Origin of the sequence: Streptomyces sp. NPDC047971 (genome assembly GCF_040653355.1) — a bacterium.
Taxonomy (GTDB): domain Bacteria; phylum Actinomycetota; class Actinomycetes; order Streptomycetales; family Streptomycetaceae; genus Streptomyces.
Window position 1 is genome coordinate 1 of record NZ_JBEZNW010000007.1, and the last position, 57,671, is coordinate 57,671.

Genomic DNA, 57,671 nt, shown 5'->3' on the forward strand with positions numbered 1-57,671 from the left:
GCGCGGCGCGCCCGCCCGCCCCCCCGCGGCTCCGGCCCCCCAACCACGGGGCGTCAGCCCTCGTCGGCCGGCAGCTCCGCCCTGACCTCGCGGGCGGCCGCGACCAGGTTCTCCAGGGAGGCACGGGTCTCGGGCCAGCCGCGGGTCTTCAGTCCGCAGTCGGGGTTGACCCAGAGGCGTTCGGCGGGGATCGCCTCAAGTCCCTTGCGCAGCAGGGAGGCCGCCTCCTCGGTGCCCGGGACGCGCGGGGAGTGGATGTCCCAGACGCCCGGGCCGGCCTCGCGGGGGTAGCCGTGGGCGGCCAGTTCGCCGGCGACCTGCATGTGGGAGCGGGCGGCCTCCAGGCTGATGACGTCGGCGTCGAGGTCGTCGATCGCCTGGACGATGTCGCCGAACTCCGCGTAGCACATGTGCGTGTGGATCTGGGTGTCCGGACGGACGCCGCCGGTCGTGAGACGGAACGATTCCGTCGCCCAGGCCAGATAGGCGGCGTGGTCGGCGGCGCGCAGCGGCAGAGTCTCGCGCAGGGCCGGCTCGTCGACCTGGATGACCGAGGTCCCCGCTGCCTCCAGGTCGTTCACCTCGTCACGCAGGGCCAGCGCCACCTGCCGCGCCGTCTCGCCCAGCGGCTGGTCGTCCCGTACGAAGGACCAGGCCAGCATCGTGACGGGACCGGTGAGCATGCCCTTGACCGGCTTCGAGGTCTGCGACTGGGCGTATGTCGTCCAGCGCACCGTCATCGGCTCAGGACGGGAGATGTCGCCGGCGAGGACGGGCGGCCGCACGTATCGGGTTCCGTACGACTGCACCCAGCCGTGCCGCGTGGCGACATAACCGGTCAGCTGCTCGGCGAAGTACTGCACCATGTCGTTGCGTTCGGGTTCGCCGTGCACCAGCACGTCGATCCCCGTCTTCTCCTGGAAGGAGAGGACCTCGCGGATCTCGTCCTTGATCCGCTCCTCGTAACCGGCGGCGTCGATCCGGCCGGCCCGCAGATCGGCCCGGGCCGCGCGGAGCTCGTCGGTCTGCGGGAACGAGCCGATGGTGGTGGTCGGCAGCACCGGCAGGCCCAGGTGCGCGCGCTGGGCGGCGGCCCGCTCGGTGTACGGCTGGGAGCGCCGGCCGTCCGCGTCGGTGACGGCGGCGGTCCGGGCGCGCACGGCGGGATCGCGGGTGAGGGCGGACCCGGAGCGGGAGGCGAGGTCGGCGCGGTTGGCGGCCAGCTCGGCGGTGATCGCGTCGGTGCCCTCGGCGAGACCGCGCGCGAGGGTGGCGACCTCGGTGGTCTTCTGGCGGGCGAAGGCGAGCCAGCGGCGGATCCGCGGGTCGATGTCGTGCTCGGCCGTCGCGTCCAGCGGGACGTGCAGCAGGGAGCAGGACGCGGCGACATCGACCCGGTCGGCGAGGCCGAGCAGGGTGCCGAGGGTGGCCAGCGACCTCTGCAGGTCGTTGATCCAGATGTTGCGGCCGTCGACCACCCCGGCGACCAGCCGCTTGGCGCGCAGGCCGCCGACCGCGGCGAGATCCGTGAGGTTCGCCGCGGCGGAGCCGGTGAAGTCGAGGGCGAGGCCCTCCACCGGGGCGGCGGCGAGCACCTGGAGCGCGTCGCCGAGGCGGTCGAAGTAGGAGGCGACGAGCAGCTTGGGCCGGTCGGTGGCGGTTCCCAGATCCCGGTAGGCGCGGGCGGCGGCGTTCAACTCGGCCGGGGTGCGGTCCTGGACGAGCGCGGGCTCGTCCAGCTGCACCCACTCGGCACCGGCCGCGCGGAGATCGGCGAGCACCTCCGCGTACACCGGGAGCAGCCGGTCGAGCAGGGTCAGCGGCTCGAAGTCGGGGGCCACACCGGGGGCGGGCTTGGCGAGCAGCAGGTAGGTGAGGGGGCCGACGAGCACGGGCCGCGCGGCCAGGCCCAGCCCGAGGGCCTCCTTCAGCTCGGCCACCTGCTTGGCGGAGTCGGCGGCGAAGACGGTGTCGGGTCCGAGCTCGGGGACCAGGTGGTGGTAGTTGGTGTCGAACCACTTGGTCATCTCCAGCGGCGCCACGTCCCGGGTGCCGCGGGCCATCGCGAAGTACCCGTCGAGCGCGTCCGCCTCGACGGCGGCGCGGTGGCGTGCGGGGACGGCGCCGACCATGACACTGGTGTCCAGGACGTGGTCGTAGTACGAGAAGTCGCCGGTCGGCACCTCGTGGATGCCGGCGTCGGCCAACTGCCGCCAGTTCGCACGGCGGAGGCCGGCCGCCGTCCGACGGAGGTCGTCGGCGGTGACGCCGCCCTTCCAGTAGCCCTCGACGGCCTTCTTCAGGTCGCGGCTCCGCCCCTGGCGGGGGTAGCCGTACACGGTGGCTCGTGCTGCCGCGGCTGCGGGCTTCGCTGTCACGGTCTCTCCTTCGCGAGATGTGTCCGGAAACATCCCCGGAGACGGGACGCGGACGCGAAGGAACGACAGAACGCGCGGGCCACGCCGCGGGAGAACTCCGCACGTGCCGCTCGCCATGTCCTCCCCCTGGACTATGTCCGGGGGACTCCCAACCCGCCCACGAGGTCACCGGGATGTCCGCGCGCGGAATCGTCCGCGTGCGGGCAACGGGCAGGTCTTCGGACTCGCGAGCACGCCCACCGGATCGAACCGGCGGACACCTACTGGCCGTCGCTTCCCAGGACCTCGCGGTCCCAGTGCGTATGACGGCGGTCGTTCCCGCTCACCGCTGCGGGGCAGTCCCGGATTCCCACCGGGTTCCCTCTTACGACGCATCCCGCCTGGCGGACGGGGCGAACCAGCTGCCCCGCCAGACTAGGGGGCGCGACCGCTCAGCGGCGAGCGGAGTCCACCATCCGGATACGGAATCAGGACAACGCGGTGCCCGCGCGGAGCCCCGCGTCATGTCCTGGGCGTTCCGACGCGGAGCCGGTTGCCGTCCGGGTCCCGCAGCTCGATCTCGCGCGCCCAGGGAGCCTCCTCCACCCGCGCCCCGAACTCGGCGGCCACGGCGTCGACATCACGCACACGGAGGTAGACCAGGGTGTCGGGGCGGGCGTCGCCCCGGTGCTCCGACAGGAACAGGCGGACCTCGCCCCGGGCCACCTCCACGAACGCGGGAAACCCGGGCTCGAAGCGGTGGACCCACTGCTGGGTGAAATCGAGCCGCTCGTACCAGGCGACGGCCGCCGCCGCGTCGCTGACCCGGAGGACCGGGATGACTGCCTCGTCCATGCGACGCATCGTCGCAGACACCTCTGACATCCGCCCGGCACCCCGCACGGGGTGCCGGATCCGCGCGCTCCGCGCGGCGGAGCCGGACCGCGCCCGACGCCGAGCGCGGTCCGGCCGGGAGTCAGCGGCCGCGGCGGCGCAGCTCCGGTTCCGTGAGGGACGGCGGGACGTAGCCCGCGTCGCGTGCGGAGAGGGTGGTGCCCGGGGGCACGATCTTGTCGATCCGGTCGAGGACGTCCTGGCTCAACCGGACCGTGTCCGCCCCGAGCTGGCTCTCCAACTGCTCGAACGTACGCGGGCCGATGATCGCGGAGGTGACCGCCGGGTGTTCGAGGACGAAGGCCAGGGCGAGCTGGATCAGCGTCAGCCCGGCCTCCTCCGCGAGCTGCGCGAGAGCCTCCGCCGCGTCGAGCTTGGCCGCGTTCTCGGGGGACGCGATGTCGAAGCGCTCGGCCTGGCGGTCGGCACGGCTGGAGCGGGGCTGCTCCGCCCCCTTGCGGTAGCGGCCGGAGAGCCAGCCGCCGGCCAGCGGACTCCAGGCGAGCACCCCCAGTCCGTACCGCTGGGCGACCGGCAGCACCTCGCGCTCGACGCCCCGGGCGAGCAGCGAGTACGGCGGCTGCTCCGCGACCACCCGCTCCCGCCCCCGCCGCTCGGCGATCCACTGGCCCTCGACGATCGCGGAGGGCTCGAACGTCGACGTCCCGATGTAGCGGATCTTCCCCTGACGCACCAGATCCGTCAGGGCGCCGAGCGTCTCGTCGAAGTCGGTGTCCGGCTCCGGCCGGTGGACCTGGTAGAGGTCGATCCAGTCGGTGCCCAGGCGCCGCAGGCTGTTCTCGACCTCCCGGACGATCCAACGGCGGGAGTTGCCCCGCTCGTTGACGTCCTCCCCGAGGCTGCCGTGGAACTTGGTGGCGAGCACCACGTCGTCCCGGCGCCCGCCGGCCAGGGCCTTGCCGACGATCGTCTCCGACTCGCCCGCCGAGTAGACGTCCGCCGTGTCGACGACGTTGATGCCCGCGTCGAGGGCCCGCCGGATGACACGTACGGAGTCCTCGTGGTCGCGGTTGCCCCTCGCCCCGAACATCATCGTCCCCAGGCAGAGCGGGCTCACCTTCACTCCCGTACGGCCCAGACCGCGGTACTGCGTCATCGTGCACTCTCCTGCATCAGGTGATCGGTGGGATGTGGATCGGTGGGGACGGCGTGCGCCGAGCCGTCCCGGAAGGCGTCCCAGAGTCCGCGGTAGGGACCGTCCGCCACGAGGAGTTCCTCGTGCGTGCCCGCCTCGACGACCCTTCCGCCGTCGAGGACCACGACACGGTCGGCGCGCGCGGCGGTGGTGAGCCGGTGCGCCACGACGACCGTCGTACGGCGACGGGTCAGGGCGGCCGTCGCGGCGGTCACCCGCCGCTCGGTCGCCAGGTCGAGCGAGGCCGTCGCCTCGTCGAGCAACAGCACGTCGGGATCGACGAGTTCGGCCCGTGCCAGCGCGATGAGCTGACGCTGGCCCGCGGACAGGTTCCGCCCCCGTTCGCCGACCTGCTGCAGATAGCCGCGGGGCAGCGCCGCGACCATCTCGTGCGCGCCGACGGCCCGCGCGGCGGCCTCGACCTCGGCGTCCGAGGCGTCCGGACGCCCGTACGCGATGGCGTCACGCACGGTTCCGCTGAAGAGGTGGGGCTCCTGGGGAACCACGCCGAGCCGGCGCCGGTACTCCGTCAGATCGAGTTCCCGAAGGTCCCTCCCGTCCACGCGGACGTGGCCGGCGGAAGGGTCGTAGAAGCGGGCGAGGAGCTTCACGACGGTGGACTTCCCCGCTCCCGTCGTGCCCACGAGCGCGACGGTCTCTCCCGGAGCGACCCGCAGCCGCAGGTCGGTCAGCACCTCGCGGCCTCCCGGATACGCGAAGGACACGCCGTCGAACTCGACGGCGCCGCGCAGGCGGCCCACGCGGCGCGGCAGGGCCGCGCCCGGAGTGCCGCTCGGCGTCCGCATCAGGGCCCGCAGCCGGGAGAGTCCGACGACCACCTGCTGGTAGCCGTCGAACACCTGGGAGAGCTGCTGGATCGGGGCGAAGAACAGCTCCACGTACAGCAGGAACGCGATGAGCGTGCCCGCCGTGAGCTGCCCGGCCGTCACCCTGCCCGCGCCGACGGCCAGCACGGTGGCCGCGGACAGCGTGCCGAGGAACTCGACGAACGGGAAGAAGATCCCCATGGATCGCTGGGCGCGCAGCCGGGAGTCCCGGAACTCGCCCGCGAGCCGGGCGAAGTGCCGCGCATTGTGCTCCTCCCGGCGGAAGGACTGGGTGACCCGGATCGTGGCGACGTTCTCCTGCAGCGCCGCGTTGACGACGCTGACGCGCTCCCGGGCGTCCCGGTACGCCGGCACGGAGTGGTGGCGGAAGACGGCCGTCGCGCCGGCCAGCACCGGTACCGCGCCGACGAGGACGAGGGCGAGGCCCGCGTCGATCACGAGCAGGGCGGCGAGTACGCCCACCACGGTCAGTCCGCTCACCACGGCGGTGATCAGTCCCGTCTGCATGAACGTGGACAGGGCGTCCACGTCCGTCGTCATCCGGGTCATGATCCGGCCGCCCAGCTCGCGCTCGTAGTAGTCGAGCCCGAGCCGCTGCAACTGCGCGAAGGTCTTCACCCGCAGCGTGTACAGCAGCCGCTCGCCGGTCCGGCCCGTCGTCCGCACCTGCAGGACGCCGACCGCCCAGTTCGCCACCACGACGACGCCGGCGGCCGCCGCGGCCGCCGACAGGGCGCCCCCGGCCCCCCGCGCCACCCCGCCGTCCACCCCGTGCCTGACCAGCACCGGTACGGCGATCTGCGCGAGCGCGTCGAGGGCGACCAGCAGCAGCCCGGCCAGCAGCGGAACCCGGAAGGGGCGCAGCAGCCGTCCCAGACCGAGGTCCGGTTCGGCGGCGGAGGCCACCTCCACCGGGAGCCCCGGATCGGCCTCCGGCAGCGGAAGCCGCGCGAGACCGGCGAGCACCTCGGGGTTGGGCGGGGCGGAGCCGAGCAGCCCTCCGCCACCCGGCGCGCCACGACCGGGCCCGGACGTCGCCGCCGCCTCCGCGAACGCCTGGGCGGCACGGACCGAAGCCTCGCCGCCCTCGTCGTCGCAGGCGTCGCCCACGTCACGCCGCCAGAGCGCGGCCGTCACCTCGGCGGCGGCCGGGGCCGCGGAGGAACCGGGCGCGGGCGCCTCCTCCGCCGGCTCCTGTGGATGGTCCGGGGCCGACAGAAGCGAGCGCAAGAGCGCCGAACGGGAGCGGAGTTCGTCGAGCGTCCCGGCGTCGACGACGCGGCCGGCGTCCAGGACGGCGATCCGGTCCGCCAGCTCCAGGGTGGAGCGCCGGTGCGCCACGATCAGTGTCGTGGGTCGGCGCGCCGCCGTCCGCAGGGCGTCGTGGATCTCCGCCTCGACCCGGGTGTCGATCGCCGACGTGGCGTCGTCGAGGACCAGCACGTCCGGCTCGCACAGCAGCGCCCTGGCGAGGGCGATCCGCTGCCGCTGACCGCCCGAGAGCGTGAGTCCCTGCTCGCCGACGACCGTGTCGTACCCGTGGGGCAGCCCCTCGACGAACGCGTCGGCCCGAGCCAGCCGGGCGGTCGCCCGGATCCGTTCGTCCCCGGCGTCGGGCAGTCCGTACGCGATGTTGGCCCGTACGGTGTCGGAGAGCAGCAGCGACTCCTCGAACACGAACCCGATGCGGGAGCGCAGGGAGTCGAGCGACAGGTCGCGCACGTCGTGACCACCGACCCGGACGCGGCCGCCGGCCACGTCGTAGAAGCGGGGGAGCAGTGCGGCCGCCGTCGACTTCCCCGAGCCGGCGAGACCGATCAGGGCGACGGTCTCACCGGGCCGGATGTCCAGCGAGAAGCCGCGCAGGAGCGGATCCCCCTCGCCGTAACCGAAGGTGACGTCCTCCCAGGAGACGGCCGGGGGGCCGGCCTGCAGCTCCACCGGATGCGGTGGCTCGGCCAGTCCGGGCTCCTCGTCGATGACCTCCATGACACGGACGGCGCCCGCCCGTGCGGGCTGCCAGACCGTGAGGAGGGTGGCCAGCTGCCGCACCGGGGTGACGAACGAGCCGAGGTACGTGGTGAAGGCGAGGAACGTGCCCAGCGAGATCCGGCCGTCCAGAGCCATCCAGCCGCCGAGCGCGAGCACGGCGACCTGTCCCAGGGCGGGCACCGCCTGCAGAGCGGGGTTGTAGAGGCTGGTGTAGCGCACCACCCGCATACGGGAGGCGAACAGCCGCCGTGCGCGGCCGTCCAGGCTCCCCAACTCCCGCTGTTCCTGGCCGAATCCCTTCACGACCCGCACGCCGGTGACCGTCGCCTCCACGGCGGAGGCGACCTCGGCTGCCTCCTGCTGGGCATGCCAGTTCGCCGGGAAGAGGTCCCGGCGGCTCCGGTACGCGATCAGCCAGAGCAGCGGCCCCACGACCAGGGCGACGGCGGTCAGCAGCGGGGACAGCAGCGCCATCAGGGCCACGGACATCAGGAACATGAGCACGTTGCCCGTGAGATTCGGCAGGAACTGCAGCAACGTCTGGATCAGGGTGATGTCCGAGATGGAGCGGCTCACCGCCTGGCCGGTGCGCAGCTCGTCCTGCTTCGACCCGCCGAGCCGTACGAGTGAGGCGAAGGCGTCGTTGCGCAGGTCGTACTGGACACCGAGCGACACCCGGCCCGAGCGGTAGCGCCGGGTGAAGCTCGCGCCGAAGCGGACGGCGCCGAGGGAGACCAGCAGCGCGAGCCACGGCGTCAGCGATCCGGCCGTCCCCGCCGGGAGGGTGTCGACGACATGGCGCAGCACGAGCGGCAGCGCGGCGGTCGCCACCGCGGCGACGACCGCCGCGCCGTAGGCCAGGGCGAGATCACGGCGGTGGCGCAGGCAGTAGCCGAGGAGCCGCCGCGCCCAGCCGTCCGGCCGGGGCCCGCCGGGGCCGGCCGCCGGGGTGACGACCGGCCCCGGCGGTGCGGCCTCCCGCGGGGCCTGTGGGGGACAACCGGTCACCGTGCGTCCACCAGCGCGGAAGGGGAACGGTCGTCATCGGCGCCCGCGGGGACGACGGGGGCGGCATCGGACGGCGGCGCGTCGAAGAACCTGTTGGCCGGCCGGGCGAGGCCGTAGTGCGCGCGTAGAGTCGTCCCGGCGTACTCGGTGCGGAACAGCCCACGTTCCTGGAGGATCGGCACCACCCGGTCGACGAAGCGTTCCAGACCCGACGGCAGGACCGCCGGCATGATGTTGAAGCCGTCCGCCGCCCCGCTCTCGTACCAGTGCTCGATCGTGTCGGCGACCTGTTCGGCGGTGCCGGCGAAGGTGCGGTGCCCGCGCCCGCCGCCCAGCCGCCCGATCAGCTGCCGCACGGTCAGCCTCTCGCGCCGGGCGAGGTCCACGATGAGGGTGTAGCGGCTCTTGGCGCCCTCGATCTCGTCCTCGGTGGGAATGTCCTCGGGCAGCTCGCTGTCGAGGTCGAGATCCTCCGGGGCGATCCTCAGCCTCTGCGCGAGCTGCCGCTTGGCGTACTCGGGGGCGATCAGCCGGTCGAGCTCCGCGTCCAGCTCCCGGGCCTCGGCCTCGGTGTCACCGATCACCGGCACGATGCCCGGGAGGATCCTGATGCCGTCGGGGTCGCGTCCGAAGGCCACGGCCCGCTTCTTGACGTCCTGGTAGAAGGCGATGCCGTCCTCCAGGGTCTGCTGCGCGGTGAACACGGCCTCCGCGTACCGCGCCGCGAACTCCTTCCCGTCCTCGCTCGATCCGGCCTGCACGAGGAGGGGATGGCCCTGCGGCGAACGCTCGACGTTCAGCGGTCCGTCGACACGGAAGTGGTCTCCGTGGTGGTCGATGCGCCGCACCCGGTCCGCCAGGGCGTGGACGCCGCGCTCCTTGTCGCCGACGACGGCGTCGTCGGCCCAGCTGTCCCAGAGCTTGGCGGCCACCTCGACGAACTCGGCAGCCCGTGCGTAGCGTTCGTGGTGGAGCGGGGTGTCGTCGAGGCCGAAGTTGCGGGCCGCGTCGGCACCCGCCGTGGTGACGATGTTCCAGCCGGCCCGCCCGCCGGACACATGGTCCAGCGAGGCGAAACGCCGGGCGAGGTTGAAGGGCTCGTTGTAGCTGGTCGAGGCCGTCGCGATCAGCCCGATCCGGCTGGTGACCGCGGCGAGCGCGGTCAGCAGGACGGTCGGCTCCAGCTTGCTCGACGGACGCCTCCCCGGGTCGCCGTGGAGGACCGGGCTGTCGGCCAGGAACACCGAGTCCAGTTTGCCCCGTTCGGCGATCCTGGCCAGGTTCTGGTAGTGCGCGATGTCCGTACCGCCCCGCGCCGGGCTCTCGGGCAGCCGCCAAGCGGCCTCGTGATGCCCCACCGACATCAGGAAGGCGTTGAGGTGCAGGTGTGTGCGGACCGGGGTGGGGCCGGGCGTGCGGTCAGACGTGCGGGACATGGGACTTCTCCTCCTGGGAGTCGTACGGGGGAGCGGCCGGCGTCGTCACGCCGAGCGCGGTGAGCAGGGTGTCGCGGTACTCCTGGAACCGGGGATCGCGCCGGCTGCGGGGGGTGGGCAGGTCGACGGTGATGTCCAGCGAGATCCGGCCGTCCTCCAGGACGAGCACCCGGTCGGCCAGTTCGACGGCCTCGTCGACGTCGTGGGTGACCAGCAGCACGGCCGGCCGGTGACGCTCGTACAACTCGCGCAGCAGCCCGTGCATCCGGATCCGGGTCAACGCGTCGAGCGCGCCGAACGGCTCGTCCGCGAGGAGCAGTTCGGGGTCGTGGACCAGGGCGCGGGCGAGCGCGGCACGCTGCTGCTCCCCGCCGGAGAGCTCGTGCGGCCAGGACCGGTCGCGTCCCGCCAGCCCGACCTCCTCCAGAGCGGTCAGCCCCCGCTCCCGCGCCCCGGACCCGGTCAGCCCGAGCACCACGTTGTCCAGCACCCGCAGCCAGGGCAGCAGGCGCGAGTCCTGGAAGGACAAGGACACCCGGTCGGGTACGACGAGTTCGCCCGAGCCCTCGACCCCGTGGTCCAGCCGTGCCACGGCGCGCAGCAGCGTCGACTTCCCCGACCCGCTGCGCCCGAGCAGCGCCGTGAACTCGCCGGGCGCCAGGTCCAGATCGACGTCCTTCAGCACGGCACGGTCGGCGAACCGGCGGACGAGCCGCCGTGTGCTGACGGCCGGTGGGGGCGGTTCGTGCGGGGGGCGTGCCGCCCGGGTCAGCCCGCCAGTGTGCGTCGCCACGAGAGGGCCCTCCTCTCGATGGCGCGGACGAGGGCGTCGGAGGCGAAGCCGAAGACTCCGTACGCCACCAGGCCCACGATGATCACGTCGGACTGCGCGTACTGCTGGGCCTGGAACATCATGTAGCCGATGCCGCTGGTCGCGTTGATCTGCTCGACGACGATGAGACCGAGCCACGAGGAGGTCACACCCAGCCGCAGGCCCACGAAGAAGCCGGGCAGGGAGCCGGGGATCACGACCTTCCGTACGAACCGCCACCGGCTGAGCCGGAGCACCTCGGCGAGTTCCACGTGGCGGCTGTCGATGCCGGTGAGCGAGGCGTAGGTGTTGATGTACATGTTCACGGCCACGCCGAGCGCGATCACCGTGACCTTCATGTCCTCGCCGATGCCGAGCCAGAGGATCAGCAGCGGCAGCATCGCCAGGGACGGGATGGCCCGTTTGATCTGCAGCGGCCCGTCGACGAGGTACTCGCCCGTGCGGCTCAGGCCCGCGACGACGGCCAGGGCGACGCCGGACACCACACCGAAGAAGAGGCCGAGTCCCGCGCGCTGCAGGGAGATCAGCACGTTCCCCTGGAGCCGGCCGTCCGCCACCAGGTCGATCGCGGTGGAGACCACGCTCCCGGGACCGGACAGGATGCGCGGATCGAGCACCCCGGCGGCCGAGGCGCCCCACCAGGCGGCGATGAGCAACGCCGGCCCGAGCAACCGCCCGAAGGGCACCTGCCGGCCGGGACCGAGCCGTCGGCGTCTGCCGGCACCGCGGCCGGGTTTCTCACCGCTCCCCGGCGGTGGCGCGCCGCTGCTCGTCCCGGTGCCCGACGTCGAGGTGGCGAGGTCCTCGGTACGGCGGTCGTCGACGACCGCGATTCCCCCTGAGGCCCGCGCGGGGGTCAGCGCCTCGGTCATGTCCCCTCCCTGTACCGGGGGTCGACGGCCTCCGCCGCCACGCTCTCGAAACGTCGGTCGAAGAGCTGCTCCACGTCGAACCGGGGCACGAAGCCGCCGTCCGCCAGCAGATCGGCCGTCTCCTGCTCCCACGCGATCGACTCGTCCCAACGGGCGGGGAAGTAGGGCTTGTTGAGCGAGGTCACGATCCGCTTGCCGTCCTCGCGGCTCACGCCCTGGTCCTTGACGTAGTACGCGTCGATCCAGCGGTTCGTGTTCTCCCACGCCCACACCGACCCCCGCGCCCACAGCGGAACGAAGCTGCGGACCGCCGCGGCCTTCGCGGGATCGTCCAGGACCTCCGCCGGAGCCCACAGCACCGTCAGCAGGTCCACGACATCGGTGCGCACCTCACGAGCGCCGTCCTCGCGGTACTGCGACAGGTACTTGGTCAGCGTCGGCTCGCCCAGCGGCGCGACGTCGACCTGTCTCGACTGCAGGGCCGTCAGGAACTGGGTGCTCGGAAGAGCCACCAGCTGCACGTCCTCGGGGGTCAGCCCGGCCTTCTTCAGCGCGCGCAGCACGACCACGCCCTGGGCCTGCCCCTGGGAGAAGCCGATCTTCCTGCCCCGGAAGTCCTCCACCCGGGCGAGGGGGGAACCGGGTGCCGTGGCGAAGACGTACGTCGGTTTCCGCCGGACCTGAACCGCCACGATGCGGGCCTCCACCCCGATGGCATGGGCCTGGATAGGAGGAATTCCGGCGTTGCTCGCCAGGTCGATCGAGCGCGCCCGAAATCCCTGGATGATGTCCGGACCCGCCGAGAGATTGGGCCATTCGGCCACCTTGAAAGGGAGTTCCTTCAGCAGGCCCGACTCGGCGAACTGAATGCGCGAGGTGCGTACGGCGACGGTGAGCGAGGTGTTCGGCGGCGGAGGGGCAGTGGAAAGAGCCTTGACCGAGGCGGTCCGGGCGGCGGGATCGGGCGGCGGCGCGCATCCGGCGATTCCGAGGGCCACGCCTCCGGCGAGTCCGAGGAATCCTCTGCGGCCCAGAGGGGGGCGGGTGAGGGTGGGTGACATGAACGGTCCTGTTCCGAAGTGACGGGTGGTGCGGGCGAAGGAGCGGGGGAATGCGGGTACGGCCCGGATCACAGGGAGAGATAGCCGCCGTCGTGGAAGAGAAGGGGCCGGCGCCCGGGTTCCTGCCACGATTCGAGGACGCGGGCCACGACGATCCGGTGGTCGCCGGCGGGCACGAGGTCCTCGACGGAGACCCGCAGCCAGCCGGCCACGTCCGAGAGGACCGGCTCACCCTCGGGAAGACGCCGCCACGCCGTGGGCGCGGCGAAGCGGTCGATGCCGCTCGTCGCGAACCGCCTGGCCAGAGCCTCCTGGTCGGAGCCGAGGAAGTGCACCACCACCGAACGGGCCTGCTCGACGTGGGGCCAGGAGGACGAGCCGGTGGCGATGGCGAAGGAGATGAGCGGAGGGCTCAGGGACAGCGGGGTGAGCGAGGTGGCGGTGAAGCCGACGGGCCCGCGGCCGGCGTCGGTGGTGACCACGACGACTCCCGCCGGATAGGCGCGGAACGCCTGCTTGAAGCGGTCGGGAGCGAGACCGGTCGTGGGGTGCGAGGACAGGGAGACGGTCACATTTCCTCCATGGCGAAGAAACGCAGGACGGGAACGGGAAAGGGGAGACGCGAGGACGCACGCCGAACGGCAGCAGGACGGGAAAACGGCGCGAGGCGGCGACGGAGCATTCCGGTGGGCGCGGGGCGCGGCACACCGTGAAGAAGTACGGGCCGGTCAGACCCTTTTCACGTGCGGGTACGCGATGAGGTCAACAGCCCATTCCGACGGGGAATGCGTCGGCACGGCCGGATCCCGGAACGGAGCACAGCGGAGGGCGACAGTGACGCGCCGGGCCGGGCGCGAACCGTGGAAACCCTCGATGGCTGCTCATGAATCCATTTTCCGATCCGGGCTCCTGCCCGGTCAACAATGCAACTCACTGAATTAAGTCGGTCCTTCCGGCGAGTGGGCCCGAAGGACCCCCGCCGGTCAGGAGACGGCGGGCAGCGCCGGCCAGGGGCCGAGCGGATCGTCGTGGAGGGCCCCCAGGGCGACCGCCGGCCCGGCCGTCGCCAGTACGGATCCGGTGAACGAGCTCGGCACGACGCGGTGCGCGGCGTCGTCGCACACCCACGACCGTTCCGCCACCTCGGCCCGGAGCGCGGCGAGGCACTCGGGCAGCCTGCCGGCTCCCGGCTCGACCACGATCAGCACCTCGGGGTCGAACATGTCCAGGAGCACGGCCGCCGCCCGCCCGACGAGGCGGGCGCGACGCAGGAAGAGCTCCCTGGCCGTCGGATCTCCCGCCAACGCCCTGTCCAGCAGGGCGGGGAAGGACGGTACGTCCAGACCCGCGGCCACCGCTCGCCGCACCATCTCGGGTTCCGACACCTCGGCCTGCAGGCACCCCGGGACACCGCAGACGCAGGGCGCGGAGCCGTCCCCGACGGCGCCGACCGGGAGATGGGCGACGTTCCCCGCCCCCGAGCGGGGTCCCTGGTGCACCGCACCCGCCGACACGAACGCCGCGTCCACGACGGCGCCCACGAAGAGCAGCACCGCACTCGTGCGCGTGGCGCTCCGCCCCACGAGCTGCTCCGCCCGGGCCAACGCCCGGGCGTGGCTGTCGACATGGACGGGAAGGCCGGTCGCCTCGGCGAGCACCGCGCGTACCGCCACATCGCGCCAGCCGAGTTGGGGATGACGTACCACCATGCCGGCTTCGGGATCGACCCAATGCCCCGTCGCCGCCCCCAGGGCCAGCACCGACCTGCCCGCGCCGTGCGCGGCCACGAGAGCGGGCAGACGCTCCGCCAGACCTGCCAGCACGGGCCCGGGCTCGGTCACCTCGTGCGGGCGCCGCTCCTCGGCGACGATCCGGCCGCGCAGATCCATCAGGGACAACGTCGTGTGCGCGACGGCGATATGGACGCCCGCGACCAGGAAGCGCCCGCAGTCGACCTCGACGGGGACGTGAGGGCGGCCCAGGCCGCGCGGACCCGACGTCTCCCGCCCCTCGCGGATCAGACCGCGGCTCAGCAGTACGGCGCAGTGGCCGCTCACCGCGGCGGGGGAGAGGCCCGTCAGCCGGGCCACGGTGGAGCGGGCCACCGGGCCGTGGTCGAGGATCGCTCCCAACACCGTGCCGGCCCCCGAGGCGCGGCGGGCGGACGGGGTCGCGAGCGGGATGTCGGAGCGCCGTAGCGGCGCGGAGCGGCGAGCGATGGTCGGCGGTGAACTCTCCACGAGGGCCTTCCCGGTCCTGTGCGATGGCGCGGACGGTCGGCTCCGGCGGCCGGGACGGGCAGGCCGGTGCCGTCGGGGCGGCTCGGGCGAGGATCGCCGGACACGCCCCTCCAGGGGTACGCGACGGCGCTGCGGGCGGAGTTCACCGGGAGTTCACGAGGAGTCGCGGGAGGCGAACCCGCTCGGAATCATGCCCCGGACAGAGAAGGGACACCCGGCTCCGCGCCCAGGCAGCGGTTCACGACCGCCGACACGCGGCAGAGCACACGCGCTTCAGGTCGACATGACCTCGAGTCGTCAGAAGCGCGGATCGGTGCATGGCGCGCAACATAACCGTGGGCGCACAAGCCGGTCAAACCTGTGCCCGCATCATGGACGGCGGTCCGGCCCTCGACCGGTGCGTCCCCGACGGGCACGACAGCCGCCCGGTGACCACGGTCGCCGAGGGCGACCGCGACCACCGGGCGGAGCACGGCTCGACGCGCGGGCTCAGCAGTTCCGGATGGACCAGACGGGCGTCCAGTCGTACGTGAAGGGGGTGGGCTCCGGCAGGACCACGTCCAGCACCTGGCCGTTCTGGCCGTAGAAGAACGCGGCGGCGCCGACCTGGTTGTTCACCACCTGGCCCACACCGTTCCAGTACGACAGGGAGTACTGGTGGCACCGGTAGAGGAAGAAGACCTTGTACTTGCCCACCACCGGGTCCCAGACCCCGGTGCAGAGGTTCCCCGACGCGCACTGGACGGGGTTGCCCGACGAGGTGTGCACGTAGTCCGCCCAGGGCGAGACCGTCGGCGAGACGGCCGCCACCGTACGCGCGGAAGCCGGACCCGCGCTCTGCGGCGCCGGCGGCATGATCATGGTGTAGCCGCCGCCACCGCGTGGCGCGTCCGAGGCCGCGTGGGCGGGGCCCGCCGCGAAGGCGGAGACCAGCACCCACAGGAAGGCACCGGCCACACCGAGGGCGGAACGCCTGGAACGGAACATCGTCACTCCTTCTCCGGAAATCACCGGAATCACTTCTGACCCGTGCACAGCGGTACGTCCGGCAGTCGGTCGTCCGGATGGCTGATGTAGATGTTGGTGACGTAGCCCCCGTACTGCGGCAGATACGCCCACCAGTCGTTGGTGTACGGAGGGACGGAGACGAGCTGCCCCTTCTTCTGGCAGCCCACCAGTACCTCCACGCCGGCCGGCAGCCGGGTCAGCAGGTTGTCCCCGACGGCCGGATCCTTCCGGACCGCGACGTCCGAACCCCACGTCCCGTACCACTTCCCCTTCGGCGCCGTTCCGCCCGGGACGTTCAGCGAACGGGTCAGCCGGACGAGGTCGGTGTACGCCTTGCCGTACGACGTGCCGTCCGCGTGCAGCGTGAGGACGGCCACGATCGAACGGTCGCCGGGCCCGACGGTGCCGGTCGTGTGCAGCGCCGGACGGCTCAGGTCGACGCCGGTGGCCCCCGTGGCGGCGGACGCGGCGGGCGACGTGTCGTCGGCGCGGCCCGAGGCGGTGCCTCCGGAGCCGCAGGTGCCCTTCGCGTACCGCCCCGACCAGCCCTGTTTCACGGCCCACGGGCGGTCGAACGCGCCGGCGATGCCGAAGTGCTGGTCGAAGGAGTCCGACGCACAACGGGTCGACCCGCGCAGACGGTCCATGACGAAGTCACGAACCGGAGCGGGAGTGGATTCCAGGATGTGGCGGTAGGTCTTCACGGTGTCGCGGGCCGACATGGCCGTGTAGCCCCAGTACCCCTCGTAGCCCGCCGGCGGCCGAACGGTGTCGGTGAGCCCGAGCCGCGTGACCATGCGGTCGACGATCGCCGGTCCGCCGTAGGTGGCCCAGTAGTGGTTGGCGGCGTTGTCGTCGCTGCTGCGGAGCATGGCGTCCAGGCGCGCGCGGTCGGCGGCCGGGATGGTGTCGGGGCTCCGGTTCCCCAGGAAGTCGAGGGCCAGCAGGAGCTTGACGATCGAGGCCGAGCGGAACGTCGCGTCCGGGTTCAGCTGTTCGGTGAAGGTGCCGGTCTGCCGGTCGAACACGGCGATTCCCGCGGTGACGCCGACGGGCACCTGGGCGCTCGTCCCGGCGACCGACGGAGTGTCACCGGCTCGGTCGGGTGCGGCCACGGCGGAGTGCGGGAGTGCGGCCCCGGTGAAGGCCAGCGAGAGGAAGGCCGCCGCCGCGACGAGAAGCCGTCTCGGTCCGCGGCGCGCGGTGGTGGCCGGTAAGGCGGTGCTGCTCATGTCGTGGTCCGTCCTCGCGTGGTGAGACGGCGGATGCCCGGGCTCGAAGGGAGCGGGGCGGCCGGCGCCGGCCGCCCCGCCGCACTTACGGGATGTTGCATTCCGTCATCCCGGGCCAGGGGTCGGTCGAGGTCCACACGTCGACCGCGGGGATGAACCCCCATCCCTGGTTGCTGCCCTGACCAGCGGCGATACGGTCACCCATGGTGTAGTACCAGATGTTGTTGCCCCCGTTGTGCCAGGCGCCCCGTCCCCAGCACACGAACCAGCTCGTCGAGGTGTCGATCCAGCCGATCACCGGGCACGCCGCGATGAAGCTCGCGCAGCCGTACAGCGGGGCGCCGGCACGGTTGCCGCACACCCAGTCACTCGGCCACGTGCGCTTGGTCCAGGCGTCGTAGTGGCTGACGTTGCGGTAGGTGCACGACGCCTGGGCCGAGAGAGGCCCGAGGCGGTCGGCGCCCGGCGCGCTCTGCACCGCTTGTGCGGTGTCGGCTTGCGGCGACGGCGACGCCTGGGCGGCCCCGCCGCCGAACAGCACCGCCAAGAGGGCGGCGACCACCGCCACCGCTCGTCTCACAGACATGATTCGGCCCCCGATGTCGAGAACGTGTTGGTCGGACGCCCGCGCGGAACCAAGGAGTTCCCGCGAGGCGTCGCTTGGAGGCCGAGCGTTCCACCAGGACTGTGTCCATGTCAGCGCTTGCGACCATGCGACATGAAAGACGATCGATAAGGGATACATCATGATTGCAGGCGAAACGGCTGCCGAAGGCACTGCTTCAACGGTTCCCGATCCGCGGATGCCGAGCCTTCACCAACTGCGGCTGTTCGTCGCCCTGGCGGAGGAACTCCACTTCTCCCGAGCCGCCGCTCGCCTGTTCATCACGCAGTCGGCACTCAGTCAGCAGATCAGGGACCTGGAGAGACGCCTCGGCCTGCGGCTGTTCGACCGCTCCAGCCGGGTCGTCACCCTCACCCCGCAGGGACACGTGCTGCTGGCCGACGCGCGCAGGGTCCTGAGAGCGGCGGAACGGTTGAGCCGCAGCGCCGCGACCCAGGCGCGGCGCCTCTCCGGACGGCTCGTCGTCGGCAGCATCGGTGCCGAGGCGGCCATGCCCTACACGCTCGCCGTGCTGCGGCTGCTGCACGAACGGCATCCACGGATCCAGATCGACGTGCGCAGCCTCAACTTCGCCGACCACTTCGATGCCCTGTTCCGGCAGGACATCGATGTCGCCTTCCTCCGGCCGCCGGTACCCGCGGGCATCGACGTGCAACACCTGGCGACCGAACCGCGGTTGGCCTGCCTGCCGGCGAGCGACCCGCTCGCGGCCCGGGAGCGGATCACCCTCGCCCAGCTGGCCCGCCGTCCGGTGATCGACGTCCCGTCGCACGTACCCAGGATCTGGTGGGACTTCTGGGCCGTGGACCCACGGCCCGACGGCACCCCCGTGCGCTACGGGCCGGTCGCCTCGGACATGGAGGGACTTCTCCACCTCGTGGCCCAGGGAAAGGGCATGTGCTTCCTGCCGGCGGCCGCCCGTGACCTCTTCCCCCGCCCCGGCGTCCGCTACGTCGACGTCACCGACCTGCCCCCGTCCACCGCGGCCCTCGCCTGGCTGAGGACCAACCGTGCCGAGCCCCTCGTCCAGGCCGTCGTCGGGGCGGCCACGTGCTTCGTATCGGCGCAGGAACCGGCCGGAGGGCCGACCGGAAAGGACCTCGCACATGTCAGGTCTCAGTCCGTAAACACCTCATAGATGCGCACGGATTCGCCTGCTACGGTACGCAGCTGCCGCCCACCGCACTGGGCAGCGACCCCTGCGGAGATCCGAGGAGATGGATCCCATGCACCCTGCCGTCACCCACCGCTCCCGCCCCATGGGCCGGGTCGTCGCCCTCGTCGCGGGAGCCGCCCTGGCCGTGACCGTCCCGTTCGCCGCGTACGCCGACTCCGTGGGCGTCACGGTCCGTACCCCCGGAGCCACGGCCGGCCCCGCGTCCGCGTTCGCCGAGATCACCACCGACGCCGCCTGCTCCAGCGGTCTGATCTCCGGCGGAGGCGTCAGCCAGACCATCGGCACCGGCACCTCCTCCAACGGCAACAAGATCAACGGCACCGTGCCCAGCCCGGACGGAAGCACCGAATACCTCGCCTCCACCGGCGTCGTCGGCACCGACGTCACCCACTGGCTCGGCATCGGCGGCAGCGGAGGAGCGGTCAACGGCTCCTTCTCCAGCACCCCGTACGCGATGTGCTTCACCAGCGGCCTCGTCGACCACACCCAGGTGGTGATGGACAAGCTGGCCGGACCCACCGCCGCCGGGACCGTCGGCCTCGTCACCGCCACCTGCCCCGCCGGCACCCGGCTGCTCGGCGGCGGCGCCCGCATCACCCCCGCGAGCGTCGGCAGCCTCAAGCCGATCGCGTCGTTCCCGACCTTCGACGACTCCGCCCACGGCTTCGGCCGGAAGGCGGCCGCCGACGGCGAGACGGACCCCGACTCCTGGACCGCGGTCGGCTGGAACGGCGGCGGAGGCAACAGCGACAACACCACCTACGCGTACGCCATCTGCAGCGGGAACGGCATCGACACCGAAGGGGCCACGGTCACCGTCCGGCACACCTCCGTCAGCGGTCCCACCACCGCCACCAGCGGGCGGACGGCCACCACCGGCTGCGCCGAAGGCGACGGCACGCTCGTCAGCGGCGGCGCCGCGATCAGCGGAGGCAGCCTCACCACCACGGACTTCACGGGACCGGGCTCCGTCGGCGACCACCTCAACGGCAGCTACCCCAGCACCTCACGTGCCGTCCCCGTCACCGACGGAACGACCACGGCCGCGTACTGGACCGCCGACGCCCACACCGGCGCCGGCAGCTCCCCGAACACGTACACCGACGCCTGGGCCCTGTGCGCCGACGACGGCATCTGACCCCGTACGCCACCCTTCCCCGGCCCTTCCCCGACTCGGCAGAAGAACTGACACATGAACACATCCCGCTCCCCACGGACCCCTTCGCTGGTCCTCGCCGGCGCCGCGCTGCTCGTCGCCGCCGCCGTCCACCCACCCGTTGCGACGGCCGCCGCCGGCCACCCACTCGTCACGGCGGCCCCGGCCGATCCCGTCTGCGGGGCGACGGGTGTCGCCACCACGGACCCGGGCGCCGGATGCGCCTGGACCGCGCCGGGCACCGACACCTTCACCGTCCCGGCCGGCGTCAGCTCCGTGACCGTGGACCTGTTCGGCGCGGAGGGCGGCAGCGCCGCCGGATACGTCACCCCCAACCCGCCCGCCACCGGTGCCCCCGGCGGGCGAGGGGGGCACACCCGCGCCACCCTGGCCGTGACCCCCGGTGAACTCCTCCAGCTCACCGTGGGCGCCGCCGGAACACCGGGCAGCTCCCGACGAGGGGAGTACGCCCGGCCCGGCGGTTACGGGCACGGCGCGGGCGGAGGCGGCGCCCACGGGGGAGGGGGCTCCGGTGGCGGGGCCTCGGATCTCCGCGTCGGAGCCTTCGGACCGGGCGAGCGGATCCTGGTCGCCGGAGGGGGCGGCGGGGCCGGAAACGGAGGGCCCGAGCTGCACGGCGGTGACGGTGGCGGCACGGCCGGCGAGCCCGGCGGCCAGGCCGCCGGGCCCGAGGGCTCCGGCATCGCCGGAGGCGGCGCGACCCGGACCGCGCACGGCACCGGAAGCCCCAACTCCCGGCTGGGCGGCCCCGGTGCACCCGGTGGCGCGACCGACCCCAACACCGGACTGCCCAACCCGGGCAGCGGCGGCGCCGGAGGAAACGGAGGGCGCGGCGGCAACGGCGGCGGAGGTGGGGGCGGCGGCTGGTTCGGCGGCGGCGGAGGCTCCGGGGGCGGCAACCCCGACAACCTGCCGGGCGCCGGCGGAGGCGGCGGCAGCGGCTACGCCGACCCCACCACCACACGGGCGAGCCTGACCCCCGGCGTCAACGCGGGCAACGGCCGGGCCGTCGTCTCATGGCGTCACGACACCACCCTCGCCCTCACCGCGGACACCACCACCCCGCTCTTCGGTCACGCCTCCACCCTCACCGCGGAGGTCCGCGCCTCGGCCGGTGGCACCCCGACCGGTTCCGTCGTCTTCCTCGACGGCGACGCACCGCTCGGCACCGTGCCCCTCTCGGACGGACGGGCCGAGCTGCGCACACCGGTCCTGCGGCCCGGCGACCACACGATCACCGCGCGGTACGAGGGCGATCCGCTGCACGGCGGGAGCGGCAGTCCGCAACCGCTCGCCGTCACCGTCGGGTTCAGCCGCCCCTGCCTGACGGGACACCACACGGGTCCGCTGACGGTGTCCCCGGGCGAGTCGCTCTGCCTCGGCGCCGGAGCACGGCAGTCCGGGCCGGTACGGATCGAGGCCGGCGGCGCGCTGGCGGCCTCGGACGCCGCCGTCACCGGACCGATCTCCGCCGACGGTGCCCGCGCCCTGTCGCTGTGCGGCATGCGCGTCATCGGCCCCCTGACGGTCCGTGGGACCACCGGCCCGGTCGCCCTCTGCGACGGCGGGTCGATCACGGGGCCGGTCACCCTCCAGTCCAACCGGGGCGGCACCACACTGACCGGCACCACCCTCACCGGCCCGCTGAGATGCGAGGACAACACCCCCGCTCCCGAACCGACCGGCATCACGGTGCACGGTCCTCGCTCGGGCCAGTGCCGCTGACACCGACGGCACGGCGCGGCTGAACACCGGGCGCGGGCAGGGGTGTACGGACCCGGCCCGCGCCCGGCGTCACGTGCGCGACCGCTGCCCCGGCTCCTGCCGAAACCCGCCCACCCGGTGCGGATCTTCGTTGTAGTGTCCGCGCCATGACTACCGATACCGCCGACGCGGAGTGCCTCGCCCTCACACGGAACCTTCGTCGCCGCGGCGCGATCGTCCTCGCCGTCTTCGCTCTCGTGTGGGCGTTCGCCGGCGGCTCCGGGATAGCGGCGGTCCCGGTCTCGGTCGCGGTCGGCGTCGTCGCGGCGGCGGTGACGGCCGGCGCGGTGGTGCTCGCCTTCCGGGGAACCGCGGGGCCGGTGACCCGCACGGTGCGGCTGCCGGAGAAGTGGAACCGGGGCGTCGGACTGGTCAACGGCGCCGAACTGGTGGCGATCTTCGTCGTGATCGCCGCGTCGAACGCCTCGGGCCACCCGGAGGTCATCCCGGTCGGCATCTGCCTCGTCGTGGGCCTGCACTTCTTCCCCCTGGCCCGCCTCTTCGACCAGGGGCAGTACCAGTGGACCGCGATCCTTCTGACAGCGGTGTCGCTGGTGGGTCTCGCCGTGCTGGGGGCCGGCGGCACGGCGGAGACGATCCGCACCGTGGTGGGTCTCGGCGCGGCGATCGTGCTGTGGGCCTCCTCCTTCCACGTGGCCCTGCGCGGCTGAACCACGGGCGGGGCCCGTCACCCCTTCCGTGCGGGGGGAACGAACGGTCCGGTCTCGGGGGCCACGCACTTCTCGACGACGGTCTCCTCGCCGGCCGCCGAGCCCTCGACGCAGAGCCGGCCGCCCCGGGAGCGCAGGTCGACGAAGAACCGCGTGGTCGCGCCGGACCGCTTGAGGTCGTGGATGCTCTCGTCGATGTAGCCGAGGTCGTTCAGGACCTTCCTGACCTCGGCGGGCGTCGGGTTCCGCAGCTCCCACAGCCCTTGGGCGATGCGCTCCTCATGGTGGTTGCTCGCGCACCAGTCACGGGAGTCCAGCTCCACCTCCGGGCCCGCTGTGGGGGTGACGGGTCCTTCGAGGGCGTCGGTGGCGGGATCGTCGGAGGGCAGCGTCTCGCCTCCGGGGGCCTCCGCGGGCCCCGGCGGTCCCGACAGCGGACCCGTGGGGCACCCGCGCGCCATCTCGTCCAGCAGCGCCGCGAAGGCGGCCTGCCGAGGGGAAGCGGCCGGCGCCTCGGTGTGCCGGGCGCCGACCGCGTCGGCGGGCTTCCCCGGCGCCGCCGCCGCACCCGACTGCCGAGTGCCGCAGGACGCGAGGGCCAGAGCCGCGAGTGCCGTCACCGCGAGGGTGATCCCCGGGCGGCGGGAGGGGCGGACAACCGTGGAGGCGAGGCTGGAAGTCGATCTCATGGGCACAGCTTCCGGTCCGGCGTCCGGCCCGCACATGAGTACCCGTACTCAACAGACCATGAGGTCCGGCGCGCCCCATGGCGCCGATCCACCCGGACGTACGGATGGCCGGTCGGCGGCCCGTGCGGTGGGGAACCGGGCGCCCCCGGGTCTCGTTCCTCACCCGTGAACGGTGGCGACAGGAGTTCGTATAGGCTCCAGCCGCACATGAGGAGGCGGCACCGATGAACGGGAGTGCTCGGCAGGTGGCGGCGGGGGATGCGCGGCGGGCGACCATCCGGGAGGTGGCCGCGCTCGCCGGTGTGTCGACGGCGACCGTCTCGCGGGTGCTGAACCGCAACTATCCGGTGGCGCAGGCGACCCGCGACCGGGTCGAGGGCGCGATGCGGGAGCTCGGCTATGTCGTGAACGCGCACGCACGCGCCCTGGCCGGAACCTCCAACCGCACCGTCGGGATCATCGTCAGCGAGATCGTCGACCCTTTCTTCGCGTACATCGCGCGCGGTGTCGAGCGGGAGGCGGCGCGCACCGGCCGACTCTGCCTGGTCTGCTGCACGCAGGGCGACGCCCAGCGCGAACTCGCCTTCGTCGACCTCCTGCACGAGCAGCGCGCCGACGTGGTCGTGCTGGTCGGGGGAAGCGTGGTGGACCGCGCCTACACCGCGGAACTCACCCGCAGGGCGGAGGACCTGCATGCCGGCGGCTCCTCCCTCGTGCTGTGCGGCCGGCCCTCGCTCGGGGGGCGGGTCCCCGCGGCGGCGGTGGAGTACGACAACGAGGGCGGCGCGTTCGCCATCACCGACCACCTGCTGACCCAGGGGCACCGCCGGATCGTCTACCTCGGCGGCCCGCCGGCCGTCTCGACCACCCTGGACCGCCTCGCCGGATACCGCCGGGCCCTCGAACTGCGCGGCGTGGCGCCCGACACCGGTCTGGTGCACACCGGCGCCTTCAGCAGGGGCTTCGGCTATCGGCGGACGGCCGAACTCCTCGCGGAGGGACTCGACTTCACCGCGATCTTCGCCGCCAACGACATCGTGGCGGCCGGCGCGGCGCAGGCCCTGGAGGAGGCGGGAGCCCGCATCCCGGAGGACGTCTCCCTCGTCGGCTACGACGACGTGCCCGTGGCGCAGGAGATGCGCCCGCGCCTGACCACCGTGCACATTCCCCTGGAGGAGATGGGCCGGCAGGCCGTGCGGCTCGCCACCCCCGGGGACGACGGCGACGACGCGGACGACGCCTGGCGGGCGCCGACGACGGGGGTGCACCGGCTGGGCACGCACATCGTGGTGCGCGACTCGGTGGCCCCGCCGAAGGCCCCGCGCGTCCGGCGCGCCCGCACCACATGACCTGAGGGAGCGCGGGCGGAAGGACCGGAGATGAGAACGCTTACCGTCTCGGTTCTCCCCGCGCTCCCTTCGGGTTCGTAGAAACCCGTAGAAACATTGCGTCTTCTCTTGCCTCGGCATAGCAACCGCTTACATCCTGTCGGGCAGTCAGAGGCCAGGCCCATGCCCCTCTCCGAGGAGACCGGATGCCCCACCTCCCCGCGCCCGACCGTCGCTCCGTCCTCACCGGCCTGGCAGGCGCCGGCGCCGCCGGCCTGCTGGGCACCGCCCCGGCACGCGCGGCCACCACCGCCGGCCCTCCGCGCACGCTCACCGTCACCGCGCGCCCCGCCGCCGAGAGCGAGCGGCTGCGCCTCGGCCAGGCGCTGCGCGGCAGCGAGTTCCACGCGACCGGCCTCTACGCGTCCCCGGGCGCCGAGGTCGGGCTCGACGTCCTGCCGTACGACGGGCTCGTGCCGACCCTCCGGATCGGTCTGTGGGACTACTACGGCGCGCTCACCGAGCCGCGCGCCCACCCGCTCAAGCCCGGAGCCAACACCGTCGTCGATCCCCACGGCGGTCCCGTCTACCTGACGCTGGCAGGCGACGGCGAGCGCGCCGGGGTGAGGTTCCGCTCCGGGGCCGTCCCCATGCCCGTCTTCACGCTCGGCCGCACCTCCGAGGCCGACTACCAGGCCCGGCTGGACGCCCTTCCCGACGTCCCGTACGTGGAGCTGACGGCGCCGCACACGATCCTCACCCTCACCCGGGAGGGAGCGCTGCTCCACCGGAGCGAGGACCACGACGCGCTCCTGGGGCTGCTGGAGACCGTCATCGCCTCGCACGCCGCCATCAGCGGTCTCGACGGGAGCTCCCCGACGCACCGCCGCAAGGCGGGCCCCTACCACTTCACCGAGGTCTCCAAGGTCCCCGCCGGTGTCGGCGCCTACGCCACCCACGGCTACAACGGCTTCCCGCGTGCCTATCTCGACCGGCTGACCACCGTCGAGGGGCTGCGCACCCGGGGCTGGGGGCTCTACCACGAGCTCGGACACCTGCATCAGCAGATGGCGTACAAGCCCTCGGGGCTCACCGAGGTCACCGTGAACATCTACTCCCTGGCGGCGCAGCGCACCCTGGGGCAGCCGTCCAACCTCCTCACCGTCGACCCGGCCACCGGCCTGAACCCCTTCCGCTCGGCCCAGGCGAAGTTCGGCACGGCGGGGCTCGCGTACGAGCGGTCCTTCGGCGCGTACGAGAAGCTCGTCCCGCTGCGTCAGCTGGAGCTCGCCTTCGGCGAGGACTTCTGGCCCCGGCTGCACAGGCTGGTCCGCGAGGAGAACCCGCAGTCCGACTGGACCGAGACCGCCAAGCGCTACCGCGCGCTCGCGACGTACTCCAGCCGTGTCGCCGGCCACGACCTCACCACCTTCTTCCTCGACCGCTGGGCCTTCCCCGTCGACGCCACGGGCCGGGCCGAGCTCGCCGCGCTGAACCTGCCCACGCCCCCCGTCGACCCCAGCACGCTGACCGACTGACGCCCCGTCCGGGAGGGACCGCCATGCACGACCTCACTCCCCGCAGACGCACCCTGCTCGCCGCCGGCATCGGCGCCCTCCTCCTCCCGCTGCCCGCGGGCGGAGGCGAGGCGCGGGCCGAGACCGCGGATGCGACGACCGACCCCTTCGACACCCTCCGGACCCGCGCCGCCGAGCTGGCCACCGGCGGCGCCATCGACCCCACCGACCCGGTCTACGCCACCGCGCTCGCCGCCCTGAACACCGCGGCGGCGACGGCATGGAGCACGCTGGACCGCGGCGCGGGCCGCACCGCCCTGTGGGCCGACCTCGCCCCCGTCACCGCCCCGGCCAACTTCAGCCTCTCGTACGGGCGACTGCTCACCCTGGCGACGGCCTGGACGACACCGGGGGCCACCCTGCACGGAGCGGAGGAGGTCGTCTCCGCGGTCGTCGAGGCGCTCGCCTTCCTCAACGACACGGCCTACCACCCCGCCAAGCCCGAGTCCGGCAACTGGTGGTTCTGGGAGATCGGCGCGCCCCGCGCCCTCATGGACGTCCTCGTCCTGCTCGGCGACCGCGTCCCCGCCGACCGGATCGCGTCCTCCTGCGCCGTCGTCGACCGCTTCTGCGCCGACCCCGACCGCCGGACCAACAGCCCCTCCCTCGCCGAGACCGGGGCCAACCGGGCCGACAAGGCGGCGATCGTGGCCCTGCGCGGCATCGTCGGCCGCAGCGCCGACAAGCTCGCGCTGGCCCGTGACGGACTGTCCGACGTACGCGACGCGGGCCGCAACAGCCTGTTCCGGTACGTCACCTCGGGCGACGGCTTCTACCCGGACGGCTCCTTCGTCCAGCACTCCCACGTCGCCTACACCGGCACGTACGGCAATGTCCTCCTCGGCCGGGTCGCCTACCTGGTCGCCCTGCTCGCCGGCTCGGAGTGGCGGATCACCGACAGCGGCATCTCGGTGATCCACGAGGCGGTCGAGCGGAGCTTCGCGGCCGTCACCTTCGACGGGCTGATGATGGACTCCGTCCGAGGCCGGGCGATCTCCCGCTCCCGGGAACGGGACTTCCACACCGGAGCCGGGACCACCACCAACCTGCTGCTCCTGGCGACGGGAGCGCCGCCGCCGTACGCGGCCCGGTGGCGGGCCATCGCCAAGGGCTGGATCCGCCGCAACACCGACACCCCCTACCTGCCGCTCGCCACCGTCCCCGCGCTCCAGCGCGCCGCGGCCGTCCTCGCCGACCCCGCGATACCCGTGGCCCCGCCCGCCGTCGGCCACACCGTCTTCGCCGACATGGACCGGATCGTGCACCGCCGCGACGACTGGACGCTGGCCCTGAGCCTGTCGTCCCGGCGCATCGCGGCCTACGAGGCGGGCAACGGCGAGAACCTCCACGGCTGGTACACCGGCGACGGCATGACCTATCTGTACGACGCGGACCGCGCCCAGTTCTCGGACGACTTCTGGCCCACGGTCGACCCGTACCGGCTTCCCGGAACCACGGTGGACACCCGGCCGCGCGCCGACGCGGGCAGCGCGCCCGGCACCAGCACCCACAAGCCGACGAACGCCGTCGCGGGCGGCGCCGTGCTGCGCGGGCGGTACGGCGCCGCCGCCATGGAGCTGATCGCGGCCGGCAGCACGCTGCGGGCCCGCAAGGCGTGGTTCTGCCTCGACGACGCCGTGGTCGCCCTCGGCACCGGGATCACGGCCTCCGACGGACGTACCGTCGAGACGATCGTGGAGAACCGCAATCTGCACGCCGACGGGACCCCCGGGCTCGTCGTCGACGGACGGACGCGGTCCGAGGGCCTCGGCGGCGCCGCGGTGGTGCCCGGGGCCCGCTGGGCACATCTGGAGGGGGTCGGCGGCTACGTCTTCCCCGGTGGGGCCGATCTGAGCATCCTGCGCGAGGAGCGCACGGGGTCCTGGCGGGACATCAACACCGGCGCGGACACCGGTGGCCCGAGCGACCCCGTGACCCGGCGCTACGCGACCCTCTGGCTCGACCACGGCGTCTCGCCGGCCGACGCCGGCTACGCCTACGTGCTGCTTCCGGGCCACGGGGTGGTGCGCACGGCCGCCTGGGCCGCCTCCCGCCCCGTGGAGATCCTCGCCAACACCCCGCAGGCGCAGGCGGTGCGCGTACGACGGCTCGGGCTGGTCGCCGCCCACTTCTGGACCGCGTCCGGTGCCGCCGGCATCACGGCGAGCGGGCCCGGCACGATCCTGGTGCGACGGCGTGGCACGAGCGTCTCGGTGGCCGTGGCCGACCCGGGACGCACCGAGACCACCCTCTCCTTCGAACTGCCCTGGGCGGTCAGGAGCGTCACGAGCGCCGACGACACGGTCACCGTCACCACGGGCCGCCGGCCCCTGGTGACGGTCCAGGTCGGCGGCTCTCGTGGACACACCCACAGCGCCGAACTCCGCTGAAGCGCCGAGCGGCCCCGCTCGGGCGCGGGACGCACCGCGCCCCGGCGGAGCCGCGCGGCGGCAAGGGCGACGGCGCCACGCGGGGCGCGGCTCCCCGGGTCGGGCCCCGAGGGGAGCGGATGATGTTCGTCCACGGCCCGGACGGTCCACGGAGCGCGGCGAGGCTCGGCCCGAGCGCACGCGACTCCGTCCGAGGGCCGAGCGGCGGCCGAGGCCACGGTCCGGCGACGGGCCTCGTGACCCCGGTCATCCACCGGCACCCCCGAACCACAGGAAGTGAGGCACCCGTGCCCGCACCGTACGTGCAGCTCCCGGCGACCGACCGCGTCCTCTCACCGCGCACCGGCTGGACCCGCGCGCACTGGGAGGCGGTGGCCGATTCGCTGCTCGCGGGGGTGGCGCCCTACGCCACCCCCGGCTTCGCCCAGTACCGGCTGCCGGGCCGGGCCGGCTGGTCGGGAGTGGTCTGCGACGGTCTGGAGGGCTACGCGCGGACGTTCCTGCTCGCGGCCTTCCGGATCGCGGGAGCCGGCGGGGACGTGGACCCGCGGCTCGTCGAGCGCTACGCGACGGGCCTCGCCGCCGGCACCGACCCGGAGTCCGGGGAGCCATGGCCCCGGCTGACGGACTGTTCGCAGCAGATGGTCGAGGCCGCCTCCGTCGCCATCGGCCTGCACGAGACCCGGCCCTGGATCTGGGACCGGCTGGACACCCGGGTCCAGGAGCGCGTGGTCGACTGGCTCTCCGGCTTCGTCGGCCGCCGGACCTGGGACAACAACTGGCGGCTCTTCCAGGTCGTGTCCGAGCAGTTCCTCGCCTCCGTCGGCGCGCCGTACGCCCAGGAGGACATCGACGGCGGCCTGGACCGGATCGACGACTGGTACCTCGGCGACGGCTGGTACACCGACGGCGACGGCCGCAACTTCGACCACTACAACGGATGGGCCCTCCATCTCTACCCGCTGCTGTGGGCCCGGATCGCGGGCGAGGAGGACGGCGAAAGGGCCAAGGTCCACAAGGAGCGCCTCGGCGCGTTCCTCGGCGGATACGCGCACTTCTTCGGAGGGGACGGCGCGCCGCTGCACCAGGGCCGCTCGCTGGCCTACCGGTACGCCGCCGTCGCCCCGGTGTGGATGGGCGCGCTCAGCGGCGCCACGCCGTACGCCCCCGGTCTGACCCGCCGTCTCGCCTCCGGCGCGGTCCGCCACTTCACCGAGCGCGGTGTCCCGGACGAACGGGGGCTCCTCCCGCTCGGCTGGTACGACACCTTCCTGCCCAGCACCCAGCCGTACTCGGGACCCGCCTCTCCCTACTGGGCGAGCAAGGGCTTCCTCGGACTGCTGCTGCCGCCGGACCACGAGGTGTGGACGGCGCGCGAGCTGCCGCTGCCCGTCGAGGAGGCCGACCGGTACACCGCCCTGCCGGTGCCGGGCTGGCTGCTGCACGGCACCCGGCACGACGGAATCGTCCGGCTGGTCAACCACGGCAGCGACCACAACCCGCCCGAGCCCGATGACGCCTCGGACGACCCGCACTACGCCAAGCTCGGCTACTCCACGCACACCGCACCGCAGAGCGCCCCGCACGCCTGGGGGCGCGCGGTCGACAACCACATCGCGCTCGTCGACGCCGACGGCACGCCCAGCCGCCGCGTCCGCATCCACCCGCTCGGAACCGGGGACCGCAGAGCCGCCTCCTGGTACGCGGCGCGCCTGCCCGGCGACGACACCGAGTACCGCGTGGAGACCACCTCGCTGCTGCACGGCCCGTGGGAGATCCGGGTGCACCGCGTCGAGGCACCGCCCGGTGTCACCGTCCGCGAAGGCGGACACGCGCTCGCCGACGCGCGGCAGCCCGCCGCGCACACCGGTCCGCACTGGGCGACCGCCCGCCGCCACGACGGACTGACCAGCGCGGTCGTCGGTCTGCACGGCTGGCAGGAGGCGGCCGTGGACCGCGACGTCGAGGCGAACGCCCTCGGCCCGCACTCGGCGGTCCCGTATCTCAGCTCCGCACCGCACCCGGGCGGACGCAGCGTCCATGTGACCCTCGTCGTCCTGTCCGGCGACGCCGTCCATCCGGCGGAGCTCCGCGAGGCCGTCTCCGTGACGGTCGACGGCGCCGCCGGCGTGACCGTCGGCTTCCCCGACGGCACCGAACTCCGCGCCTGACCAGGGCGGTCGGGCCGGTCCTTCCCCCAACCCAGCCCCATGGAGGAGAGATGAACCGCTTCCTCGCGCACCTTCGTTCGGCGAGACCACCGGTCGTGGCGGCCGCGCTGCTCGCCGTGCTCTCCGTGTTCTCGTTCGCCCCCGCGTCGGCCGCACCCGAGGGGCGGGACGGCGGGAGTCCGGCGTCCGCCACGGCGGCGGGGTACGCCGTCGCCGAGAACAAGTACCGGGCGGACGCGGGCCTCGGCACCTGTCTGCGCACCTTCGACGGCGACGACACCGTGCGGGTCGGCGACTGCGCCGCCGCGGGCACCCCGACCGACCAGACCTCCATGCGGCAGTGGCAGGCGGTGGACCAGGGCGACGGATACGTCCTGATCCAGAACAAGCACAAGGCGGACGCCGGGCTCGGCAGCTGTCTGCGCACCTTCAGCGGCTCCGCCGACGTCCGCGCGGGTGCCTGCACCGGCACCGGCACCCCCACGGACTACACCTCCATGCGCCTGTGGCAGGCGGTGGACCAGAGCAACGGATACGTCCTCCTGCAGAACAAGTACCGGGCGGACGCCGGGCTCGGCACCTGTCTGCGCACCTTCAGCGGCGACGACACCGTCCAGGTCGGCGACTGCGCCGCCGCGGGAGGGGCCACCGACTACACCTCCATGAGGCTGTGGGACTCCGCGGCCTTCGCCGCCGCCGGCTGGCCCACCCGCCCCGTGACCGGACAGAAGCGTGCCCTCGTCGTGGCGACGCACTGGAACGACGCCACCCCGGCCGATCCCGCACCGATCCGCCAGGCGACCCTCGGCGACGGCTACCCCTCGCTGCGGTCCTATCTCCAGGAGGTGTCCGGAGGGGCGCTCGACCTCACGGGCGACATGGTCGAGAACGTCGACCTGGGCGCGCGCCCGGCCGCCTGCGACTCCGCGGCGATCCGGAGCTCCGCGAGGTCGGCCGCGCTGGCCCGGGGCGTGAACCCGGACACGTACGACTACGTCTTCGTGGACATCTCGCGTCACTCGGCGTGCGCGTTCGAGGGGCTGGCCTCCCAGCCCGGCAACTGGATCATCTCCAACGGCGTCGGCCACAAGACCTGGATGTGGACCCACGAGTTCGGCCACAACCTCGGCTTCCAGCACTCCGCCACGCTCAAGAACTGCCCGACGGCGGGCACGGTGACCCGGGTGAACGGCAGCTGCACCCAGGCCGGAGGCGACGACCCGACGGACACCATGGGCGGCGGCGGCATGCACCTCTACCCCGTCGGCTACCGCCAGTTCGCCGGCTGGATCCCGGAGGCACAGGTGGTCGGGATCGGCTCCACCGGCGGCTACTCCCTGGGCGTGCTGGGGGTGAGCGGCACCCAGGAGTACCGCGTCGCCCGCGGTGACGGCACCCACCTGTCCCTGGAGTTCCGCCGTCCCACCCCGCCGTACGACGCCTACACCGACACCGATCCGCTGGTGAACGGCGTGATCGTACGCATCGTCACCAGCGGCGGAACCATCCACAACAGGCTCGTGGACGCCACGCCCGCCACCGCGACCACCGCGGACGCGCCGCTGGCCGCGGGCAGGACACTGGTCGACGAGATCGCGAACGCGGCGGTCACCGTGTGCTCGGTCTCGGCCCAGGGCGCGGACCTCCGGGTGGCGGTGGGCGGTACGACGCCCCCTGCCTGCTGATCCCGGCAGCCGGACTCGGTGGCCCCCCGCTCACCGGCGGGGAGCCACCGAGTCGCGCACGACGACATGGGTGCCCAGCCGGACCCGCCGCGCCGCCGGTGGGCGCCAGGCGTCGCCGTCCTCGACGGGGAGCGCGCCGCGGACGGCCCTGCGCCCCATCTCCTCCAGCGGGACGTGAACGGTCGTGAGACGGGGGCGCACCGTCAGGGCGGCGGGGATGTCGTCGTACCCGACGAGGGAGACGTCCTCGGGAACGCGCCTGCCGGCTTCCTCCAGCGCCTGCAGCGCGCCGATGGCCACCATGTCGTTGGCGGCGAAGACGGCCGTGAACTCCAGCCCCGACGCGAGGATCCGGGAGAGCTCGCGCCAGCCGAAGGCCGGGCTGAAGGCGCCCGTCCTGACGAGCTCGGGAGCGGGCCTGACGCCGCGCAGCGCGAGCGCTCTGCGGTGGCCCGCCAGGCGGTCGCGGGTCGTGGAGAGGGCCGGCGGGCCCCCGAGGTAGAGGATCCGCTCGTGGCCGCTGGTGAGCAGGTGGTCGGTGACGGCGAAGGCGCCGCCCTCGTTGTCGTACTCGACCGACGAGGTGGGCAGGTCGTCGCCGATCGAGGGACGGCCGCAGAGCACGAGCTGCATGCCTCCGTCGTCGAGTTCCCGTGCCTTGCGGGCCAGTTCGCGCCTGTACGAGCGGTCGTCGGTGCTGCCGCCCACGAGGATCACCGCGGCCGCCCGACGCTCCTGCATCAGCTCGATGGCTCCCAGCTCGCGCCGTGGATCGCCCTGGGTGGTGCACACCAGGCACAGCCGGTTGCCGGCCGCGGCCTCGCGTTCCACGCCGCGCGCGATGAAGGCGTAGAAGGGGTCGACGACGTCGTTGACGATGATGCCGACCGTCTGGCCGTCGGTGCCCGCGAGGGCGCGGGCGTGGGCGTTGACGACGTAGCCGAGCTCGCGGACGGCGGCCTCGACGCGTTCCCGTGTGGCGGAGGAGACGGGGTAGTTCCGGTTCATGACGCGGGAGACCGTCGCCGTCGAGACCCCCGCGTGGCGGGCGACGTCGACGACGGTGGCGCGGCGCTGCCCCTCCGCGGCCGCCCTCCGGCCGGTCATGCCCGGCGCGCCAGGTCCTCGTGGCGGACGGGGTGCAGCAGCGGCTCGCCCCGGGCGAAGCGGGCGAGTTCGTCGACGGCCAGCGCGCCCAGGCGGCCGACCTCGTTCCCCAGGGCGCCGGCGAGGTGCGGGGTGACGAAGGCGTTCGGCAGGTCCCACAGCGGGTGGCCCTCGGGGAGGGGTTCGGGCGAGGTGACGTCGAGCACGGCGTCCAGCCGGCCGGCGACGAGCTGTTCGGTGAGGGCCTCGGTGTCGATCAGCGCGCCGCGGGCGGTGTTGACCACGAGCGTTCCCGGCCGCATGAGACCGAGGCGACGGCGGTCCAGCAGGTGGTGGGTGTCCGGGGTGTCGGGCGCGTGGACCGAGACCACGTCGCTGGTGGCGACCAGGGTGTCCAGGTCGACCAGGGTCCAGCCGTGGCTCTCGGCCTCGGCGGGGGTGACGTACGGGTCGTAGAGCCGCACCGTGGCGTCGAGCAGCCGCAGCATGTCGAGGAGCCGGCGGCCGGTGTGGGAGGCGCCGATGATCCCGACGATCAGGCCGTGCGCGCCGAGCCAGGGCCTGCCGCGCAGGTCGGCGGGGGTGCGATGGGTACGGCGCGCGCGGAACAACTCGGCCAGCGAGAAGGCGCGTTTGGCCCCGAGGACGATCGCGGCGAAGGCGAACTCGGCGACGGGCACGGCGTTGGCCGCCGCCGCCGAGGAGACGACGATGCCGCGGCCGTGGACCTCCGGCGTGAGGAAGGTCTTCACGGTGCCCGCCGCGTGGATCACCGCGCGCAGCCGGGGCGCGGCGTCGAGCACCTCGGCGTCGACGGCGGGGCATCCCCAGCCCGTGACCAGCACCTCCGCCCCGGCGAGCAGCGAGCGGGCGGCGGGGGAGGAGAACTCGGTCAACGGGCCCGGTCGCAGCAGACGCGCCGTGGACAGCAGACGCGCATGCACATCGGGCGGAAAGACGCTCTCCAGTTGAGCGGGATCCATGGCCAGTGCGGTGTGCGGCCGTCGGAACGTGCGGGCTCCCACTGTGCCTCCGGGATAGTAAACGTGTACTGCGGTGAGGGAACCGTAGGGACACGGCAGTTGGAGCGTCAAGGGCTTCTTTTCAACCCGCCCTATTGACGCGGGGGTTAAGCGGTTACTACCTTCCGGCGGCAGAAACCCGCTCCACCCTCAGGGCCCGATCGGGCGCGCCTCACCGCCGAACAGGACTGCTCATGGCCGAAACAACGTCCCCTCCGCCGCGGGCCGTTCACCGACTCCCGCTCCGGCAGCGGCTCCGGCGCGACAAGACGATGCTGCTCCTGTGCCTGCCGGGGTTCCTGTACTTCGTGGTCTTCCACTACGTACCGCTGCTCGGCTACGTCGTGGCCTTCCAGGACTACCAGCCCTACCTGGGCTACATGCACAGCGTCTGGGTCGGCCTCGCCAACTTCACCTCGGCCTTCACCGACCCCGACTTCTGGTCGGCCACCGGCAACACCCTGACGATCGCCGTCGTGCAGCTGGTCCTGTTCTTCCCGGTACCGATCGCGCTGGCCCTGCTCCTGAACAGCATCGTCAGCGACAAGCTGCGCCGCTTCGTCCAGAGCGTCGTCTACCTGCCGCACTTCATCGGCTGGGTCATCATCGTCTCGATCTTCCAGCAGATCCTGGGCGGCGCCGGCGTCGTGCCCGACCTCCTGGCGGCGATGGGCCTGCCGCGCTACGACATGATGACCGACCCGGACGCGTTCCCCTGGCTACTGGCGCTCCAGGTCATGTGGAAGGACGCCGGCTGGGGCACCATCATCATCCTCGCCGCGCTGCTCTCCATCGACCGCGGTCTGTACGAGGCCGCCGCGATGGACGGAGCGGGCCCCTGGCGCCGCTTCTGGCACGTCACGCTCCCCGGACTCTCCCCGGTCGTCGTCCTGCTGCTGATCCTCAACCTCGGCAACATCCTCACCGTGGGCTTCGAGCAGATCCTCCTCCAGCGCGACGCGGTCGGCCCCGGAGCCGGTGAAGTCCTCGACACCTACGTCTACTTCCACGGCATCAAGGACAACGAGTGGGGCACCGCCGCCGCCGTCGGCCTGGTCAAGGCCGTCATCGGCACCGTCCTCGTCGTCGGTGCCAACACGTTCGCCCACCGGCTCGGCCACGAAGGGGTGTACCGCGGTGCTGACCGCTGAGAAGACATCGCGCCGCAAGGGCGCCCTCCCGCGAGCCGTCCCCGCCGGCGAGCGGACCGACCACCGCGCGCTGCGCCCCTCGGGTGTCCGTCCGCCGTGGATGGAGCAGCCGACGCGGCTCGGACAGGCCGGCAAGGCCGTCGTCCTCGTCCTCGTCGTCGCGCTGGTCGCCTACCCGCTGCTCGGGGTGATCGGCACGAGCCTCGCCTCGCAGAGCGACATCATCACGTCCAACGGGCTGGTCCTCTGGCCCGACCACCCCAACCTCGACGCCTACCGCACCGTCTTCACCGGCGGTGTCGTCACCCGCGCCCTGCTGGTGAGCCTGGGCATCACCCTCGTCGGCACGCTCGGCGGCCTGCTCTGCACGATCGGCATGGCGTACGGCCTCTCGCGCCGGGAGGTGACCGGCTCCCGCGTCATCCTCATGACCGCGCTGTTCACGATGCTCTTCCACGCGGGCGTCATCCCCCACTTCCTCCTGGTGAAGGAGCTGGGGCTCTACAACACCTTCGCCGCGCTCGTCCTGCCGACGATGGTCAGCGCCTTCAACCTCGTCGTGATGCGGGCCTTCTTCATGAACCTGCCCCAGGAGCTGTACGACGCCGCGAAGGTCGACGGTGCGGGCGATCTCCGGATCCTCGTCAGGATCGTGCTGCCGCTGTCCAAGGCGGTCATCGCCGTGGTCGGCCTCTTCTACGCGGTCGCGTACTGGAACGCCTACTTCAACGCGCTTCTCTATCTCGGCGACAACGAGAAGTGGCCGCTGCCGATGGTGCTGCGCACCTTCGTCCTCCAGGGGCAGAGCCTCGCCGACGGCTCCGTCGGCGAGGCCGCGTCCCCGCAGCAGGCGGTGCAGATGGCCGTGCTCGTCGTCGCGGTCGTACCGATCCTGCTCGTCTATCCCTTCCTCCAGAGGTTCTTCACCAAGGGCGTCCTGACCGGCGCCGTCAAGGGCTGAGCATCCGCCCGCAGACCCCCACCCCCCGCGAAATCCCCGTCCCGTACGCCCTTTCGCTGAGGAGACCTCAGATGTCCGGCTCCACGTTCATCAATCGGCGCACCCTGTTCCGCTGGGGTGCGGGCATCGGCCTCGGAGCGGCCGCGGCCCCCCTGCTCGCCGCCTGCGGCGACGGCGGCAGCACGGCGAAGGCGGAGGCGAAGAGCGCCGCGCTGATCCCCCGCACCACCGTCCGCAACATCGGTCTCAAGGCCGACCTCCCGGGCACGGCCGCCGGTGTCCCGCAGGGCTACTTCTCGTACCCGGCCGAGCCGCTGCGCGCCACCCGGGGCACCCCGCTCAAGGGGGCCGGGAGGATCACGGCGGTCACCGAGACCTTCACCACGCCGCCGCCCGCCCGGGAGAAGAACGCCGCCTGGCGCGCCATCGAGAAGACGCTGGGCACCGAGGTCGACTTCACGGCCGTGCCCGCCGACGACTACCCCGCCAAGTTCTCCACCATGGTGGCCGGCGACAGCCTGCCGGACATCTTCATGTACCCGGAGACCGGTGGCGTCGACGATCTGCCCGGCTTCCTCGGAGCCACGTGCGCCGACCTCACACCACACCTGGCGGGCGACGCGATCGAGGACTACCCGAATCTCGCGGCCATCCCCGAACAGGCATGGCGCCAGGCGATCTTCGGCGGCCGCCTCTACGGCATCCCGATCACCCGATACGGCACCACCGGCGCGGGCTTCTACCGGCACGACCTCTTCGCACGGGCCGGCGTCACCAGCCTCGACCAGATCACCGACATGGACCGGTTCGTCGAGCTGGCCAAGGAGCTGACCCGGCCCAAGGAGAACCAGTACGCCTTCTCCGCCGGCGTCACGACCCTGCTCGCGGAGTCCGCCGGGGCCCCCTACTTCTGGTCCATGGACCCCACCTCGGGGAAGTGGACGTACCAGCTGGAGACCGACGCCTACCGACTGGCCGTCGAGACGGCCGCCAAGCTCTACAAGGCGGGCTGCTTCCACCCGGGCACGGTCCAGATGGTCGGCGCGCAGAAGGCCGAGTACACGAACCTGTTCAAGAGCGGCAGGGCCGCGTACGTCTACGACGGGATGCCCGCCTACCTCCAGCCCGGCACCGGCTACGTCGACGCGATGGCGGCCGTCGACCCCTCCTTCGACGTGCGGCCCATGACCCCGTTCGGCGCGAGCGCGGTCGCCTGGATGGACAACGTCGCCCTCCAGAACACCCACATCAGGAAGGCCGACGACAAGCGCGTCAAGGAGATCCTCACCCTCGCCGACTTCGCGGCGTCGCCGTTCGGCTCCGTCGAATACACCCTCATCCACTACGGGGTCGAGGGCGTCGACCACGAGCGGGACGCCAAGGGCAACCCGAAGCTCACCAAGCAGGGCGTCCAGGACATCGCCGTGCCGTGGAACAAGCTCGCCTCCCCGGTTCCGCCGCTGTTCAACGCGGCGTCCGAGGACGCCGTCCGGCACGTCCACGACGCCTACACCCGTCTGATCCCGCTGATGCGGCACGACCCCACACAGGACTACGCCTCGCCGACCTGGGACTCCAAGGGCAGCGGCAGTCTCCTCACCATCCACCAGGACGGCGTCAAGGACATCGTCGCCGGCCGCAAGCCGATCTCCTCGTACGACTCCGTGGTGCGCAAGTGGCGCGCCGCGGGCGGCGACACGTGCCGCGCCGAGTTCGAGCAGGCATCCCGGAAGGGGAAGAAGTGACCACCATGAGACGTGCGCTCCTCGTCAAGGCATGCGGTGCCGCCATCGCCACGGCGATCGCCCTGCCCCTGCTCGGCACACCGGCCCACGCCCACGGCTTCGACCCGAAGCCCGGCTCCGACGGCGTCGGCGACCCGCTCTTCCCGACCCTCGGCAACGGCGGCTACGACGTCCGGCACTACGACCTGTCCTTCGACTTCACCCCGGTGACCTACGACTTCACCGGCACCATGAGGATCCGCGCGAAGGCCACGCAGGACCTCTCCTCCTTCAACCTCGACATCGACTCGCTCGCCATCGACGCCGTGCGGGTGAACGGCCGGGAAGCCGCCTGGGCCGTCTCGCTCGGCAAGAGCGGCCAGGAACTCACCGTCACCCCCGCCGGCGGCCTGCGCGACCACCGCCCCTTCGACGTCACGGTCAGCTACCACGGAAACGGGAAGACCAAGCCGATCGGCGCGCCGGGCTGGCGCCACATGAGCGACGGCGGCTTCGTCTCCGCGGCGCAGTCCTCCCGCGCCGACACCTTCGCCCCTGTCAACGACACGCCGATGGACAAGGCGGGCTGGACCTTCCACCTCACCGCCCCGGACGGCTGGACGCCCGCGGCCAACGGCACGGCGACCGGCACCCGCCCCGCCGGCGACGGGAAGACCACCTTCGACTTCCGCCTCGACGCCCCGATGGCCTCCGAACTCCTCGGCATCTCGGTGGCGAAGCAGACGCTGCTGACCGGTCGGGGGCCGCACGGGGTGCGGCTGCGCCACTACGTCCCCGAGGACCAGGTCGACACCTACCGGCCGATCGTCGAGCGGACCGGCGGTCAGATCGCCTGGCTGGAACAGACCCTCGGCGTGCGCTACCCCTTCGACACCTACGGGATGCAGATCGTCCGCGACGGCTACTCCGACGCCCTGGAGAACCAGACCCTCTCGCTCTTCGGACCCGGCTGGTTCAGGAACGCCGCCACGTCGACGACGTACACGAACGTCATGATCCACGAGCTGACCCACCAGTGGTTCGGCGACTCCGTCACCCCCCGCACCTGGCAGAGCGCCTGGCTCAACGAGGGGCCCGCCGTCTACTACGCCGCCCTCTGGGCCGACCAGCAGGGCACCGCCTCCCTGGAGGACAAGATGCGCACCGCCTACGGAAAGCTCGACGCCGTGCGCAAGACCGACGGTCCGCCCGGCCGGCCGACCGCCCTCGGCGGGTTCACCATCTACGACGGAGCCGCCGTCGTCCTGTACGCCCTGCGGCAGCAGGTCGGCCAGGAGGAGTTCGACGCCGTCATGAAGTCCTGGCTGATCACCCACCGGCACGGCAACGCCGACTCCGAGGACTTCATCGACAACGCCGTGCGCGTGACGCACGACCCCGCGGTGCGGCCCTTCCTGGAGGAGTGGCTGTTCGGCCAGGACAACCCGGCCATGCCGGGCCATCCCGAGTGGAGCTGATGCCGACCATGAACGGCACCCGACTGATCCTGGCCCTCGCCACGACGGCCGCGCTGCTCTCCGCCGCCCCGGCCGCGCAGGCCGGGGCGGGCCCCCGCACCCTGCACGCCGCCCCCGACGGCTCGGGCTCGACCTGCAGCCCCGGGCGGCCCTGCTCCCTCGACGGCGCCCGTGACGCCGCCCGCGCCGTCCACGGACGCGACGTACGCGTCGAACTCGCCGACGGGACGTACGCGTTGAGCGAGCCCCTGAGGCTCGGCGAGGCCGACTCCGGGCGGGACGGACACACCGTCACCTGGACGGCCGCACCCGGGGCCGAGCCCGTGCTGTCCGGCGGCCGGGCGCTCACCGGCTGGACGGAGAACGCCGACGGCACCTGGACGACCCGGGCCCCCGACGGCATCACCCCACGCCAGCTCTTCATGGGCGGCGTCCGGGCCGTCCGGGCGCGCGGCGACTCCTGCCCCGCCTCCGTGTGCGACGCCACCGCCACCGGCATGACCGGCGCGCTCGCCACCGGCATCGCGGACTGGGCGAGGCCCACCGACGCGGAGGCCGTCATCCGGGTCCGGTGGCGCAACTACCACTGCCGGATCGCCTCCGTGACCGGCGACCTCATGACGTTCGCCCAGCCCTGCTGGACCAACTCCGCCTCCGGCACCGGCCGCACCGGGCCCGCCTGGGACACGACCACCGTCGACTCCGCCCGCTACACCAAGGTCTCGTTCTTCGAGAACGCCCGTGAACTGCTCGACCAGCCGGGCGAGTTCGTCTGGGACGCCGCCGCACGCACGGTCACGTACCTGCCGCGAGCGGGCGAGGACATGCGCCGGGCCGAGGCCGTCACCCCCGTCACCGAGAACCTGCTCACGCTCGACGGCGTCCATGACGTCCGCATCACGGGCCTGGGCTTCGCCCACGCCGCCTACCGCCGGCCCTCCACCGACGAGGGGTACGCGGGGACACAGGCGGGCCTGACCCTGACCGGCGCCACCGGGCCCGTCGACCACGCGGGCCGTCACTACACCAAGCCCGCCGCCGCGCTCACCGTCAGGGGCGGCCGGCACGTGGTCGTCGAGCGGGCCGACTTCGCCCGCCTCGGCGGCGCGGGCGTGATCTTCGAACACGGCACCCAGGACTCGGTCCTCACCCGCTCCCGGTTCACGGATCTCTCCTCCGGGGCCGCGTACATCGGCGACACGGAGCCCCTGCCCGCCGCCGAACTCGCCGGGGCGCGCAACACGGTGTCGTACAACACCGTCCGGCGCGCGGGAGTGGAGTACACCGACGCCGTCGGCATCTGGGCGGGCTACGAGGCCGAGACCGTCATCGACCACAACACGCTGGACGACCTGCCGTACTCCGGCATCTCCGTCGGCTGGGGCTGGAACCAGCCCGAGGCCCGGCACTCCGTCCTGCGCGACAACCGCGTCACGAACAACCGGATCACCGACGTCATGCGCGTCGCGCACGACCAGCACGACGGCGGCGCGATCTACACCCAGGGAGCGCAGCCCGGCACCGTGATCTCCGGCAACTACGTCAACCGCAGCGCGTACGGCAACACCGAGCGCGACGGCAACGGCATCTACCTCGACGAGCAGTCCAGCCACATCACGGTCACCCGCAACGTGCTCACCCGTGTGGGCTACAAGTGGGTCTCGAACTGGGCCGACTACGGCATCGACAACCACGCCACCGGCAACTGGACCGACACCGCCGCGCCCTCCCTGACCGGCACCGGCTCGACCATGACCGGCAACCACACCGGGCTCGACCGGCTGCCCGCCGAGGCACTGCGCGTCGCCGCGTCCGCGGGCGCCGCCGGCCGGGGCCCGGTCGAACAGCTCCGCCCCGACCTGGCCCGCGCGGGCACGGCCACCCAGTCGTCCACCGACGGCGCGGCCACCGCGGCCCACGCCACGGACGGCGACACCACCTCCGACACCCGCACCCTCGCCGAACCCGGGGCGTGGTGGCAGGTGGACCTCGGCGCCGTCCACCGTGTCGGACAGGTCGAGATCTGGAACAACAGCTCCATGACCACGGCCGACTTCGACGTCCGGCTGGCCACCACGGCGGACTTCTCCGACGCCACGACGGTCCACGTCACGGGCAGGGCGCTCCGTCCCACCCTGCTCGACACCGACCGGGAGGCCCGTTTCGTCAGGATCACGCTCAGTGGCACCGGGCGCGTGGCCCTGGCCCACGTCCTGGTCCACCCGTAGCGACTCTCCACAGGAAGGCAGCATCCATGACCGCCCCCTCCGACCTGCGCCTCGGCGTCCTCGGCTACGGACTGCGCGGCGCCCTCGCCCGCACCGCACACCGGCCGGGCGCGGGCGCCCGTGTCACCGCGCTCGCGGACCACGACGCCACGGCGCGCAAGGAGGGGGCCCTGGCCTTCCCCGACGCGCGGGTGACCGGCGACCACCGGGAGGTGATCGCCGCCCCCGACATCGACGCGATCCTCGTCCTCACCCCCGACCACACCCACGCCGAGGTCGCCTGCGAAGCCCTCAGGGCCGGCAAGCCCGTCTTCGTGGAGAAGCCCCTCGACATCGGCGTCGAACGCTGCGACGAGATCCTGCGGACCGCGTACGAGACGGGAACGCGGCTGTACGTCGGGCACAACATGCGCCACATGCCCGTCGTCCGCCTGATGCGCGACATCATCGCGCGCGGCGAGATCGGCCGGGTGAAGACCGTATGGGTACGGCACTTCGTGGGCTACGGAGGCGACTGGTACTTCAAGGACTGGCATGCGGAACGCCGGAACACCACCGGACTTCTGCTGCAGAAGGCCGCGCACGACATCGACGTCCTGCACTGGCTCGCGGGCGGCTGGACACGCCAGGTCCAGGCCCTGGGCGACCTCATGGTCTACGGCGACAACCCGCACCGGCGCGCACCCGGCGAGCCCAAGGCTGACGACTGGTACACCGTCGACGGCCACTGGCCCCCGCACACCCAGCGCGCCCTCAACCCGGTGATCGACGTCGAGGACGTGTCGCTGGTGAACATGCGTCTCGACAACGGAGTGCTGGCCGCCTACCAGCAGTGCCACTTCACCCCCGACTACTGGCGCAACTACACGGTCATCGGCGACGCGGGCCGTCTGGAGAACCTCGGCGACGGCCCCGGGGGCGTGGTGAAGGTGTGGAACTCCCGCCGCTCCGCGTACCGTCCGGACGCCGACGCCACCTACCGCGTGCCGGACGCCGAGGACAACGCGGGCCACGGCGGCGCCGACCCCCTGCTCGTCGACGAGTTCCTGCGCTTCGTCCGCGAGGGCGGACGCACCGACACCTCGCCGGTCGCCGCCCGCATGGCCGTCGCGGCGGGGGTCCGCGCCACCGAGTCGCTGCGCGACGGCGGAACTCCCCGCGAGGTCCCGCCCCTCGACCTGGAACTGGTCGCCTATTTCGAGCGCGGACAGCGCCCTTGATAGCGTTCCGAACCGCCGGTCGAACGGAACCAGGAGGCGGCAGTCGTGCGGGAAGTGACACGTCATGAGGTCGACGAGCAGCGGATCGTCCAGGCGCTGGAGGACATCGGCCGGCGGGCGTTCGGCCGGTGGCACGGGCTGCGGTACGACAGGCTGTCCCTGACCTCGCTCGCCGCGATGGGGCACGAGCTGCTCGACCATGTCGCCGCGAGCACCCTGGAGGATCCGGGGCTCGGCTCCGCGCGCACCCGCACGGCCCTGCGCACCTCGGCGGCGTGCGCGTTCGGGGTGCTGGACCTCGGGTCGTTCCCCGACGGGGACTGGGAGATCTCCTTCCCGCTCCTGAACGAGACGCTGAGCAGCGACGAGTTCAGCCTCGGGCACGCCGTGGACCAGGCGCCCACCGCACGGACCTGGCTGGACGCGTTCGCCCTGTGCGTGGTCAGCGGCGCGGTGTGGGAGCGCGAGCGGGTGTTCGGACTGCTGCTGCGGGAGGACTACGCGCCCGCGATCCGTGACGGGGTGCCGTACTCGCCGCTGGATTCCCGCTCGGAGCCCGCGGACCTGGCCGAGATGGACGCCCTGTGCGGCTATCTGACCCCGTCGCGCGGGCACCTGCCGCGGGACTGGCCGTCCGTGACGCTCTGTCTGCCGGACGCCGAGGAGCGTGCCGAGGCGGCGCGCCGCCTCGATGGAGCGGGCCCGCTCTCGCCCGACCAGCGACTCCTGCGCGTCCTCCTGGAGAACGACCGGCCGGCCTTCGAGGAGGCGCTGGCCGGCCGGCTCGTCCGGTACCGCGAGAGCGCCCCGGCCGACGCCGAGCCGCGCAGTCTGCTGCCGGTCGGGACGATCGCGCTGGCCGCGCTGGCCGTGCAGGCCCACGGGTGGGAGCCGGGCGTCAGCTCCGGCTATCTGCCGGAGGGGCTGCTGCGCGTCCCGGAAGGCGCTCCGGGCGTCGGCGTCTGACACGGCCGTTCGCGCCGAAGGACACCGGCCCCGGGGCGGTCAGGACGGAGCGGAACCGGCTTCGGACTCCGTGCGCTGACGCCTGTAGTGGCGGGCCGCGCGCGCACGGTTTCCGCAGGACGGCTTGCACCACTCCTGCCGTCCGTGGCTCTTGACGAAGTAGCGCACGCAGCGGGGCGCCGCGCACGACCGCAGGCGCGCGCGCTGCGGACCGCTGAGAAAGTCGACGGCGGCTCGGGCCAGGGCGGCGAGCAGCCGCACGTACGGATCGTGCTCCGCGGACAGCAACCGGGTGGCCGGGGCTCCTTCGGCGGGCCAGTCCAGCTGAAGGGCGACCGGTTCCCGCGCGGCCACCGTGTTGAGGTGGGCCATCGCCCGGTCGGCGGTCATCAGGCGATGGGCGTCCGCCGGGCTGGGGGGTGCGGGACTGACCGCCCGGGCGAACAGCGTCCGGACCGCCTGCCGGAGCTCGACGATCCCGAGCCTGAGGTTCTCATCCACGGCGAGTTCCCCCGCCGGGACGCCGCAGGCCGGCAGATCCCCCCGCTCCCGGATCCACTGCGCCGTTCCCCGGACCGTGGCGAGGTCGTCGGCGACCCCGCCCTCTCCGTCGTGGCGAATCGTGCTCGCCAGTTCCAGTGCCAGCCAGCGCTCCACAGCACGTCCCTTCCCTCTCCCGGCGTCGGTCGTCCGCCACTTGATCACATCCCCGCGCACACCCTAAGGTCCCTAACGGAAAACCGGAAACTTCCGTTAGGCGCGAGGGTGGGTGAGGCCCCCCTCGCGCGGGGCGGCGGCCGAGCCCGCCATCGAAGGGGATTGCGACATGACGCTGCTTGCGCAGATCAGCGACCTGCACCTGGACGGCAGCGAGAGGGCGACCCGGCGCGCCACCCGCGTCATGGACTATCTGCGAGCCCTTCCCCGTCCGGTCGACGCGCTCCTCGTCACCGGGGACATCGCCGATCACGGGGAGGAGGCCGAGTACGAGGAGGCGGCTCGGATCCTGACCGCCCCCTTCCCCGTGCTCACCTGCCCCGGGAACCACGACGCGCGACCGGCCTACCGCAAGGCCCTGCTCGGTGAGGCGCCCGACGACGGGCCCGTCAATCAGGCCCACCACATCGCCGGCACCACCATCCTGATGTGCGACTCCACCATCCCGGGCCGGGACGAGGGACGCCTCGACGCGGCGACACTCGCCTGGATCGACACCACCCTCACCGCACTGCCGCGGGGCACCGCGGCACTCGTCGCCTTCCACCAGCCGCCGGTCGAACTCCACCACCCCCTGCCCGACTCCGGCATGCTCGAGGAGCCCGGACGACTGGCCGACCTGCTCGCCGCGCACCCCCAGGTCGCCGCCGTCCTCACCGGCCACGCCCACACCGCGGCCGCCTCGACCTTCGCCGCACGGCCGCTGATCGTCGGACCGGCCGTCACCTGGACCCTGCGCATGCCCTGGGAGGGCGACAACGCGGCGGACCGCGACCAGCCGCCCGGCCTCGCGTTCCACGTCCTGGACGACGACGGGCGCCTGACCACCCACTACCGCGTCGTGCTCTGAACCCCCGCCTCGCCCACGGCGGCGGACATCGCTAGCGACCGAGCCAGCCGCGCAGCATCCGGCTCACGGCCGGCATCGCCACGTACGTCATCAGGACGTTGAACACGCATGCCATGACCGCGCTGCTCAGGAGCAGCGGCAGCGCGGTCAGGCGCGGCACGAGGAAGTAGCCGCCGAGGACGGAGATCGGGTAGATCGCCAGAGTCGCGCTGATCGCCATCTTCCACCGCGGCGGCGCCGGCCGGGTCGAGCCCGGCTTGGCGAACCAGGTCTCCATGCCGGTCAGCCGCCGCCGGGCGATCTCGGTGTGGTGGTGGCCCTCGCAGTCCGCGAACCACGCCGCCCGCTCCGGGGACTCCTGCCACTCCCGGCACGCCTCCGCGTCACGGAAGCGGTGGACGAGGAACCAGGGAGCGTCACCTCCCGAGGAGCGGAAGAGCCCGTAGCCGAGATGGCCGGGGAAGGTGGCCGCACTGGCGAGAATCCCCTGGGCCCACTGCTCGAAGGCGGCCTCGTATCCGGGCTCCACCCGGCGGGCTATCAGCAGCGTCACCTCGCCGGTGTCGGCGGGGACGGTGGCGTGTTCCAGACTCACAGCGGTCACTCGTACTCCTCGTGATCACGCCGCGCCCGCGCCCACTCTACGCGGCGCCCCCGCCGCTCCCGGCCGCCGCCCTCAGTAGTAGCGGCTCATGATCTCCGTGGTCCACGCGGGCTGGCTCACCTCGCCGATCGGGCCGAACTCGGCCATGTAGGGCTTGATGTCCAGGACGGGCGTCCCGTCGACCGCGTCGAGGCCCGTCACATGGACGTCGAGCCCGTCGGTCCCGACCAGTCGGCAGCGTGAGACGCCGAGCCGGTTGGGACGGTTCTTGCCGCGCTGGGCGAAGATGCCGACCAGGGGCCAGTCGGTGTTCCCCCGCGGGTGACGTGCGCCGGTCTCGATCTTCTGGGGCGGTACGCGGTCGAAGTGGTACACGACCTCGATGTGCGAGAAGGCGTCGAGGCCGGCGAGCGCGTCGGGGGTGAACCGGTCCGCGTCCAGGCGGATGACGGCGGACACCTCGCCCCAGGCGTCGTCGTACACCTCGTCCCGGCCGCCGACGACGCGGCCCACCGGCAGGGTGACCACCTCGGAGGGGGAGGCCCCGGGCGCGTCGCCCGCACCGGCCCGGTGCGCGAAGAGGGGCACGTCGACGCCCAGCAGGCGGCTCAACTCTGCGCGCACGGCTCCCAGCAGCCGCTCGGCCTCGTCCGGTGCCCCGTTCCGCCCGCAGCCGACGAAGCCCATGGGGGAGTGCGGTCCGGCCCCCTCCGGCGCGGGCCACGGCCCTGTCGCGTTGTCGGGGCCGATCTGCTGCCAGGTCACCCGGCAGCTCCCGTCCGGCAGCCCGAGACCACCGGCGACAGCGGCGGCGACGCCTTCGAGGACGTCGCGACCAGGGCTGGGCTCGGGGGACAGCAGGGCGATCACGGTCATGGGTCAGCCTTTCCGCGGGACGTACGGCCGCGTGTCGATCACACGCCCGCCGCAGGCTACGTCCGTCCTGGCGGCGGCGACGCGGTTTCCCCGGGATCGGCCGGGAGGGCCCGGCGGCTCGTGGTCGGCGGCGGGCCCGACCCTGTCCTGGCGACGAGGACGGGCACGAACGGCGGCACGTGGTCGGTCGCGGGCCGCACAACGTCCTTGCAGCGAGAACGCAACTGGCTTGCGGCGCTTGCGCTAGTCTTGCGCGCATGACGCGACGACTTGCTCAGGTGGCCAAGAAGGTGGGGGTCAGCGAGGCCACGGTCAGCCGTGTGCTCAACGGAAAGCCCGGTGTCTCCGAGGCGACCCGGCAGTCCGTCCTGACGGCCCTGGACGTCCTCGGCTACGAGCGGCCCACCCAGTTGCGGGGCGAACGGGCGCGTCTGGTGGGTCTCGTGCTTCCGGAGCTGCAGAACCCCATTTTCCCGGCCTTCGCCGAGGCGATCGGCGGGGCGCTGGCACAGCAGGGGCTGACGCCCGTGCTGTGCACGCAGACCAAGGGGGGCGTCTCCGAGGCCGACTACGTGGATCTGCTGCTGCAACAGCAGGTCTCCGGGATGGTCTTCGCCGGCGGACTGTTCGCCCAGGCCGACGCCCCGCACGACCACTACCGTCAGCTCGCCGAGCGGAACGTCCCGGTCGTCCTCATCAACGCCCCCATCGAGGGGCTGGACTTCCCCTGCGTCTCCTGCGACGACGCCGTTGCGGTCGAACAGGCATGGCGTCACCTCGCCTCGCTCGGGCACGAACGGATCGGTTTGGTCCTCGGCCCCGGCGACCATGTGCCGTCGCGCCGCAAGCTGGAGGCCGCCCGGCTCGCGGCGAAGGCGGCGGGCGCGGCGCTGCCGGACAGGTTCGTCGAACGGACCATGTTCTCCCTCGAAGGCGGACAGGCGGCGGCCGCGCGCCTCCTGGAGCGTGGGGTGACCGGGATCGTGTGCGCGAGCGACCCGCTGGCGCTCGGCGCCATCCGGGCCGCCCGGCGCCGGGGGCTGGTGGTCCCCACGGACGTCTCCGTCGTCGGTTTCGACGACTCCGCGTTCATGACCTGCACCGAGCCGCCGCTGTCCACCGTCCGCCAGCCCATCGAGGCGATGGGACGGGCCGCGGTCGAGCTGCTCTGCGCCCAGATCCAGGGCGCCCACACGCACCCCGGCGAGCTGCTCTTCGAGCCCGAGTTGGTGGTCCGCGGCTCGACAGCCCAGGCGCCCGTCGCATAACCCCTCCGGATCCCTCCGGATCCCTCCGGATCCCTCCGGATCCCTCCGGATCCCTCCGGTCGCTTCGCCTCGGGCGGCGTGCCGACGAACGGCTGAGTCCCCGCGCGCCTTGCGAGGGGGAGCCCGTCGAGGCGTCCACTGTGAGGGGGAGTCTGCTCCCGTGGCCGAGGACCAGCAGAGTCGCCCGTTCGCTCAGGGACCCGGAGGGCTCCGCCATGAAGTACACCGTCTCGATCGAGATCGCCCTGCCGCGGGAGAGGGTGGTCCACCTGCTCGCCGACCCGGCCCACCTGCCGAAGTGGCTACGGGGCCTGGTGGTGCACGAGCCGCTGAGCGGCACGCACGGACAGGTCGGGACCACCTCGCGGGTCGTGATGCGGTCGGGTCGGCGGACCTTCGAGGCCACCGAGACGATCACGCGCCGGGAACCGGCGGACCTGCGCGAGATCCCGCGGGGGAGCGTCGTCCACTTCGACCGCGAGATCGTCGGCGAGGGCATGTGGAGCGCCGTGCGCGACCGGCTGACCGAGGCCGGTCCCGGGGCGACGCTCTGGGAGAGCGAGAACGAGTACCGGTTCAGCGGCTTGCCGATGCGGCTGGTGGGGCTCCTGATGCCCGGGGCCTTCCGCAAGCAGTCGCAACAGCACCTGCGGGACTTCAAGGCGTTCGCCGAGGAGGGCAAGGACGTCCGCGAAACGAGGGACTGACCCGCCGGTCCCCGGCAAGGCGGGGGGCTGCGCCCCGTGCGGGCGCGGATCGTCGTTCGTCGCCCACGGGCTGCCGGGGTGACGGCCGGGTGGCGTCGACAGGTCCCGCGAGGCCGGCCGATCCCCTGCGCACAAGGGTGCGCCGGCCTCGTTCGTGCGCGGTGATCCTCACTCAGCTACACCGTCCTGTCAGCGATTTACGAAATCTGCGCGAGATATTGCGCTCACTTGTCGGTGGTGGTTGAGTGTGCCGCGCCCCGCAAGCCGTCGGCGCAGGGGCGACCTCCACGTTCATGCCCGAAGGGGACCACCCATGAGAAGTGCTCGGTTCCGCCGTACCCGCCGCGCCTGCGCGGTCGCCCTCGCCTCGGCCCTCACCCTGACCGCGCTCGTCGCCTGCGGCACGAGCAGCAGCGACGACAACGGAGGCGGTGGATCCGAAGGCGGGTCCTCCGACCCGGCCGCCCCGCTGGACCCGAAGACCAAGGTGACGATCACCATCGACTGCATGCCGCCGACCGCCAAGGCGGCCGAGCTCAAGGAGTGGAAGGAGGACATCGCCGAGTTCAACAAGACCTACCCCAACGTCACCATCCAGGGCCGATCCACCGCCGGGCAGTGCCTGGAGCCCCCGCGCTTCACCGCGATGCTCAAGGCGAAGTCGCAACCGGACGTCTTCTACACCTACTTCACCGACCTCCCGCAGGTGCTCGACAACGACGGCGCGGCGGACATCACGGCGTACGTGAACGACACCAGCGTGCCGCTCCTGAAGGACATCGACCCCGACGTCCTCGGCTCCCTCACGCACGAGGGCAAGCTCTACGGGCTGCCCACCAGCAACTACACGATGGGCCTGCTCGTCAACCGCAAGCTCTTCCGGCAGGCCGGCCTGGACCCCGACGCCCCGCCCCGCACCTGGGAGGAGGTCCGCGCGGCCGCGAAGAAGATCGCCGGCCTCGGCAACGGCGTCGCGGGCTTCGGCGAGTACAGCGCGGGCAACACCGGCGGCTGGCACTTCACCGCGCAGATGTACAGCGTGGGCGGGGACGTCGTCGACGCGAGCGGAAAGAAGGCCGCGTTCAACAACGAGCTCGGCAAGCAGGTCGCGAGGAACCTCCACGCCATGCGCTGGCAGGACGACAGCATGGGCAGGACCCAGCTCCTGAAGTGGGGCGACCTGCAGAAGCAGATCGCCACCGACAAGCTCGGGATGTTCCTCGCCGCGCCCGACGACATCGCGTACATGGTCCAGCAACTCGGCGCGACGTACGAGAACTTCGGCATGGGCCCGATACCCGGCGAGAAGAACACCCTGGCCGGCGGCAACAGCTACATGATCAAGAAGGGGATCTCCGGCGACAGGATCAAGGCCGCGATCGCCTGGCTGAACTTCAAGAACCTCTCCGTCGGCAAGGGCCAGTTCGACTGGCCCCGCACCAAGGCGGACGGCCTCCCCGTCGGCGTACCCCAGCCCAACTTCTGGCTGGGCGAGTCCAAGGCCGCGGACGACGCGGCCCGCGTGCGCAACGCCACCATGCCGGTCGCCAACTTCAGGACCTTCATGGACAACCCCGTTCCCGGCAAGGCGGAACCGCCGAAGGCCCAGGAGATCTACAAGGTCCTCGACAACGTGATGTCCGGCATCCTCACCAACAAGGACGCCGACATCGACAAGCTGCTCGCCACGGCCGAGGCTCAGGTCAACCAGGTCCTGGCCCATCCGTGACCGCCATCGGAAGGGGCGGGCTCCAGGCCCGCCCCGTGCCCGGGGGAGGCCGGTTCGCCAGGAGCCTGCGCCGCAACCTCACCGCCCACGGCTTCCTCATCGGAGCTGTCCTCTGCTTCGCGGTGTTCTCCTGGTACCCGATGGTCCGGGAGTTCCTCCTCGCCTTCCAGAAGACCGAGGACGGCCGGACCAGCTGGGTCGGTCTGGACAACCTCGTCACCGTCGCCAACGACCCGGCCTTCTGGCAGGCATGGCGCAACACCCTGCTGTTCACCGCGCTCGCCCTGCTCCTCGGCTTCGTGGTGCCGTTCGCCGCCGCGATCGTCATCAACGAGTTCCACCACGGCCAGGGCTACCTCCGGCTCCTCGTCTACCTGCCCGTGATGCTGCCCCCGGTCGCCGCCGTGCTGCTCTTCAAGTACCTCTACGACCCGGGATACGGACTCCTCAACGAGCTCCTGCGCCACCTGCGTCTGCCCGAACAGCAGTGGCTCCAGGACCCGGACACCGCGATGCTCGCCGTCGTCATCGCCTCGACATGGATGAACATGGGCGGCGCCGCCCTCATCTACCTCGCCGCGCTCCAGGGCATCCCCGGCGAGCTCTACGAGGCGGCCGAACTCGACGGCGCCGGCCTGTTCCGCAAGATCTGGCACGTCACGATCCCCCAGACCCGGCTGATCCTCTCGCTCATGCTGCTCATGCAGGTCGTCGCGACCATGCAGGTCTTCGTGGAGCCCTTCCTGCTGACCGGGGGCGCCGGCCCCGAGGGCTCGACCACCACGGTCGTCCACCTCATCTACCAGTACGCCTTCAACTTCAACGACTACGGTGCCGCGGCGGCGCTCGGCCTCCTCCTGCTCGTACTCCTCGCCGGATTCTCGGCGGCGTACGTGAAGCTCAGCCGCGCCGACGACGAGTAGGAGCCGGAGGCCCGCCCATGTCCACACGTACGCTCATCTCACCCGCCCAGCGCGCCACGCGGCGCGGCAAGGCGCTGTACCGGGCGACCCTCGCCGCGGTCCTCGGAGGGTTCACCCTGGTGTTCCTCGGGCCGCTGTACTGGATGGTGTCCAGCGGCTTCAAGGACACCCAGGAGGTCGTCCGCACACCGCCGACCCTGGTCCCCGGCTCCTTCGCGCCGGAGAACTACTCCCGCGCCTGGGAGGTCATGGACCTCTCCACACTGCTGTTCAACACGCTGTACTACGCCCTGGGAGCCCTCGCCTTCCAGCTCGTCCTCGACGTCGCGGCCGCCTACTCGCTCTCCAGGCTCCGCCCGGCGCTCGGCAAGGCGATCCTCGGCATGATGCTCGCGACGCTGATGATCCCGGCGACCGTCCTGGTCGTGCCCCAGTACCTGACGGTGCTCGACGTACCGGTCGTGGAACGCAACCTGCTCAACACGCCCTGGGCGATCTGGCTGCCGTCCGTCACCAACGCCTTCAACATCTTCCTGCTGAAGCGGTTCTTCGACTCCATCCCGAAGGAACTGCTCGACGCCGCGTCGATGGACGGAGCCTCCCCGACGCGGATCCTCCTGTCGATCGTGCTGCCGGTCTCCCGGCCGATCCTGGGCGTCGTGTCGATCTTCGCGGTCGTGGGCGTCTGGAAGGACTTCCTCTGGCCGATGCTCACCTTGCCCGACCCCGCGAAGCAGACCCTCAACGTCGGCATCTACTCGCTGTCCAACGGAGTCCCGGTCAACGTCCTCGTCGCCGCGCTCACGATCGCCTCCCTGCCGACCCTGATCGTCTTCCTGGTCTTCCAGCGCAACATCATGAGCGGTCTCACCGCCGGCGGGCTCAAGGGCTGACCCGTCCAGCCCGCTCCCCCGGCGGCGAAGATCCCCTGCCCGAAAGGACCGTCACGTGGCAGCCCCTCACGACTGGTGGCGCGACGCCGTCATCTACCAGGTGTACCCCCGCAGCTTCGCCGACGGCGACGGCGACGGGACCGGAGACCTCGCGGGTGTCCGGGCCCGACTGCCCTATCTCGCCGAACTCGGCGTCGACGCCGTCTGGTTCACGCCCTGGTACGTCTCACCCCTGGTCGACGGCGGGTACGACGTCGCCGACTACCGCACCGTCGACCCCGCCTTCGGCACCCTCGACGAGGCCGAGAAGCTGATCGCGGAGGCCGCCGGGCTCGGCATCCGGGTCATCGTCGACATCGTCCCCAACCATGTCTCCGACCGGCACGCCTGGTTCCGCGCGGCACTGGAGGCCGGGCCCGGCAGCCCGGAGCGGGAACTGTTCCACTTCCGTCCCGGCCGCGGCGCCCACGGCGAACTCCCGCCCAACAACTGGCCCTCCCAGTTCTCCGGACCCACCTGGACCCGGGTCCCCGACGGCGAGTGGTACCTCCATCTCTTCACCCCCGAACAGCCCGATCTCAACTGGGCCCATCCGGAGGTGCGCCGGGAGCACGAGGACGTGCTCCGCTTCTGGTTCTCCCGGGGGGTCGCCGGCGTACGCGTCGACTCCGCCGCCCTGCTCGCCAAGGACCCCGCGCTCGCCGACTTCGAGGAGGGCGTGGACCCCCACCCCTACATCGACCAGGACGAACTCCACGACATCTACCGCTCCTGGCGGGCGGTCGCCGACGCGTACGGAGCCGTCTTCGTCGGCGAGGTGTGGCTCCCGGACGCCGAACGCTTCGCCCGCTACCTGCGCCCCGACGAGCTGCACACCGCCTTCAACTTCACCTTCCTCGCCTGCCCCTGGGACCCGGCCCGGCTGCGCCGCACGATCGACGACACCCTGGCCGAGCACGCCCCCGTCGGGGCCCCCGCCACCTGGGTGCTCTGCAACCACGACGTGACGCGGACCGTGACCCGGTTCGGCCGTACGGACACCGCCTTCGACTTCGCGACGAAGGCGTTCGCAACCCCCACCGACCTCGCGCTCGGCACCCGCCGTGCCCGCGCGGCGGCCCTGCTGACGCTCGCCCTGCCCGGTTCGGTGTACGTGTACCAGGGCGAGGAACTGGGGCTGCCCGAGGCCGACGTCCCACGGGAGCGGATCCAGGACCCGATGCACTTCCGCTCCGGCGGAACCGACCCCGGACGGGACGGCTGCCGGGTCCCGCTGCCCTGGAGCGCGGACGCGCCGCACTTCGGCTTCGGAGCACGTGCCGAGCCGTGGCTGCCCCAGCCGGAGGACTGGGGCCGCTATGCCGTCGACCGGCAGAGCGCCGCCCCGGAGTCGATGCTCACGCTGTACCGGACGGCCCTGGCGCTGCGCAGGTCGCAGGAGGGCTTCGGGGACGGCCCCCTGACCTGGCTGCCCGCCGACGACGGGGTCCTCGCCTTCGCGCGGACGGGCGGTCTGCTCTGCGTGACCAACCTCTCCGCCGCCCCCGTGGCGCTCCCGCCGTACGAGACCCTGCTCCTCGCCAGCGCTCCGCTCGACGCGGAGGGCCGCCTGCCGTCCGACACCTCGGCGTGGCTGCGGGCGCCACGAGACGCCGGGTGACCGGGGGAGTGGTCGGGGTCAGGCCCGGAAGGCGTCCCGGAGGCGGTCGCGCTGGAGGCGGTGGGCGAGGGCCCGGCGCGCCGAGGGGGAGCCCGGCGCGGTGACCTCCGCGGGGACGTCGAGACCCCGGCTGATCACGTCGTACGCCTCCCGGAAGGCGGTGGGCAGCCGCTCCCGGAGGCGTCGCAGGTCCTCTTCGACCAGGCGCCGCAGCTCGTCGACGTGCTGCGGTGTGAAGCGCTTCCTCCCCCGGGCGATCGCCTGGACATGGCGCGCACAGCGCGCCGTCTCGTCCTCGCAGCTCTCCGAGATCTCCTCGGCGAGACCCCACAGACGTCCTTCGAGCCAGGGGATGTCGCGCTGATCGAGCGAGAGCACCACGGGGTCGGCCGGCGGTCCGGCCGGCCGGTGCTTCGCCACCTGCTTGGACACCGCCGGCTGGCTCATGTCGGCGATGCGGGCGATGCGCTCCTGCGTCCAGCCGAGGCCGGCGAGGAGCTGGATCATCTCGGCGCGCAGCCGTCGCATCTCCTCACCGGCGCGGACGACCTCGTTCATGGCGGCGAGCATCCGCTCCGCCTGCTCGTCGGTCAGGGTGTCCCGCGCATCGGTCATGACTCGGTTATACACCCTGGGAGACGCGTCATAACCTGGTTGTACAACGTGGTTATCAGTGACAGGATCCTCGCCATGCCCTCCTACGCCGCATCCGAGTCCACCGCCTCCTTCTTCACCGCCCCCGACGGGACCCGCCTCGCGTACCGCACGGAGGGGGCGGGTGACCCCGTCGTCTGCCTCCCCGGCGGCCCCATGGACTCCCGCTACCTCGGCGACCTCGGTGGACTGTCCGCGCACCGCCGCCTGATCCTCCCGGACCCGCGCGGGACCGGTCGCTCGGCGGTCCCCGAGGACGCCTCCTCCTATCGGTGCGACCGCCTGGTCGACGACGTCGAGGCCCTGCGTGAGCACCTCGGCCTGGCCCGGATGGACCTGCTCGGCCACTCCGGAGGGGCGAACCTCGCGGTGGGGTACGCGGCCCGGCACCCTGAGCGGGTCGGCAGGCTCGTCCTCGTCACCCCCGGCACGGCGGCGGTCGGCATCGAGATCACCGGCGAGGCGCGTCGGGAGGCCGCCCGACGGCGCGGAGCCGAGCCCTGGTTCCCGGCGGCGTACGCCGCGCTGGAGGCGATCACCGAGGGGACCGGAGGTGACTGGGAGGCCATCGCCCCCTTCTTCTGGGGGCGTTGGGACGCGGCGGCGCGGGAGCACCACGCGGCGAGCCGGCCGGACAGCGCGGAAGCCGTCGCCGGCTTCTCCGCCGAAGGGGCCTTCGACCCGCCGGCGACCGTCGCGGCGCTGGGCGCGTTCCGCACCCCCGTCCTGCTGCTCGCCGGGGAGTTCGACCTCAACAGCCCGCCCGCGTCGACCGCCGAGTTCGCCGGACTCTTCCCCGACGCCTCCCTCGTCGTGCAGCCGGGCGCCGGTCACTACCCGTGGATCGACGACCCCGAGCGGTTCCTCGGCGCCGTGGCGCCCTTCCTGCGCTGACGGCGCGCCCGGGCGTGAACGCGTCGGCCTCGCGGGACTCGGGAGGCCGACACGCCGAAGACCGTGGTGAACCCGGGAAGGTCCCGTCACCAAGCCGTGAAAGTGCGGCGGGACTCTGGTGCTCACGTCCAGCGCACTCACCACTCATCGGGGGACACAGACCATGAGCACCGTCCGCAGAGCCGCCGTCGCCCTTGCCGCCGTCACCGTCTCCGCCGTCGCCCTGACCGCCTGCGGCCCCACCGGGGACGACGCCGCGGGCGGGGCCGGGAAGCCGACCGCGAGCCCGACGAAGTCCACGGCGCCGCCGAAGCCCACGCCCCCGCCGGCGTCTCCGAGCGCGAAGCCCTCCGGCGGGAGTGAGGGCTCGTCATCCGACCCCGACCACGCCGTGTTTCCGTGCAGCACCTTCGACGTGACGTTCAGCGCCGACCTGGCGGAGTCCACGACGAGCAGCTACCTGCTGAAGATCACCAACAAGTCCGGCAAGGCGTGCAAGGTCCTGGGGCATCCGGTCGTGACCTTCGGCGCTCTGGACGGCCAGGCCACCGAGCGGGGAGAGGCGCCCGGGATCGAGGACGCGATCAGGCTGGAGCCGGGGCGGTCCGCGTACGCCGGCCTGATGGGCGGGGCGAACGACGGCACGGGCCGGACCGTCCACTCGATCGCGATGACCATGAACACCGAGTCCGACCTGGAACAGACGCCGCTGACGGCATCGACGCCGGGCCTGTACGTCTCGCCCGCCAGGAACTCGGTCACGGCCTGGGTGAACAACGCCGAGGACGCCCTCAGCCTGTAGGCCGCCTTCCGGGGCCGATCGGCGCCCGCGCCCGCGGACCGCGCGGCGCGGGCGGGTGATCCCTCGCCCGCGGGCGTCGTGGGGAACACCCCCGGCCCGTCGAGCGCTTACCGTTACAGCGATCGCACGCGACAGAAGGAACGGGCGCCGGGCATGAAGATCGATCTCACGGACACCACTTCCAGCAAGATCAACAAGGCGATCGTCGAGGGCCGCCGGGCCGTCGGCACACCCGCCGTCGGCATGGTGCTCACCCTCGTGATCGTCACGGACGAGGAGAACGCCTACGACGCGCTGAAGGCCGCGGGCGACGCCTCCCGCGAACACCCCTCCCGCACGCTCGTCGTCATCAAGCGCCACGCCCGCTCGCCCCGGGGGCGTCACGAGACGCGCCTGGACGCGGAGGTCCGCGTCGGCGCCGACGCGGGCTCGGGCGAGACCGTCCTGCTGCGCATGTACGGTGAACTCGGCGCCCGCGCCGACTCCGTGGTGCTTCCCCTGCTCCTCCCGGACGCGCCCGTCGTCGTCTGGTGGCCGGCCGAGGCCCCCGACGTACCGTCGAAGGACCCGCTCGGGCGGCTGGCCCAGCGCCGGATCACCGACGCGTACGCCGTCGAGGACCCCCTCGCCGCACTCGCGGCCCGCGCGGCCTCCTACGCCCCCGGGGACACGGACCTCGCCTGGACCCGCCTGACTCCCTGGCGTTCGATGCTGGCGGCCGCGCTGGACCAGGCGCGGGCCACCGTCGTCTCGGCCGCGGTGGAGAGCGAACCCGACAACCCGAGCGCCGAACTGCTGGCCCGCTGGTTCGAGGACCGGCTGCGCGTGCCGGTCGAACGGGTCGTCAGCGACGGTCCGGTCGTCACCGCCGTCCGCCTCGGCACCCCCGACGGCGAGATCGTGATCGACCGTCCGGAGGGGCCGGTCGCCAAGCTGGCGATTCCCGGTCAGCCCAACCGCGTACTCGCCCTGAAGGTGCGTACGACCGCGGAGTTGATCGCGGAGGAACTGCGCAGGCTCGACCCCGACGAGATCTACGCCTCGGCC

Annotated in this window: 46 protein-coding genes and 1 riboswitch (1 of these 47 running past the window's edge); of the genes, 26 read left to right on the top strand and 20 right to left on the bottom strand. The window is 72.6% G+C overall.

The window, feature by feature from the left end; genetic code table 11:
• Positions 1-53 precede the first annotated feature (53 nt).
• The 13 genes from metE to AB0D99_RS09270 all read right to left on the bottom strand — a co-directional run bounded on the left by metE (position 54) and on the right by AB0D99_RS09270 (position 17,522).
• Positions 54-2,378, bottom strand: a complete 2,325-nt coding sequence (gene metE, locus AB0D99_RS09210) for a 5-methyltetrahydropteroyltriglutamate--homocysteine S-methyltransferase (RefSeq protein WP_362358386.1) — start codon at positions 2,376-2,378, stop codon at positions 54-56.
• A gap of 212 nt (positions 2,379-2,590) precedes the next feature.
• A riboswitch (cobalamin riboswitch) is annotated at positions 2,591-2,745 on the bottom strand.
• Between the two features lie 134 nt (positions 2,746-2,879).
• Positions 2,880-3,212 (bottom strand): glyoxalase superfamily protein, encoded by a 333-nt coding sequence (locus AB0D99_RS09215; RefSeq protein WP_362358387.1) that lies wholly within the window; start codon positions 3,210-3,212, stop codon positions 2,880-2,882.
• Between the two features lie 121 nt (positions 3,213-3,333).
• Positions 3,334-4,368: an aldo/keto reductase gene (locus tag AB0D99_RS09220; RefSeq protein WP_362358388.1), complete on the bottom strand. Its 1,035-nt coding sequence runs from the start codon at positions 4,366-4,368 to the stop codon at positions 3,334-3,336.
• Complete coding sequence (locus AB0D99_RS09225) at positions 4,365-8,255, bottom strand: ABC transporter ATP-binding protein (RefSeq protein ID WP_362358389.1); 3,891 nt, start codon at positions 8,253-8,255, stop codon at positions 4,365-4,367. Before AB0D99_RS09225 ends, AB0D99_RS09220 begins: the two co-directional genes overlap by 4 nt.
• On the bottom strand, positions 8,252-9,691 hold the full coding sequence (locus AB0D99_RS09230) for an LLM class flavin-dependent oxidoreductase (RefSeq protein ID WP_362358390.1): 1,440 nt from the start codon (positions 9,689-9,691) through the stop codon (positions 8,252-8,254). Before AB0D99_RS09230 ends, AB0D99_RS09225 begins: the two co-directional genes overlap by 4 nt.
• Positions 9,675-10,484: an ABC transporter ATP-binding protein gene (locus tag AB0D99_RS09235; protein ID WP_362358391.1), complete on the bottom strand. Its 810-nt coding sequence runs from the start codon at positions 10,482-10,484 to the stop codon at positions 9,675-9,677. The genes AB0D99_RS09230 and AB0D99_RS09235 overlap by 17 nt, the downstream gene beginning before the upstream one ends.
• Positions 10,460-11,395: an ABC transporter permease gene (locus AB0D99_RS09240; RefSeq protein ID WP_362358392.1), complete on the bottom strand. Its 936-nt coding sequence runs from the start codon at positions 11,393-11,395 to the stop codon at positions 10,460-10,462. The genes AB0D99_RS09235 and AB0D99_RS09240 overlap by 25 nt, the downstream gene beginning before the upstream one ends.
• The gene (locus AB0D99_RS09245; protein WP_362358393.1) at positions 11,392-12,456 is read right to left on the bottom strand and encodes an ABC transporter substrate-binding protein; all 1,065 of its coding nucleotides are present in this window, start codon (positions 12,454-12,456) and stop codon (positions 11,392-11,394) included. The genes AB0D99_RS09240 and AB0D99_RS09245 overlap by 4 nt, the downstream gene beginning before the upstream one ends.
• A gap of 68 nt (positions 12,457-12,524) precedes the next feature.
• On the bottom strand, positions 12,525-13,028 hold the full coding sequence (locus tag AB0D99_RS09250; protein ID WP_362358394.1) for a flavin reductase family protein: 504 nt from the start codon (positions 13,026-13,028) through the stop codon (positions 12,525-12,527).
• A gap of 411 nt (positions 13,029-13,439) precedes the next feature.
• The gene (locus tag AB0D99_RS09255) at positions 13,440-14,696 is read right to left on the bottom strand and encodes an ROK family transcriptional regulator (protein WP_362358395.1); all 1,257 of its coding nucleotides are present in this window, start codon (positions 14,694-14,696) and stop codon (positions 13,440-13,442) included.
• Between the two features lie 489 nt (positions 14,697-15,185).
• The gene (locus AB0D99_RS09260; RefSeq protein WP_362358396.1) at positions 15,186-15,683 is read right to left on the bottom strand and encodes a hypothetical protein; all 498 of its coding nucleotides are present in this window, start codon (positions 15,681-15,683) and stop codon (positions 15,186-15,188) included.
• Positions 15,684-15,712: 29 nt separating this feature from the next.
• Positions 15,713-16,936, bottom strand: coding sequence for a hypothetical protein (locus AB0D99_RS09265; RefSeq protein WP_362358397.1), 1,224 nt, complete (start codon positions 16,934-16,936; stop codon positions 15,713-15,715).
• Positions 16,937-17,021: 85 nt separating this feature from the next.
• Entirely contained in the window at positions 17,022-17,522 is a 501-nt protein-coding gene (locus AB0D99_RS09270) for a hypothetical protein (RefSeq protein WP_362358398.1), read from the bottom strand.
• 217 nt (positions 17,523-17,739) lie between these two features.
• Between AB0D99_RS09270 and AB0D99_RS09275 the strand changes: the two genes are divergently transcribed.
• The 4 genes from AB0D99_RS09275 to AB0D99_RS09290 all read left to right on the top strand — a co-directional run bounded on the left by AB0D99_RS09275 (position 17,740) and on the right by AB0D99_RS09290 (position 22,350).
• Positions 17,740-18,699 (top strand): LysR substrate-binding domain-containing protein, encoded by a 960-nt coding sequence (locus AB0D99_RS09275; protein WP_362358399.1) that lies wholly within the window; start codon positions 17,740-17,742, stop codon positions 18,697-18,699.
• 88 nt (positions 18,700-18,787) lie between these two features.
• Positions 18,788-19,876 carry a hypothetical protein gene (locus tag AB0D99_RS09280; RefSeq protein ID WP_362358400.1) on the top strand — a complete coding sequence of 363 codons (1,089 nt, stop codon included), beginning with the start codon at positions 18,788-18,790 and terminating at the stop codon, positions 19,874-19,876.
• Between the two features lie 54 nt (positions 19,877-19,930).
• Positions 19,931-21,640 carry an Ig-like domain-containing protein gene (locus tag AB0D99_RS09285; RefSeq protein ID WP_362358401.1) on the top strand — a complete coding sequence of 570 codons (1,710 nt, stop codon included), beginning with the start codon at positions 19,931-19,933 and terminating at the stop codon, positions 21,638-21,640.
• 146 nt (positions 21,641-21,786) lie between these two features.
• Positions 21,787-22,350, top strand: coding sequence for a hypothetical protein (locus tag AB0D99_RS09290; RefSeq protein ID WP_362358402.1), 564 nt, complete (start codon positions 21,787-21,789; stop codon positions 22,348-22,350).
• A gap of 17 nt (positions 22,351-22,367) precedes the next feature.
• Here the strand turns inward: AB0D99_RS09290 and AB0D99_RS09295 are convergent, their stop codons facing one another.
• The gene (locus AB0D99_RS09295) at positions 22,368-23,039 is read right to left on the bottom strand and encodes a hypothetical protein (RefSeq protein WP_362358403.1); all 672 of its coding nucleotides are present in this window, start codon (positions 23,037-23,039) and stop codon (positions 22,368-22,370) included.
• A 224-nt stretch (positions 23,040-23,263) separates the two neighbouring features.
• Between AB0D99_RS09295 and AB0D99_RS09300 the strand changes: the two genes are divergently transcribed.
• The 5 genes from AB0D99_RS09300 (at position 23,264) to AB0D99_RS09320 (ending at position 32,190) form a co-directional block, all read left to right on the top strand.
• Positions 23,264-24,388, top strand: coding sequence for a LacI family DNA-binding transcriptional regulator (locus tag AB0D99_RS09300; RefSeq protein ID WP_362358404.1), 1,125 nt, complete (start codon positions 23,264-23,266; stop codon positions 24,386-24,388).
• Positions 24,389-24,573: 185 nt separating this feature from the next.
• Positions 24,574-25,905 (top strand): M60 family metallopeptidase, encoded by a 1,332-nt coding sequence (locus tag AB0D99_RS09305; protein ID WP_362358405.1) that lies wholly within the window; start codon positions 24,574-24,576, stop codon positions 25,903-25,905.
• Between the two features lie 23 nt (positions 25,906-25,928).
• The gene (locus tag AB0D99_RS09310; protein WP_362358406.1) at positions 25,929-28,334 is read left to right on the top strand and encodes a polysaccharide lyase 8 family protein; all 2,406 of its coding nucleotides are present in this window, start codon (positions 25,929-25,931) and stop codon (positions 28,332-28,334) included.
• 287 nt (positions 28,335-28,621) lie between these two features.
• Positions 28,622-30,505, top strand: a complete 1,884-nt coding sequence (locus AB0D99_RS09315; RefSeq protein ID WP_362358407.1) for a DUF2264 domain-containing protein — start codon at positions 28,622-28,624, stop codon at positions 30,503-30,505.
• A gap of 50 nt (positions 30,506-30,555) precedes the next feature.
• Positions 30,556-32,190 (top strand): hypothetical protein, encoded by a 1,635-nt coding sequence (locus AB0D99_RS09320; RefSeq protein WP_362358408.1) that lies wholly within the window; start codon positions 30,556-30,558, stop codon positions 32,188-32,190.
• A gap of 30 nt (positions 32,191-32,220) precedes the next feature.
• Here the strand turns inward: AB0D99_RS09320 and AB0D99_RS09325 are convergent, their stop codons facing one another.
• On the bottom strand, positions 32,221-33,297 hold the full coding sequence (locus AB0D99_RS09325; RefSeq protein ID WP_362358409.1) for a LacI family DNA-binding transcriptional regulator: 1,077 nt from the start codon (positions 33,295-33,297) through the stop codon (positions 32,221-32,223).
• Positions 33,294-34,280: a hydroxyacid dehydrogenase gene (locus AB0D99_RS09330; protein ID WP_362358410.1), complete on the bottom strand. Its 987-nt coding sequence runs from the start codon at positions 34,278-34,280 to the stop codon at positions 33,294-33,296. Before AB0D99_RS09330 ends, AB0D99_RS09325 begins: the two co-directional genes overlap by 4 nt.
• A gap of 233 nt (positions 34,281-34,513) precedes the next feature.
• Between AB0D99_RS09330 and AB0D99_RS09335 the strand changes: the two genes are divergently transcribed.
• The 7 genes from AB0D99_RS09335 to AB0D99_RS09365 all read left to right on the top strand — a co-directional run bounded on the left by AB0D99_RS09335 (position 34,514) and on the right by AB0D99_RS09365 (position 44,047).
• The gene (locus AB0D99_RS09335; protein WP_362358411.1) at positions 34,514-35,470 is read left to right on the top strand and encodes an ABC transporter permease subunit; all 957 of its coding nucleotides are present in this window, start codon (positions 34,514-34,516) and stop codon (positions 35,468-35,470) included.
• Between the two features lie 100 nt (positions 35,471-35,570).
• Positions 35,571-36,431, top strand: coding sequence for a carbohydrate ABC transporter permease (locus AB0D99_RS09340; protein ID WP_362358604.1), 861 nt, complete (start codon positions 35,571-35,573; stop codon positions 36,429-36,431).
• A gap of 71 nt (positions 36,432-36,502) precedes the next feature.
• Positions 36,503-38,176: an extracellular solute-binding protein gene (locus AB0D99_RS09345; RefSeq protein ID WP_362358412.1), complete on the top strand. Its 1,674-nt coding sequence runs from the start codon at positions 36,503-36,505 to the stop codon at positions 38,174-38,176.
• Between the two features lie 5 nt (positions 38,177-38,181).
• Positions 38,182-39,633: a M1 family metallopeptidase gene (locus AB0D99_RS09350; protein ID WP_362358413.1), complete on the top strand. Its 1,452-nt coding sequence runs from the start codon at positions 38,182-38,184 to the stop codon at positions 39,631-39,633.
• Positions 39,634-39,641: 8 nt separating this feature from the next.
• Complete coding sequence (locus AB0D99_RS09355; protein WP_362358414.1) at positions 39,642-41,861, top strand: right-handed parallel beta-helix repeat-containing protein; 2,220 nt, start codon at positions 39,642-39,644, stop codon at positions 41,859-41,861.
• 26 nt (positions 41,862-41,887) lie between these two features.
• Complete coding sequence (locus AB0D99_RS09360) at positions 41,888-43,081, top strand: Gfo/Idh/MocA family oxidoreductase (protein WP_362358415.1); 1,194 nt, start codon at positions 41,888-41,890, stop codon at positions 43,079-43,081.
• Between the two features lie 45 nt (positions 43,082-43,126).
• A complete protein-coding gene (locus AB0D99_RS09365; RefSeq protein WP_362358416.1) occupies positions 43,127-44,047 on the top strand; it encodes an immunity 49 family protein in 921 nt (306 codons plus the stop codon).
• A 39-nt stretch (positions 44,048-44,086) separates the two neighbouring features.
• On the opposite strand, the gene AB0D99_RS09370 is transcribed toward AB0D99_RS09365, so the two are convergent.
• Positions 44,087-44,704 (bottom strand): CGNR zinc finger domain-containing protein, encoded by a 618-nt coding sequence (locus AB0D99_RS09370; protein ID WP_362358417.1) that lies wholly within the window; start codon positions 44,702-44,704, stop codon positions 44,087-44,089.
• A gap of 169 nt (positions 44,705-44,873) precedes the next feature.
• Here AB0D99_RS09370 and AB0D99_RS09375 point away from each other — a divergent pair, with 169 nt between their 5' ends.
• Positions 44,874-45,614: a metallophosphoesterase gene (locus AB0D99_RS09375; protein ID WP_362358418.1), complete on the top strand. Its 741-nt coding sequence runs from the start codon at positions 44,874-44,876 to the stop codon at positions 45,612-45,614.
• A 31-nt stretch (positions 45,615-45,645) separates the two neighbouring features.
• On the opposite strand, the gene AB0D99_RS09380 is transcribed toward AB0D99_RS09375, so the two are convergent.
• Together AB0D99_RS09380 and AB0D99_RS09385 are read right to left on the bottom strand one after the other, a co-directional pair.
• Positions 45,646-46,218 (bottom strand): antibiotic biosynthesis monooxygenase, encoded by a 573-nt coding sequence (locus AB0D99_RS09380; RefSeq protein WP_362358419.1) that lies wholly within the window; start codon positions 46,216-46,218, stop codon positions 45,646-45,648.
• Between the two features lie 72 nt (positions 46,219-46,290).
• On the bottom strand, positions 46,291-46,737 hold the full coding sequence (locus AB0D99_RS09385) for an SAM-dependent methyltransferase (protein ID WP_362358606.1): 447 nt from the start codon (positions 46,735-46,737) through the stop codon (positions 46,291-46,293).
• A gap of 614 nt (positions 46,738-47,351) precedes the next feature.
• Here AB0D99_RS09385 and AB0D99_RS09390 point away from each other — a divergent pair.
• The 6 genes from AB0D99_RS09390 (at position 47,352) to AB0D99_RS09415 (ending at position 54,274) form a co-directional block, all read left to right on the top strand.
• On the top strand, positions 47,352-48,362 hold the full coding sequence (locus AB0D99_RS09390; protein ID WP_362358420.1) for a LacI family DNA-binding transcriptional regulator: 1,011 nt from the start codon (positions 47,352-47,354) through the stop codon (positions 48,360-48,362).
• 215 nt (positions 48,363-48,577) lie between these two features.
• On the top strand, positions 48,578-49,069 hold the full coding sequence (locus tag AB0D99_RS09395) for an SRPBCC family protein (protein WP_362358421.1): 492 nt from the start codon (positions 48,578-48,580) through the stop codon (positions 49,067-49,069).
• Positions 49,070-49,382: 313 nt separating this feature from the next.
• A complete protein-coding gene (locus tag AB0D99_RS09400; protein ID WP_362358422.1) occupies positions 49,383-50,798 on the top strand; it encodes an extracellular solute-binding protein in 1,416 nt (471 codons plus the stop codon).
• 5 nt (positions 50,799-50,803) lie between these two features.
• The gene (locus AB0D99_RS09405; RefSeq protein WP_362358608.1) at positions 50,804-51,721 is read left to right on the top strand and encodes a sugar ABC transporter permease; all 918 of its coding nucleotides are present in this window, start codon (positions 50,804-50,806) and stop codon (positions 51,719-51,721) included.
• Between the two features lie 17 nt (positions 51,722-51,738).
• Complete coding sequence (locus tag AB0D99_RS09410; protein WP_362358423.1) at positions 51,739-52,614, top strand: carbohydrate ABC transporter permease; 876 nt, start codon at positions 51,739-51,741, stop codon at positions 52,612-52,614.
• A 55-nt stretch (positions 52,615-52,669) separates the two neighbouring features.
• On the top strand, positions 52,670-54,274 hold the full coding sequence (locus AB0D99_RS09415; protein WP_362358424.1) for a glycoside hydrolase family 13 protein: 1,605 nt from the start codon (positions 52,670-52,672) through the stop codon (positions 54,272-54,274).
• 18 nt (positions 54,275-54,292) lie between these two features.
• On the opposite strand, the gene AB0D99_RS09420 is transcribed toward AB0D99_RS09415, so the two are convergent.
• Positions 54,293-54,889 carry a sigma-70 family RNA polymerase sigma factor gene (locus AB0D99_RS09420; protein WP_362358425.1) on the bottom strand — a complete coding sequence of 199 codons (597 nt, stop codon included), beginning with the start codon at positions 54,887-54,889 and terminating at the stop codon, positions 54,293-54,295.
• Between the two features lie 75 nt (positions 54,890-54,964).
• Here AB0D99_RS09420 and AB0D99_RS09425 point away from each other — a divergent pair, with 75 nt between their 5' ends.
• From AB0D99_RS09425 to opcA, 3 genes are all read left to right on the top strand, one after another.
• Positions 54,965-55,822 carry an alpha/beta hydrolase gene (locus tag AB0D99_RS09425; protein WP_362358426.1) on the top strand — a complete coding sequence of 286 codons (858 nt, stop codon included), beginning with the start codon at positions 54,965-54,967 and terminating at the stop codon, positions 55,820-55,822.
• 163 nt (positions 55,823-55,985) lie between these two features.
• A complete protein-coding gene (locus AB0D99_RS09430; RefSeq protein WP_362358427.1) occupies positions 55,986-56,624 on the top strand; it encodes a DUF4232 domain-containing protein in 639 nt (212 codons plus the stop codon).
• 153 nt (positions 56,625-56,777) lie between these two features.
• A protein-coding gene (gene opcA, locus AB0D99_RS09435) for a glucose-6-phosphate dehydrogenase assembly protein OpcA (RefSeq protein ID WP_362358428.1) crosses the window boundary here: on the top strand, positions 56,778-57,671 show its 5' portion. Its footprint extends 30 nt past the window's final position; only the first 894 of its 924 coding nucleotides appear in the window; its start codon is at positions 56,778-56,780; the stop codon falls past the right edge of the window.

What these genes read in the sequence shown, in the direction of transcription:
- AB0D99_RS09230 (WP_362358390.1), bottom strand. Translation starts at nt 9,691, where the DNA reads ATGTCCCGCACGTCTGACCGCACGCCCGGCCCCACCCCGGTCCGCACA.
- AB0D99_RS09375 (WP_362358418.1), top strand. Translation starts at nt 44,874, where the DNA reads ATGACGCTGCTTGCGCAGATCAGCGACCTGCACCTGGACGGCAGCGAG.
- AB0D99_RS09240 (WP_362358392.1), bottom strand. Translation starts at nt 11,395, where the DNA reads ATGACCGAGGCGCTGACCCCCGCGCGGGCCTCAGGGGGAATCGCGGTC.
- AB0D99_RS09275 (WP_362358399.1), top strand. Translation starts at nt 17,740, where the DNA reads ATGCCGAGCCTTCACCAACTGCGGCTGTTCGTCGCCCTGGCGGAGGAA.
- AB0D99_RS09400 (WP_362358422.1), top strand. Translation starts at nt 49,383, where the DNA reads ATGAGAAGTGCTCGGTTCCGCCGTACCCGCCGCGCCTGCGCGGTCGCC.
- AB0D99_RS09335 (WP_362358411.1), top strand. Translation starts at nt 34,514, where the DNA reads ATGGCCGAAACAACGTCCCCTCCGCCGCGGGCCGTTCACCGACTCCCG.
- AB0D99_RS09420 (WP_362358425.1), bottom strand. Translation starts at nt 54,889, where the DNA reads ATGACCGATGCGCGGGACACCCTGACCGACGAGCAGGCGGAGCGGATG.
- AB0D99_RS09280 (WP_362358400.1), top strand. Translation starts at nt 18,788, where the DNA reads ATGCACCCTGCCGTCACCCACCGCTCCCGCCCCATGGGCCGGGTCGTC.
- AB0D99_RS09305 (WP_362358405.1), top strand. Translation starts at nt 24,574, where the DNA reads ATGCCCCACCTCCCCGCGCCCGACCGTCGCTCCGTCCTCACCGGCCTG.
- AB0D99_RS09285 (WP_362358401.1), top strand. Translation starts at nt 19,931, where the DNA reads ATGAACACATCCCGCTCCCCACGGACCCCTTCGCTGGTCCTCGCCGGC.
- AB0D99_RS09220 (WP_362358388.1), bottom strand. Translation starts at nt 4,368, where the DNA reads ATGACGCAGTACCGCGGTCTGGGCCGTACGGGAGTGAAGGTGAGCCCG.
- AB0D99_RS09425 (WP_362358426.1), top strand. Translation starts at nt 54,965, where the DNA reads ATGCCCTCCTACGCCGCATCCGAGTCCACCGCCTCCTTCTTCACCGCC.
- AB0D99_RS09320 (WP_362358408.1), top strand. Translation starts at nt 30,556, where the DNA reads ATGAACCGCTTCCTCGCGCACCTTCGTTCGGCGAGACCACCGGTCGTG.
- AB0D99_RS09340 (WP_362358604.1), top strand. Translation starts at nt 35,571, where the DNA reads ATGGAGCAGCCGACGCGGCTCGGACAGGCCGGCAAGGCCGTCGTCCTC.
- AB0D99_RS09410 (WP_362358423.1), top strand. Translation starts at nt 51,739, where the DNA reads ATGTCCACACGTACGCTCATCTCACCCGCCCAGCGCGCCACGCGGCGC.
- AB0D99_RS09260 (WP_362358396.1), bottom strand. Translation starts at nt 15,683, where the DNA reads ATGTTCCGTTCCAGGCGTTCCGCCCTCGGTGTGGCCGGTGCCTTCCTG.
- AB0D99_RS09390 (WP_362358420.1), top strand. Translation starts at nt 47,352, where the DNA reads ATGACGCGACGACTTGCTCAGGTGGCCAAGAAGGTGGGGGTCAGCGAG.
- AB0D99_RS09215 (WP_362358387.1), bottom strand. Translation starts at nt 3,212, where the DNA reads ATGGACGAGGCAGTCATCCCGGTCCTCCGGGTCAGCGACGCGGCGGCG.
- AB0D99_RS09430 (WP_362358427.1), top strand. Translation starts at nt 55,986, where the DNA reads ATGAGCACCGTCCGCAGAGCCGCCGTCGCCCTTGCCGCCGTCACCGTC.
- AB0D99_RS09245 (WP_362358393.1), bottom strand. Translation starts at nt 12,456, where the DNA reads ATGTCACCCACCCTCACCCGCCCCCCTCTGGGCCGCAGAGGATTCCTC.
- AB0D99_RS09360 (WP_362358415.1), top strand. Translation starts at nt 41,888, where the DNA reads ATGACCGCCCCCTCCGACCTGCGCCTCGGCGTCCTCGGCTACGGACTG.
- AB0D99_RS09395 (WP_362358421.1), top strand. Translation starts at nt 48,578, where the DNA reads ATGAAGTACACCGTCTCGATCGAGATCGCCCTGCCGCGGGAGAGGGTG.
- AB0D99_RS09330 (WP_362358410.1), bottom strand. Translation starts at nt 34,280, where the DNA reads ATGGATCCCGCTCAACTGGAGAGCGTCTTTCCGCCCGATGTGCATGCG.
- AB0D99_RS09300 (WP_362358404.1), top strand. Translation starts at nt 23,264, where the DNA reads ATGAACGGGAGTGCTCGGCAGGTGGCGGCGGGGGATGCGCGGCGGGCG.
- AB0D99_RS09350 (WP_362358413.1), top strand. Translation starts at nt 38,182, where the DNA reads ATGAGACGTGCGCTCCTCGTCAAGGCATGCGGTGCCGCCATCGCCACG.
- AB0D99_RS09325 (WP_362358409.1), bottom strand. Translation starts at nt 33,297, where the DNA reads ATGACCGGCCGGAGGGCGGCCGCGGAGGGGCAGCGCCGCGCCACCGTC.
- AB0D99_RS09295 (WP_362358403.1), bottom strand. Translation starts at nt 23,039, where the DNA reads ATGAGATCGACTTCCAGCCTCGCCTCCACGGTTGTCCGCCCCTCCCGC.
- AB0D99_RS09270 (WP_362358398.1), bottom strand. Translation starts at nt 17,522, where the DNA reads ATGTCTGTGAGACGAGCGGTGGCGGTGGTCGCCGCCCTCTTGGCGGTG.
- AB0D99_RS09265 (WP_362358397.1), bottom strand. Translation starts at nt 16,936, where the DNA reads ATGAGCAGCACCGCCTTACCGGCCACCACCGCGCGCCGCGGACCGAGA.
- AB0D99_RS09345 (WP_362358412.1), top strand. Translation starts at nt 36,503, where the DNA reads ATGTCCGGCTCCACGTTCATCAATCGGCGCACCCTGTTCCGCTGGGGT.
- AB0D99_RS09310 (WP_362358406.1), top strand. Translation starts at nt 25,929, where the DNA reads ATGCACGACCTCACTCCCCGCAGACGCACCCTGCTCGCCGCCGGCATC.
- AB0D99_RS09355 (WP_362358414.1), top strand. Translation starts at nt 39,642, where the DNA reads ATGAACGGCACCCGACTGATCCTGGCCCTCGCCACGACGGCCGCGCTG.
- AB0D99_RS09290 (WP_362358402.1), top strand. Translation starts at nt 21,787, where the DNA reads ATGACTACCGATACCGCCGACGCGGAGTGCCTCGCCCTCACACGGAAC.